Source organism: Pseudarthrobacter sp. B4EP4b (genome assembly GCF_006680095.1).
GTDB lineage: Bacteria > Actinomycetota > Actinomycetes > Actinomycetales > Micrococcaceae > Arthrobacter.
Genome location: NZ_VHIJ01000013.1, coordinates 1 through 41,423, shown reverse-complemented (window position 1 = coordinate 41,423; position 41,423 = coordinate 1). Strand labels below are relative to the sequence as shown.

General features: G+C 65.3%; 40 protein-coding genes and 1 pseudogene. 27 read left to right on the top strand and 14 right to left on the bottom strand.

Annotated features, from left to right (window positions below; all coding sequences use genetic code 11):
• Positions 1 to 259: 259 nt before the first annotated feature.
• The 3 genes from FNL14_RS05365 to FNL14_RS05355 all read left to right on the top strand — a co-directional run bounded on the left by FNL14_RS05365 (position 260) and on the right by FNL14_RS05355 (position 2,546).
• Positions 260 to 1,579 (top strand): dicarboxylate/amino acid:cation symporter, encoded by a 1,320-nt coding sequence (locus FNL14_RS05365; protein WP_255470710.1) that lies wholly within the window; start codon positions 260 to 262, stop codon positions 1,577 to 1,579.
• A gap of 12 nt (positions 1,580 to 1,591) precedes the next feature.
• Positions 1,592 to 1,855, top strand: a complete 264-nt coding sequence (locus FNL14_RS05360) for a winged helix-turn-helix domain-containing protein (protein ID WP_091424108.1) — start codon at positions 1,592 to 1,594, stop codon at positions 1,853 to 1,855.
• Between the two features lie 217 nt (positions 1,856 to 2,072).
• A complete protein-coding gene (locus FNL14_RS05355) occupies positions 2,073 to 2,546 on the top strand; it encodes a sensor histidine kinase (RefSeq protein WP_091424105.1) in 474 nt (157 codons plus the stop codon).
• A 58-nt stretch (positions 2,547 to 2,604) separates the two neighbouring features.
• Here the strand turns inward: FNL14_RS05355 and FNL14_RS05350 are convergent, their stop codons facing one another.
• Entirely contained in the window at positions 2,605 to 3,216 is a 612-nt protein-coding gene (locus FNL14_RS05350; RefSeq protein ID WP_142058262.1) for an NADPH-dependent FMN reductase, read from the bottom strand.
• A 212-nt stretch (positions 3,217 to 3,428) separates the two neighbouring features.
• Between FNL14_RS05350 and FNL14_RS23225 the strand changes: the two genes are divergently transcribed.
• The 3 genes from FNL14_RS23225 to FNL14_RS05340 all read left to right on the top strand — a co-directional run bounded on the left by FNL14_RS23225 (position 3,429) and on the right by FNL14_RS05340 (position 5,455).
• Entirely contained in the window at positions 3,429 to 3,581 is a 153-nt protein-coding gene (locus tag FNL14_RS23225) for a hypothetical protein (RefSeq protein ID WP_170850903.1), read from the top strand.
• 126 nt (positions 3,582 to 3,707) lie between these two features.
• Positions 3,708 to 4,349: an SRPBCC family protein gene (locus FNL14_RS05345; RefSeq protein ID WP_142058271.1), complete on the top strand. Its 642-nt coding sequence runs from the start codon at positions 3,708 to 3,710 to the stop codon at positions 4,347 to 4,349.
• 116 nt (positions 4,350 to 4,465) lie between these two features.
• Complete coding sequence (locus tag FNL14_RS05340) at positions 4,466 to 5,455, top strand: SRPBCC family protein (protein ID WP_142058260.1); 990 nt, start codon at positions 4,466 to 4,468, stop codon at positions 5,453 to 5,455.
• A gap of 134 nt (positions 5,456 to 5,589) precedes the next feature.
• Here FNL14_RS05340 and FNL14_RS05335 read toward each other — a convergent pair whose 3' ends face one another.
• Complete coding sequence (locus FNL14_RS05335; RefSeq protein WP_142058258.1) at positions 5,590 to 7,584, bottom strand: rhamnogalacturonan lyase; 1,995 nt, start codon at positions 7,582 to 7,584, stop codon at positions 5,590 to 5,592.
• 367 nt (positions 7,585 to 7,951) lie between these two features.
• On the opposite strand from FNL14_RS05335, the gene FNL14_RS05330 reads away from it, so the two are divergent.
• A complete protein-coding gene (locus FNL14_RS05330) occupies positions 7,952 to 8,593 on the top strand; it encodes an NADPH-dependent F420 reductase (RefSeq protein ID WP_142058256.1) in 642 nt (213 codons plus the stop codon).
• Between the two features lie 121 nt (positions 8,594 to 8,714).
• Here the strand turns inward: FNL14_RS05330 and FNL14_RS05325 are convergent, their stop codons facing one another.
• Complete coding sequence (locus FNL14_RS05325; protein WP_142058255.1) at positions 8,715 to 9,650, bottom strand: hypothetical protein; 936 nt, start codon at positions 9,648 to 9,650, stop codon at positions 8,715 to 8,717.
• A 199-nt stretch (positions 9,651 to 9,849) separates the two neighbouring features.
• On the opposite strand from FNL14_RS05325, the gene FNL14_RS05320 reads away from it, so the two are divergent.
• Complete coding sequence (locus FNL14_RS05320; protein WP_142058253.1) at positions 9,850 to 10,188, top strand: hypothetical protein; 339 nt, start codon at positions 9,850 to 9,852, stop codon at positions 10,186 to 10,188.
• 39 nt (positions 10,189 to 10,227) lie between these two features.
• On the opposite strand, the gene FNL14_RS05315 is transcribed toward FNL14_RS05320, so the two are convergent.
• Both FNL14_RS05315 and FNL14_RS05310 read right to left on the bottom strand, forming a co-directional pair.
• A complete protein-coding gene (locus FNL14_RS05315; RefSeq protein ID WP_142058251.1) occupies positions 10,228 to 11,157 on the bottom strand; it encodes a threonine/serine dehydratase in 930 nt (309 codons plus the stop codon).
• A 1-nt stretch (position 11,158) separates the two neighbouring features.
• Positions 11,159 to 11,419, bottom strand: a complete 261-nt coding sequence (locus tag FNL14_RS05310; RefSeq protein WP_142058249.1) for a hypothetical protein — start codon at positions 11,417 to 11,419, stop codon at positions 11,159 to 11,161.
• A gap of 235 nt (positions 11,420 to 11,654) precedes the next feature.
• On the opposite strand from FNL14_RS05310, the gene dctA reads away from it, so the two are divergent.
• Positions 11,655 to 13,142, top strand: a complete 1,488-nt coding sequence (dctA, locus tag FNL14_RS05305; RefSeq protein ID WP_091424082.1) for a C4-dicarboxylate transporter DctA — start codon at positions 11,655 to 11,657, stop codon at positions 13,140 to 13,142.
• 70 nt (positions 13,143 to 13,212) lie between these two features.
• On the opposite strand, the gene FNL14_RS05300 is transcribed toward dctA, so the two are convergent.
• Both FNL14_RS05300 and FNL14_RS05295 read right to left on the bottom strand, forming a co-directional pair.
• Complete coding sequence (locus tag FNL14_RS05300; RefSeq protein WP_255470709.1) at positions 13,213 to 14,064, bottom strand: hypothetical protein; 852 nt, start codon at positions 14,062 to 14,064, stop codon at positions 13,213 to 13,215.
• Between the two features lie 116 nt (positions 14,065 to 14,180).
• A complete protein-coding gene (locus FNL14_RS05295) occupies positions 14,181 to 15,038 on the bottom strand; it encodes an IclR family transcriptional regulator (RefSeq protein WP_142058247.1) in 858 nt (285 codons plus the stop codon).
• 145 nt (positions 15,039 to 15,183) lie between these two features.
• Between FNL14_RS05295 and FNL14_RS05290 the strand changes: the two genes are divergently transcribed.
• Positions 15,184 to 16,479 carry an MFS transporter gene (locus FNL14_RS05290; protein WP_142058245.1) on the top strand — a complete coding sequence of 432 codons (1,296 nt, stop codon included), beginning with the start codon at positions 15,184 to 15,186 and terminating at the stop codon, positions 16,477 to 16,479.
• Between the two features lie 86 nt (positions 16,480 to 16,565).
• The gene (locus tag FNL14_RS05285; protein WP_142058243.1) at positions 16,566 to 17,324 is read left to right on the top strand and encodes a GntR family transcriptional regulator; all 759 of its coding nucleotides are present in this window, start codon (positions 16,566 to 16,568) and stop codon (positions 17,322 to 17,324) included.
• Between the two features lie 11 nt (positions 17,325 to 17,335).
• Here the strand turns inward: FNL14_RS05285 and FNL14_RS05280 are convergent, their stop codons facing one another.
• Together FNL14_RS05280 and FNL14_RS05275 are read right to left on the bottom strand one after the other, a co-directional pair.
• Positions 17,336 to 17,794, bottom strand: coding sequence for a glucose PTS transporter subunit IIA (locus FNL14_RS05280; RefSeq protein WP_142058241.1), 459 nt, complete (start codon positions 17,792 to 17,794; stop codon positions 17,336 to 17,338).
• Positions 17,794 to 18,024: a glucose PTS transporter subunit EIIB gene (locus tag FNL14_RS05275; RefSeq protein ID WP_050053469.1), complete on the bottom strand. Its 231-nt coding sequence runs from the start codon at positions 18,022 to 18,024 to the stop codon at positions 17,794 to 17,796. The genes FNL14_RS05280 and FNL14_RS05275 overlap by 1 nt, the downstream gene beginning before the upstream one ends.
• A 231-nt stretch (positions 18,025 to 18,255) precedes the next feature.
• Here FNL14_RS05275 and FNL14_RS05270 point away from each other — a divergent pair, with 231 nt between their 5' ends.
• The 5 genes from FNL14_RS05270 to FNL14_RS23590 all read left to right on the top strand — a co-directional run bounded on the left by FNL14_RS05270 (position 18,256) and on the right by FNL14_RS23590 (position 24,496).
• Positions 18,256 to 19,506: a PTS transporter subunit EIIC gene (locus FNL14_RS05270; protein ID WP_091424071.1), complete on the top strand. Its 1,251-nt coding sequence runs from the start codon at positions 18,256 to 18,258 to the stop codon at positions 19,504 to 19,506.
• Positions 19,507 to 19,555: 49 nt separating this feature from the next.
• Positions 19,556 to 20,335, top strand: a complete 780-nt coding sequence (gene nagB, locus FNL14_RS05265; protein ID WP_142058239.1) for a glucosamine-6-phosphate deaminase — start codon at positions 19,556 to 19,558, stop codon at positions 20,333 to 20,335.
• Between the two features lie 2 nt (positions 20,336 to 20,337).
• A complete protein-coding gene (locus FNL14_RS05260) occupies positions 20,338 to 21,081 on the top strand; it encodes a copper homeostasis protein CutC (protein WP_255470706.1) in 744 nt (247 codons plus the stop codon).
• Positions 21,081 to 22,289, top strand: coding sequence for an N-acetylglucosamine-6-phosphate deacetylase (locus FNL14_RS05255; RefSeq protein ID WP_142058267.1), 1,209 nt, complete (start codon positions 21,081 to 21,083; stop codon positions 22,287 to 22,289). The genes FNL14_RS05260 and FNL14_RS05255 overlap by 1 nt, the downstream gene beginning before the upstream one ends.
• Before the next feature lie 200 nt (positions 22,290 to 22,489).
• Positions 22,490 to 24,496, top strand: coding sequence for a DUF222 domain-containing protein (locus FNL14_RS23590; RefSeq protein ID WP_255470705.1), 2,007 nt, complete (start codon positions 22,490 to 22,492; stop codon positions 24,494 to 24,496).
• Positions 24,497 to 24,564: 68 nt separating this feature from the next.
• On the opposite strand, the gene FNL14_RS05245 is transcribed toward FNL14_RS23590, so the two are convergent.
• The 3 genes from FNL14_RS05245 to FNL14_RS05235 form a co-directional block, all read right to left on the bottom strand.
• Positions 24,565 to 25,467, bottom strand: a complete 903-nt coding sequence (locus FNL14_RS05245) for a Rieske 2Fe-2S domain-containing protein (protein WP_142058235.1) — start codon at positions 25,465 to 25,467, stop codon at positions 24,565 to 24,567.
• 165 nt (positions 25,468 to 25,632) lie between these two features.
• Complete coding sequence (locus FNL14_RS05240; RefSeq protein ID WP_142058233.1) at positions 25,633 to 25,932, bottom strand: putative quinol monooxygenase; 300 nt, start codon at positions 25,930 to 25,932, stop codon at positions 25,633 to 25,635.
• Positions 25,933 to 26,000: 68 nt separating this feature from the next.
• Positions 26,001 to 27,428 (bottom strand): cation:dicarboxylate symporter family transporter, encoded by a 1,428-nt coding sequence (locus tag FNL14_RS05235; protein WP_142058231.1) that lies wholly within the window; start codon positions 27,426 to 27,428, stop codon positions 26,001 to 26,003.
• Between the two features lie 270 nt (positions 27,429 to 27,698).
• Here FNL14_RS05235 and FNL14_RS05230 point away from each other — a divergent pair, with 270 nt between their 5' ends.
• Positions 27,699 to 28,112, top strand: a complete 414-nt coding sequence (locus FNL14_RS05230; RefSeq protein ID WP_091424055.1) for an Hsp20/alpha crystallin family protein — start codon at positions 27,699 to 27,701, stop codon at positions 28,110 to 28,112.
• Positions 28,113 to 28,252: 140 nt separating this feature from the next.
• A complete protein-coding gene (gene glgX / locus FNL14_RS05225) occupies positions 28,253 to 30,454 on the top strand; it encodes a glycogen debranching protein GlgX (protein ID WP_142058229.1) in 2,202 nt (733 codons plus the stop codon).
• A gap of 16 nt (positions 30,455 to 30,470) precedes the next feature.
• On the opposite strand, the gene FNL14_RS05220 is transcribed toward glgX, so the two are convergent.
• Complete coding sequence (locus FNL14_RS05220; protein ID WP_142058227.1) at positions 30,471 to 30,869, bottom strand: cupin domain-containing protein; 399 nt, start codon at positions 30,867 to 30,869, stop codon at positions 30,471 to 30,473.
• A 348-nt stretch (positions 30,870 to 31,217) separates the two neighbouring features.
• Here FNL14_RS05220 and FNL14_RS05215 point away from each other — a divergent pair, with 348 nt between their 5' ends.
• The 7 genes from FNL14_RS05215 to bcp all read left to right on the top strand — a co-directional run bounded on the left by FNL14_RS05215 (position 31,218) and on the right by bcp (position 38,811).
• Positions 31,218 to 32,018: a hydroxypyruvate isomerase family protein gene (locus FNL14_RS05215; protein ID WP_142058225.1), complete on the top strand. Its 801-nt coding sequence runs from the start codon at positions 31,218 to 31,220 to the stop codon at positions 32,016 to 32,018.
• 92 nt (positions 32,019 to 32,110) lie between these two features.
• Positions 32,111 to 32,989, top strand: coding sequence for a 2-hydroxy-3-oxopropionate reductase (locus FNL14_RS05210; protein WP_142058223.1), 879 nt, complete (start codon positions 32,111 to 32,113; stop codon positions 32,987 to 32,989).
• Between the two features lie 195 nt (positions 32,990 to 33,184).
• Entirely contained in the window at positions 33,185 to 34,975 is a 1,791-nt protein-coding gene (gcl, locus tag FNL14_RS05205) for a glyoxylate carboligase (protein WP_142058221.1), read from the top strand.
• A gap of 73 nt (positions 34,976 to 35,048) precedes the next feature.
• A complete protein-coding gene (locus FNL14_RS05200) occupies positions 35,049 to 36,248 on the top strand; it encodes a glycerate kinase (protein ID WP_142058219.1) in 1,200 nt (399 codons plus the stop codon).
• Complete coding sequence (gene allB, locus FNL14_RS05195; protein ID WP_142058217.1) at positions 36,241 to 37,584, top strand: allantoinase AllB; 1,344 nt, start codon at positions 36,241 to 36,243, stop codon at positions 37,582 to 37,584. The genes FNL14_RS05200 and allB overlap by 8 nt, the downstream gene beginning before the upstream one ends.
• A gap of 9 nt (positions 37,585 to 37,593) precedes the next feature.
• Positions 37,594 to 38,250, top strand: a complete 657-nt coding sequence (locus FNL14_RS05190; RefSeq protein ID WP_142058215.1) for a winged helix-turn-helix domain-containing protein — start codon at positions 37,594 to 37,596, stop codon at positions 38,248 to 38,250.
• A gap of 81 nt (positions 38,251 to 38,331) precedes the next feature.
• Positions 38,332 to 38,811, top strand: a complete 480-nt coding sequence (gene bcp / locus FNL14_RS05185; RefSeq protein ID WP_091424015.1) for a thioredoxin-dependent thiol peroxidase — start codon at positions 38,332 to 38,334, stop codon at positions 38,809 to 38,811.
• A gap of 178 nt (positions 38,812 to 38,989) precedes the next feature.
• Here bcp and FNL14_RS05180 read toward each other — a convergent pair whose 3' ends face one another.
• A complete protein-coding gene (locus FNL14_RS05180; protein ID WP_142058213.1) occupies positions 38,990 to 40,477 on the bottom strand; it encodes an MFS transporter in 1,488 nt (495 codons plus the stop codon).
• A gap of 134 nt (positions 40,478 to 40,611) precedes the next feature.
• On the opposite strand from FNL14_RS05180, the gene FNL14_RS05175 reads away from it, so the two are divergent.
• Positions 40,612 to 41,094, top strand: coding sequence for a hypothetical protein (locus FNL14_RS05175; RefSeq protein WP_142058211.1), 483 nt, complete (start codon positions 40,612 to 40,614; stop codon positions 41,092 to 41,094).
• 105 nt (positions 41,095 to 41,199) lie between these two features.
• Positions 41,200 to 41,423 (top strand): annotated as a pseudogene (locus tag FNL14_RS05170) (GNAT family N-acetyltransferase); the annotation flags it as partial.

Genomic DNA, 41,423 nt, shown 5'->3' with positions numbered 1-41,423 from the left:
ACTCCTCACCCACACCCAACTCCAGGAACTCCTCAGCCCCGAACGCCTCGCCAACCTCACCAAATAGCCACCGGCAGTTGAGCCAAACCCAACCCCGGTTTCCACAAGCTCAACCACCAGTCAGCCCAACCTCCCCACCCGATCCCGAACAGGGGCACATTGACGTGCCTGCATTCCGGGCCGGGCAAAAAACGGCACTCGATGACGAGGACCGTTCCGCTACCGGGCCGCCAGCCCGGCCTGAACCAAAGGATTGAGCATGAAGAACAAATCAACCATGTGGATACTGGCAGCGCTCGTGGTCGGAATCGCCAGCGGACTGCTGTTCCACTGGCTGCTTCCGGACGGGCCGCGCGGATCCGTTGTGTCGGTCCTGGACACCGTGACGCACATGTTCCTCAACCTGATCAAGATGATCATTGCGCCGCTGATCTTCGCCACCCTGGTTTCGGGCATCGCAGGAGCCGCGAAATCCGCCGGCGTGGGAAAGCTCTTCGGCCGCTCCATGGTCTGGTTCCTGTCCGCCTCGGTCCTGGTGGGAGCCTTCGGCTTCATCACAGCCCATGTGCTCAACGTTGGACATGGCCTGAACCTGGTACCCGGCGGCGACGCAGGCATGGAAACCAAGCCCCTTGACTACGCGGAATTCGTCACCCACATCATTCCCACTAGCGTTTTCGCTGCCCTGACGGCCAACAACCCCCTCCAGATCCTGGTGTTCGGAGCACTGTTCGGGATTGCCCTGCTGAATTTGCGCAAGCGGGGGCGGTCCTCGATCGCCGACGCGATCGACGAGCTGATGGGCGTGATGCTCAAGGTCACCGGGTACGTCATGAAGGCGGCTCCCGTAGGCGTCTTCGCCGGCATCGCGGCAGCCTTTACCGCACAGGGACTCGATGCCTTTGCCACGTACGCCTCGTTCATCGGTGGGTTCTACCTGTCACTGTCCGCCCTTTGGGTGGTGATGATCGCCGTTGCCGTGGCCTTCCTCGGCAAGTCCGCCTTCCGCCTGGTCCGCCTCGTCCGCGAACCCATGGTGATCGCATTCGCCACCTCGAGCAGCGAAGCCGCCCTGCCCAAGCTCATCGACGGCCTCACCAGGTTCGGGATTGCCAAGCGCACCACGGGCTTTGTCCTGCCCCTCGGCTACTCGTTCAACGTTGACGGTTCCATGATGTACATGACGTTCGCGTCGGTCTTCCTTCTCAACGCCTACGGCATCGACATGGACCTTGGCCAGCAGATCGCGATGACCGCCATGCTCCTGCTCAGCAGCAAAGGAATGGCCGGTGTGCCGCGCGGCTCACTCGTGGTGGTGGCCGCCGTCGTGCCTGCCTTCGGTATCCCCGCAGCCGGCATCGGCGTCCTGCTGGTCATCGACCAGCTCCTGGACATGGGCCGCACCGCCACCAACATCCTGGGCAACGCCATCGCCACCGCCGTCATAGGCCGGAACCATGACCGCGCCCCCTCGGCCACGGACAGCAAGGCCATGGACAGCACGACGGCGGAGCCTCCCGCAGGCATCCATCCCACCGACGTGGCGGTCGGGACGCCAGAGCACGCTTCGGTACGGTGAGGGGAGCGCACAATGAGCACTAACCTCCAGACCCGGGCAAGTGCCCTCCACGCCCCCTACCGCCGCAGCCCTGTCAGGTCGATGATCGTCGATTACCTTGCACGCAACGGCGCCAGCAAGGTGGCGGACATCAGCAGTGGAATCTTTGCCTCGCGGGACGCCGTGAGGTACCACTTGGCTGCCCTGGAACGCGCCTCAATGGTCCGCTCCGATATCTCCCCCGGAACCCGGGAGGGCTGCACGCCCTTCTACGCTTTGGCGCCGGACGCAAGTTAACCTCGATGGCTGCCGGCATGGCCGGCAGCCATCCAGCGTCCCCACAAGGGCTGGTTTTACCGTCCGGTTCCCTCCGAAAGGGCCCTTTCGCACCCGCCGCGCAGAATTGATGCGATCTTGCGGGAAACCTTGCCGACCATTGACGTTGCAGGTCCACTCTGGAGCCATCGAACCAACAGAGGCAACGGACCAACCAGCTTGTGGGGAGCAGGAAGTCATGGGACACAAGGCAGTAATTGATGAAGTCACAGCCGTAGCGGGAGTGCTGACGGACAGTCATCCGCTCGACTTCCACACTTTGGGGCTTGCCGGCTGCATCGACCGGCTTACGGTGCCTCTGCGCCAGCACGGGACCGCGGTCCACTGGGACACCCCCCATTGGGGCATCGAGATTCCCGCGGACTGCGCGTCCCTTCTGTACCAGTCGGCACGCGAGGCTCTCAGCAACGCCTACAAGTACTCAGGAGCATCGCACCTTAATGTCCAGCTCGCCGCGGTGGACCACGGGATCCGCCTGGTGGTGTCCGACGACGGCACGGGCTTTGACAGCAAGCTCGCCACGTGCGGCCGTCACCACGGTTATGGCCTCCGGCTGATGTCCGTGGCCGTCCATGAGGCCGGCGGCACCGTGGACATCTCCTCCGCCCCCGGCCGGGGCACCAGCGTGACGGTCACCCTGCCGCTGGACTGAAGACCCGGATGCCCGCCATCGCTGGGACGGCGGGCATCCGTAAACCTGCGTGGCCCTGCTACCGGGAGAGTTTCGCCTCATCCGGTTCCAGGTCGCCAATGTGGCCGGGTGCGTTCGCGGCCAGGACGCGGGCAACAAACGCGCCGTACTCGTCCATGTAGTGGCGCAGGAACTTGGCGGTCCCTTCGTCCTTGACCTCGCCGCCCTCACCGAACACCTCGGCGTTGTAATGGATGTAGGCCTCCGGGGCGTTGAGCTGCGGCGCATCCAGGAAGCTGAGGACGCTGCGGAACGAGGACTGCATCACCGCGGTCCCGATGCTGCCCACCGAGGCGCCGATGATGCCGGTGGGCTTGCGGGCGAACGAGTTGCTCCCCCACGGCCGGGAGCCCCAGTCGATAGCATTTTTGAGGGCGCCAGGAATGGAACGGTTGTACTCCGGGGACACGAACAGGATTCCGTCAGAGGCTTCAATGGCCTCTTTGAGGGCAAGGCCTTCGGGCGGAAAATCGGCGTCGTAGTCGTAGCTGTACAGGGGTAGGTCCTTGATGGGAATCTCTGTGAACTCCAGGTCCTCGGGAGCCAGTTTGATCAATGCCTGGGAGAGGACCCGGTTGATGGAGCCGGTAGCGAGGCTCCCCACGAAGTATCCGATCTTGAACGGTGCCATGAGTGTTCCTTCCAATGGCCGGTCAGCGCCGGCCGTCCATGTTCTGATTGGAAAAGGTGCCGCCCGCGGCCGGACGGCGCTTGGTGCCACTGCACCCCTAGTCCAGCACAGAAGGCCGCGCCCGGCCAGAGCCGCCGCGGGTCCTTGACAGGCCGCACCGGGGAGCGCTGAATGATCTGTACCGAAAACCCCCGGCGCGGTCAGGAGCAGTCATGAGCGAAAATCCCCTGCAGGATGAGCGGGTCCATACCGAGGCACCTGCCGAGGGGGATCCCGATGCCGATGCCACGGAAATCAGGGTGCACAGCCAGGATCCCGCCGAAGGACCGGACACCCCGGACGCCACTTCCCCCGGCGATCAATAGCCGGCGCCTTCCGGCCAGCCCAGTTGGGGTGGTTTACAGGGTGGTGGGCCGGGTCCGGGCGGAGGAGACTGGAACTGCTGATGACCTCAGTTCTTCATCGGATTCGGTTCAGTCAAAGGAGACATGGTGAGCACGAAAGTGGAGAAACGGATTGTGGTCGATGTACCGGCGGGCACCGCCTACAGCCAGTGGACGCGGTTCGAGGAGTTCCCGCATTTCATGGCGGGCGTGGACAGCGTGACCCGGGTGGGCAATGACCGCCTGAAGTGGGTGGCCCACATCGCCGGGGTACGCCGGGAATGGGACGCCAAAATCCTTGAGCAGATCCCCGCCCGCCGAGTGGCTTGGGCTGCCCTGGAAGGCGTTACCAACTCCGGCGCGGTCGATTTCAAGGATGCCGGCGGCAACAGGACAGAGCTGGCTCTGACCCTTGAATACAAGCCGGCGGGTGTGGTGGAACGGGTGGGCGACCTGCTCCACGTCGTCGGCCGCCAGGCGGAACACGACCTGAAGCAGTTCAAGGAATTTGTCGAGCGCCAGGGCCGCTCCACGGCTGCCCGGATCCCGGCGGATTCTTCAAGCGTGCGGCGCCCGGACTATCGGTTTGAGCACCCCTTCGACCAGACCAACGGCCTGGTCGATCTTGAGGGCGAATCGGGCGGAACGGCCGACGGCGAGAACTACAGTGCCGCCGAACGCCGGCAAAGGGAGGAGCACAGCAGGGGCCTTCCGCCAACTCCCGGCGGCTCCGATGTGATGGGCTTCTGACGTCTGCCTCCCCGAACCGGCTCTGGCAACCTCCGCCCTCAAAAGGTATGTTGGTAAGCATGCTGATGATTTTTTACGGAATCATCAGTTTCCGGTGACACAGCGAAGGAGACGTTATGAGCACGAAGGTGGAAAAACGCATTCTGGTGAACGTACCGGTGAGCACCGCTTACAACCAGTGGACCCAGTTCGAGGAATTCCCGCATTTCATGGGCGGCGTCAAGAGCGTGACGCAGCTCAGTGACGACCGCCTGCAGTGGGTAGCCGAGATCGGCGGCGTCCGCAGGCAATGGGAAGCCAAAATCCTGGAGCAGGTCCCGGACCGCAAAGTGGCATGGGCAGCCACCGAAGGCGCCACTAACGCCGGCTCCGTGGACTTCGAGGACGTCGGCGGCGGCCAGACCTCCATCCAGCTGACGCTCGAATACGAGCCCGAAGGAATCATTGAGAAGGTGGGCGACAAGCTCAACGTAGTGGACCGCCAGGCCGAGGCAGACCTGCAGCGGTTCAAGGAATTCATCGAGGACGAGGGCTATGCCAGCGGCGCGTGGCGCGGCAGTGTCAGCTCCGGAGCGCCCGTCGGCACGCCGGGTGTCGAGGATGCGGCAGGATCGCGCGGCGATTCGGGCAAGGCCGGCGTATCCGGCAAGGTAGCTGCAGGCGTGGGCCTGGCAGCGGCAGCAGGCGCGGCTGCAGCAATGGCCGCCGGCACCAACAAGGGCACTACGGAAGCTGCCGACGAAACGGTAACGCCAGTGACCCCCGGGGAGCCCGTCACCGTCACGCCACTGACCACCGACACCACCGCTACCGATGCCCCAAGCACCGGCACCACGGGAACGGGCGCCCTGGGAACAGACACCCTGGGAACAGGCGCCACAACTACAGGCACAACGTCGGCGGCCGGCTCCACCGGTTCAGTGGCGGACCTGGGTGATGACAGGATCGGCCACGCCTTCGACCAGACCAACGGCCTGGTGGACACCACCGGTGAGTCGGACGAGACGCTTGAGGGTGAGAACCTGAGCGCCGGCGAACGGCGCGAGAGCGAGCGCCGGCCGGACGGCGGCCTGCCGCCCGTAGGCGGCAACCTCGGCCAGCACTGACCGCAACCTGACCGCCTGAAGGACGTCCCGACGTCGGAGGTTCCCCGCCGGCCGGGATGTTCACGGGAACAACAAAGCGCCGCCCGCCCTTCCCCCGGGGCGGGCGGCGCTTTGCCGTTGCTGCCGTGCGGTTGCTACTTGTCCGTGCCGGCGTAGAAGACCGACGGCGCTGCGGGGGTCTGCATGCCCTCGCCGATGAAGAAGCTCGGGTGCGGCGGCTGGTTGTAAGCGACGGCCTCGCGGGCAACGCCCGTCCGGTACATGGGATCGTGCATCAGGGTGCGGAGCCGGACTTCAGTGGGCGAGGTGCTGGTGTAGATCCGCAGCTCCGTGCTGTCCGACGACGGGAACGCCAGTTCCTCTCGCCAGTCACCCAGGAGGTCCGCCTGCAGGGACGGGTTGCCCTTGGTGTGGTTGTTGGTCCGTGCGCCCGTGGCGGTCAGGAGCCTGTCGCTGGTCTCGGTTTCCCAGTTCCACTTCGAAATGGTGGGGACTCCAACACCGGCTGCGGCATCGAAATCATGGTCAACGATTTCGCGGAGCAGGTCACCGTCCCACCAGGCCAGGAAGTTGGCAGCCGGGATCTTCTGCCCGATGAGCTCGCCCTTCGCGGAGCGCAGTTCTCCCACCGGGGAGTTCCAGGCAGCGTCCCCGCCTACAGCCCAGCCTTCAGCGCCGGCATAGCGCGGGTCGATGTCCCCGGCGGCGCCGCGGCCCGTGTCCCGGGTGGCGGGAATGCTCCAGAGGATTTCGCCGGTGGCAGCGTCGCGGAAGGTGGCGCCGCGGTTGCCGCTCTGGCTCATGCTCTCGTGCACCGCGAAGGTTTCCAGGCCAGGGCGGGACGGATCCAGGTCGCTGGTGTGGATGGCGTCGCCGTGGCCGAGCTTGGTGTTGTACAGCGGCTTGCCGTCGTCGTCGATGGCCATGGAGCCGAACACAAACTCGTCCTTGCCGTCCTGGTCCACGTCCGCCACGGAGAGGTTGTGGTTGCCCTGGCCCTTGTACTGGGCGCCGGCGATATCTGAGTCGAACGTCCAGCGCTTCACCAGCTTGCCGTTTACCAGGTCGTAGGTGACCAGGACGGCGCGGGTGTAGTAGCCGCGGCTGAACATCATGGACGGGTGCTCGCCGTCCAGGTAGGCGACGCCTGCCAGGAAGCGGTCCACGCGGTTGCCGTAGCCGTCACCCCAGGCAGAGACGCTGCCGCGTGGCGGATCGTAGGGAACGGTGTCCATGATGGTGCCGGTGGCGCCGTTGAATACGGTGAGGAATTCCGGACCGGACAGGACATAGCCGGCGCTGTTCCGGTAGTCCGCCGCAGCATCGCCGATCACGGTTCCGGCCCCGTCCGTGGTGCCGTCCGCCGTCTTCATGGACACCTCAGCCTTGCCGTCACCGTCGAAGTCGTAGGCAAGGACCTGGGTGTAGTGGGCGCCGGCGCGGATGTTGCGGCCCAGGTCGATGCGCCACAGCCTGGTGCCGTCCATCTTGTAGGCGTCAACGTACACGTTGCCCGTGTAGCCGGACTTCGAGTTGTCCTGGGCGTTAGTGGGGTTCCAAAGCTGGATGATCTCGTAGGTGCCGTCGCCATCAAGGTCAGCGACGCTCGCGTCATTGGCTGTGTAGCTGTAGGCCTGCCCGGCGGGAGTAACGCCGTCGGCCGGCTTGTCCAGCTTGATGGCCAGGTAGTTCTGGGCCAGCGGCGTGAATTCGGCGCTGAGCTTGTCCTGCAAGTTGCCGTTGCCCACGGTTTTGATGACGTACTTCGACGCCGCGGTACCCGCCGGGTCAACGTAGGTGGTGGTGTCCCGGATGGGCTCGTCGGTGAGCTGGACGCCGTCGCGGATCACATGGAAGCCAACGCTGTCCTTGTCCAGGCCCAGCATGCGCCAGCCCAGGGTGACGCCCTGGTCCGTCAGCACGGCGACCGGTGCACGGTCCAGGTTCTCCACCTGGCGCTTGAGCTCTGTACCGGCCTGCCCGGGAGCGGTGCCGGGGTTCGCCTGTGCCAGCGGGACGCCGGTAAAGGCGAGTGCGGCCGCAGTCAGTGATGCCGCGGCTGCAACCGGGACTGCTTTCCAGGCACGGCCGGCCCGGGATGTGCGGGAACATTTCGAGGGAAAAACCAAAAGAACATCTCCTTTGATGCGTCGGCAGCTGAGTCTGCCGCACGACAGTTGTAACGTTTCACTCCTCGTCGCGGACGAACCTTTCTGGGCGGTTCGGGCGTTGGGAAGCAGGAGGGAAAGCGCTTTCTGCCCTTTAGGTTTATCAGCGGGCCGCAAGAGAGGTCAAGGCTTTTCCGTTACTTAATGGGCGAATTTGTGCCTTTCCCTCGTTACGAACAGCCTCTGGATGACGGCGTAAAGGGGAAGCAGGACGGCGGCCTGCCGCCGCGTGCAGAAGGCGGCAGGCCGCCGTCGTACGCTTTTCCGACGCTATTTATTCCGCGAGGTCCGCTGAAATATCTGCGGAGGAGCCGCTGTTGGCGCCGGTATGACAACAATCGGAATCATCGGTGCAGGACATATTGGAAGCGCAGTTGCCCGGAAGGCGGTGGAGCTGGGCTACGACGTAGTCATCAGCAACTCACGCGGGCCCGAGACGCTGGCGGGCCTCGTCGCGGAGCTTGGCCCCAAGGCGCGGGCAGCCACCGCTGCGGAGGCTGCAGCGGCAGGCGATTTCGCCGTGGTCACCGTGCCGCTGAAGAACTACAAGGACGTCCCGGTGGAGCCCCTGGCGGGCAAGATCGTGATCGACACCAACAACTACTACTGGGAGCGGGACGGCCGCATCCCGGAACTGGACAACGGGGAAGCCACCACCTCGGGGCTGCTCCAGGAGCACCTGCCGGAATCCAAGGTGGCCAAGGGCTTCAACCACATCATGGCGTCCCAGATCACCACGGATGGAACCCCGACCGGCACGGAGAACCGGCGGGCCCTGGCAACGGCCAGCGACTACCCGGAAGCCGCCGAACTGGTGTCAAGCCTGTACGACGAGTTCGGTTTCGACAGCGTGAACATCGGGCTCCTGGAGGACAGCTGGCGCGTGGAGCGGGACCGGCCCGCCTACGTGGTGCGGCAGAATGCCCAGGAGCTGAAGGACAACCTGGCCAAGGCCACGCGGACCATCTAGCTGCGGACCTTTCCCCCGCCCGGACCGTTTCCTCGCTCACAGGTCCGGACATAAAACTGGCTGGCAGCAGGCGTTGTGAACCCGCGTTTGGGAACGCCTGCTGCCAGCCGGTTGGGTTAACCTAGTCCCACGCCGGGACCAGGACCACGTCATATTCGGTTGCCTGCTGTCCGAATTTCGCGTTGACGGCTGCGAGGGTGTCCCCAAACTTGGCCACCGTTGTGGGGATGTCGAAGTGCTTGCTCTTGATCACGTCTTCAACCTTGAAGGACTCCAGGTCCCGGGAAAGCTCGAGGCGGCTGATCTGATTGGCCATGTTCTGGACCGCCCACAGGGTGTGGCCCTTAACCAGGATGCCGTCGATGAACTCCAGGTCCGGTCCGTCGATCTTGTGGCTCTTTCCCGTCTCGGGATCCACAGTGTAAAGCGCCTGCTGCGCAGTGTGCGCGACTATGAGCGTATCCCCGTCCTCGGCGCTGGCGATGCCGTTGAATCCGAATTCGCCTTCCTTCAGGGGTTTGGCTGCTCTGCCGCTCACCTTCAGGGTCTTCACGTCGTCGGAGTCTCCCAGCTCGCCGCAGTCGCCCACAGGAACGAAATAGAGTTCCGGTGAAGCAGAGTTGGTGAACCAGGCGCCGTCTTCTGTAAGGGTGACGTCGTTGATGAAGCCGGAGCCTAGATCGTATTGCTTTACGGTCTTGCGGGTTTCGGTGTTGTAGACATACGCCTTGCCGGTGGCGCCGCCGGCCACAAAGAGCAGGTCGTTGCTGACATCCGCTTTCATCCCGACGGCCATCCGACCGTCCGGCACGTTAATGAAACGCTTGGCCTTGCTGTCATGGATGTCGCCGCGGTAGATATCGCCAGTGTTCAGGTCCCCGGCATAGAAAGTAGTCCCCTCCCCGGCCGCGATACCCTCGGCGGAGGTGGCGCCGTCGAGCACTATGACGTCGTCGCTGCTGGATGCGGAGGCCGCTGCCGGCAGGGCAAAGGGTAAGAACAGTGCCAGAAGGGCGGTGAATCCCACGGCTGTACGGCGTTGTACTGTTCGGCGCATGATGCTTCCTCGATGTGGATTAATGCGCGGGGCCAATCAGCGGCAGCTCCGCACGATGGTGCTGCCAGTTTAAGCACCGGCGTGAAGCCCCGCCAGAAGCTGGTGCCCCCTTCATAAGGAAGGGGGCAAGGCACCCGGACCGGCATTCACCTCCGGGTTCTGCTTACAATCGAAACCTCAATCAACTACTGAGGGACCCATGAAGAAACTCGCCACAGCCTTGATCGCCGCCGGACTCGTTTTCTCCGCCACGGCCTGCACCGCCTCGAACCAGCTCACCACCGCGCAAACGTGCGAGCGGATCCAGAGCGTAGTGTCCAACCCGGCCAACAACGCCGGCAAAACGGGCATGAACCGCCTGGCCAACCAGATCCGTCCTATCCACGAGGTTGCCTCCGACGATCTCAAGCCCGCACTCGAGTCCATCCTTGCGTACACGGACGAGCAGGCCAAGGAAACCCCGGACGAAGCCAGGATTGCGGAGCTGCAGGCCGGCTACGAGGAAGCCGGCAGCACCTACCAGAAGTTCTGCAGCTAGCCTTTTCTGCTTTGCCTTTTGCTGAACGGACCCGGCCGCCTAGAGGGTGGCCGGGTCTGTGTTTGCACCGCACAGAATGACTGCCACCCGCTCCCCCGGTACCGGCACGTAGGCGCCTGAGGTCAGGGCCGCGTAGGCCGCGGCGGCGCCGTGTTCCACCACCAGCCGGTAGTCGTTCCACAGCAGCGAGCGTGCGGTGACGATCTCGTCATCGGACACCAGGACGCTTTCGACGCCGGTGCGGACCGCGACGGAGAAGCCGATGTCGCCGATGCGGCGGGCTCCCAGCGAATCTGCGGCGACGCCCGACACTGCGACGTCAACGGGTTCCTTCGCGGCCAGGGCCGCCTGGAGGGTCGGCGCATTCCGGGGCTCCACACCCACTACCCGGGCATGGCCTTCCACGGCAGCCGCGACTCCCGCCATCAGTCCGCCTCCGCCCACTGCCACCAGCACGGTGTCCACCCCGGCGATCTGCTCCAGCAGTTCCGCCCCCACCGTCCCGGCGCCGGCGGCGATCTCGGGCTGGTCATAGGCGTGGCAGTACACAGCTCCGGTGCGCCGGGCATGTTCCACGGCGGCTTGGTATGCTTCGGCATATTCGGCGCCACCCTGGATCACGGTGGCGCCGATCGCCTCGAGTTTGCGAACCTTCACGGCCGGGGCAGCGGCCGGAACGAATACCGTGGCCGGCACTCCCAGCTGCACGGCCGCATAGGCATTGGCCAGCCCGGCATTGCCGCCGGAGGCAACCACCACACCAATGGCCGGATCCAGCTCGCCGCGCTCCTTGCTGGCCAGGATGCGGTTCAGCGCGCCGCGGGCTTTGAAGGTGCCGGTGTGCTGCATGAATTCACACTTGAACCAGACCTCCCCGAACGCCTCCGTATCCGCCTGCAGCACGGGCGTTAATCGGGTGAGGCCGGCTGTCCGGCGGGCCGCGTCCTCAACATCTGCTCGCGTGATCACGTCAGAGTTCGTCGTCCCAGGTTCCCGGCTCTTCCAGGGCTTCCTCGGGTTTGTGCCCTGCCGGCGGCTCGCCGCTTCCGGTGTACGACGCCGGCACCGTTCCGGCCGCGTGGGCCTGTTGCTCCTCGCGGATGTTCCCGGCGCCGGGAAGCTCCGGATGCATGCCGCTCTGGGGCGCCTTCGCCGCCTGCTTGGCTTCTTCGGGGTCGCCCGGGCCGCGAAGATCGGCGGTGTTTTGGGGCTCCTCATTGGACGTGGTCATGGGTCCTGCCTTTCACCTGGATGACGCTTTTAACTTGGCCCGGACACCTGCCCGGGATGGACTCCAGCCTACGGTGCCGCCAGTCACAATCGGATTTTTAGCCACAATCCGCCAGGACGCGGGTTTCGCATTATGGAATTACAATTCCCCCTTGCGGAAATGGTGTGACCGGGGTTACGTTTAGCCCAAGGCCCGGATCAGCGGGCGCAACCCCTATTTGGATAGGTAAAGGTCAATGAAGATCCCCAACCCTGAGGCGCTGAAGGCGAGTTCGGTGCCCGCGAAGAGGAAGCCGCTGTACAAGTCGCTCTTCTTCCAGATTCTGATCGCCGTCGTGGCAGGTGTCCTTATAGGGCATTTCTGGCCGGACCTCGGATCACAATTGAGGCCGCTCGGAGATGGCTTCATCAAACTGATCAAGATGATCATCGCGCCGCTGATCTTCCTGGTGATCGTCACCGGAATTTCAGCCGTGGGCGACGTCAAGGCGGTTGGAAGGGTAGGGGTCAAAGCCCTTCTCTATTTCACGGCAGCCACCCTGTTCGCCCTGGTCTTCGGCCTGATAGTGGCCAACATCGTCCAGCCCGGCGCCGGGCTCAACATCGATCCCGCCACACTGTCCCAGGCGGACCTGGATGCCAAGACCGGATCTGCCGCCCCCAAGGACGCCGCGTCCTTCATCCTGGACGTCATTCCGGCCAGCGTGATCGGAGCCTTCGCCAGCAACAGCCTGCTGCAGGTCCTCTTCTTCTCGGTGTTCTTCGGCGCAGCGATCGTGGTCATTGGACGGGAACGGTGCATGCCCGTGATCAGCCTGATGGAGACCGTCCTGGAACTGATCTTCAAGATCATGTCCTGGATCATGAAAGTGGCTCCCATCGGAGCCTTCGGAGCCATGGCCTTCATCATCGGACAGTACGGCCTGGACACGCTCAGCACTTACGCCCTGCTCATCACCGCCTGCTACGCCGCGGCGATCGTGTTCATCGGCCTGCTGTTCGTGGTGGCCTGGGTTACCGCCCGCGTCCCGCTCTGGCAGTTCCTCAAGTACACACGGGAAGAATTCCTGCTGGCCCTGGGCACCGCCTCCACTGAAGCTGTGATGCCGCGCATCATGACCAAGCTGACCAACGCCGGCTGCTCCCGCGCCACCACCGGCCTGGTGGTCCCCACCGGTTACTCCTTCAACCTGGACGGCGCAGCAATCTACCTGTCCATCTCGCTGCTGTTCCTCGCCCAGGCCTTCGGGCACAACCTGGACCTTGGCCAGCAGCTTGCAGCGCTCGGCGTGCTGCTACTGACCTCCAAGGGCATGGCCGGCGTCCCGGGGTCATCCTTCCTGGCACTCTCGGCCACCGCCGCAGCCCTGGGCATCTTCCCGGTAGCCGGCGTCGCACTCCTCCTCGGAGCCGACCGGCTCATGGATTCCATGCGCGTGGTAGTGAACCTGCTGGGCAACTGCGTGGCCACGTTCGTGGTCTCCAAATGGGAGGGCCAGTTCGACCGGAGCGTTATGTTGCGCGCCTTCAAGGGCGAGATCACCAACCACGATTCCGCCATCATGTTGGGCAAGGAGGAGGTCTTTGAGGGCCAGGAACTCCAGCGGCTCAGCGAGGGGCAGGACCCGTCACCGAAGTTCCGCGGCGGGCCGCACCCCGAGGACATCCCCCAGTTCCAGATGAGCAAGGCTGAGCGGGCCAAGGCCGGCATCCCCGCCGAATAGCCACTGCAAAACAGAAAGGCGGGCAGGACCACCAGGTCCTGCCCGCCCTCTGTCGTTTGAAAGTCCTGCCCTACGGTGTCGGGGACGCCGTAGACGTGCTGCTGTCCTCAGTCTCGGTTGCCGTTGACGTCGCCGTTGGCGTCGGCGAGGCTGACCGGCCCGACGAGGATGGACTCGTGGAGCCGGAGGTGGGGCTGGAAGTTCCGCTGCCGCCGTCTGCCTTCTCCAGCACGTCATTGATCAGGCCCTCGAGCTCCTTCTGGTCCGGATCCCCGAGGTTGGCGCCGCTCTTGGTAGCCACCACCAGGAGTTTGCCTTCGGCTGCGGACACCTGCATCAGCTTCTGCTGGTTCTCTCCGCTGCGGGCACTGAGGGTGGCGAAGGTCTTTTCGGCATCCGTGTCCGCCTGGAGTTCTTCGCTGGTGACCTCATACTTCTGGCCCAGCGCCGATACCGAGAACTTCGCGCATTGGTCCATCTTGCCGCTGATCTTGTTGAGGACCTCGACGGCGTCCGGCCCCTCGCTGCCCGACTGGGCAGACAGGGTGCGCGGCTGGTCGCCCTCGGAAAGCGCAACGGCCACGTCCCCGTTTTCCACCTTGTCCAGGAGGCCGGCGGTGGCGATGTCCTTGCAGTCCGAGGGGTCAACGGTTGCCGTGCTCAGGAGCAGGTTGGCGATATTGCCGCCCTGGTCCACCTGCTCCTTGGAGTACAGCTTCAGCTCGTTGCCGTCCTCATCCTTCATGCCTGAGATCAGGTCCCGCAGCTCATCCTCGGTATAGGCCTTGGCTTCAGCCGTCGGGCTGGCAGAAGCGCTGGTGGTCTGGGCCGAAGGGCTTGCCGCGCCCCCGCCGCCGCCTGTGCAGCCCGCAAGGGCAATCATTGCCGCCGCCATCACTCCAAGTGCCGGAACTTTTCGCATCTGGTTCAACCCCTTAGAAAATAGAAAGCATGCTTAGCGTTTCTAGCCTAAGGGTATTGCCGATCCAGGGGAAATAACTAAGCCTGGCTTTTTATTTTTGCCCGCAGAGGGCGGCGTCAAGCCGGCTTGGCTCCGGGTTCCCGGGCGGGATGCCGCCACGCCCCGCTCACGGTCGCCTGATGGCCGAGGCTGCGGGAGATGGCGCGGGCTGCGGCCCGCACCAGGGGAACCAGCTCAAGGGCGGGCGCCGCCGTATCCGGAACAACGATGGACAGGGCGGCCAGCACCGCGCCGTCGGCAGCGTAAATCGGTGCGGCAACCGAAACGGTTCGGGAGGGGTGCGTCCGGCGGACCACCGCGGCGCCGGACTGCTTGACCCCGGCAAGCACCGCGCGAAGGTCACCTGCTGGCGGCTCCCCTGGCCCCGCCTCCGGCCCGGCAGTCTGCGCCAGCAGCTCCTCCAGCACGTCCGGAGCCGAGTAGGCCAGCAGGACCTGCCCGACGGCGGTGGTCCGCAAGGGCATCCGGCCTCCCACCCGGTAGGCCACTTCGGTGGCATTCCGGGACGAGAGCCGGTCAATGAGGACCGCGTCGCTGCCGTCACGGACGGAGAGCAGCACATGGTGGCGCGTCACCTCATACAGGTCTTCAAGGTAGGGAAGCGCAATCTGCCGGACGCCGTGGCCCCGCGGCGAAAGCGAGGCTATTTCCCACAAGCGCACCCCCACCACATAGCGGCCGTCCTCCAGCCGTTCCAAGGCGCCCCATTCGGTCAGGTGCCGTACCAGCCGGAGCGCGGTGGCCGGGGCAAGGCTTGCGGATCTGGCCAGCTCGGACAGGCTCAGTGCCCGGCGTCGTTCGGTGAACTGCTCCAGCAGGCTGAGCGCCCGCACCAGCACCGGCTGGCCGGGGCCTTCCCGGAGCCCCCTTGCCCCGCCTGCTCCCGCCACTTTTCCTCCAGACTTTGGTGTCATTCAAGCGTGAGCTGTGTGGCCCGCGCCACAAAGTGCATTTTCACTCAGTGAAAAGTACAGTCACCCGAGTGGGACCGGGGGCCAAGCTGATGGACGTCCCGCCGGCGGGTTTACCTGCCGCCCCTTGACCCGATTGGAATCAACGATGAACTCCAATGCCCCTCGAAAATCCCTTGCCGGAATTTTTGTGGTGTGCTGGCTTGGCCTGCTCGCCGACGGTTATGACCTTTATGTCTACGGCGCCACCCTGCCCGGCCTGATCGGCCAGCCGCCCTTCAACGTCACGCCTGCGGGAGCGGGCGCCGTGGGTTCCCTGGCGCTGGTAGGAATGCTGCTCGGCTCACTGATTGTGGGCACGTTGACTGACCGGCTGGGCCGCCGCCGGATCTTTGTCAGCGCCCTGGCCTTGTTTTCACTGGCCATGCTGGCCTGCTCGGTGGCACCGACGTGGGAATTGTTTGCGGTGTTCCGCTTCATCGCCTGCTTCGGCGTGGGAGGCCTGCTTCCGACGGCGGTGGCCCTCACCAACGAGTTCGCGCCGCCGGGGAGGAAGTCGCTGGTCCTGGGGGCAGTCCTGACCGGACCTGCCACGGGGACGGTGGTTGCTTCGTTGACTTCGCTGGCCCTGTTGGAATCGAGCGGGTTCCGCCCGGTTTACGCTGTTGGAGCCGGCGGCCTTTTGCTGGTACCGTTCGCCTGGTTCCTGATGCCGGAGTCGCCGTCGTTCCTGCGGACCCAGCTCCGCAATGCCGAAGCGGACCGCGTTGAAGCCGCCTACGGACTACCGAAGACAACAGAAGTCCCCGCCTCCGCCGTCCGCGTATCGCCCACCCGCGCCCTGTTCGCCAACGGCACCGGCCGCACCACCATACTGCTGTGGGCCATCACGGTGCTGAGCCTGCTGACCATCTTCGGCGTCAGCACCTGGCTGCCGCAGATCATGCGGACGGCCGGGTTCGGGGTCGGCTCATCCGTTTCATTCCTGCTCGCCTACTCGCTGGGCGCCGTGGTGGGCACGGTCCTAGCGTCGGTGGCCAGCCAGAAATTCGGGCCCCGGCCCCTGGTGATTGTTGGCTTCATCAGCGCCGCGGCCGCCCTGCTGCTGATGTCCGCCAATCCGCCGGCCGCACTGATGACGGTACTCGCCGCCGTCGCCGGCTTCGGTGGCCTGGGGACGCAGAACATGATCAACGACTACATCGCGCAGTTCTACCCCGCGGCCACCCGCGCCACCGGCCTCGGCTGGGCACTGGCAGTGGGACGCATCGGAGCGATTGCCGGCCCCACGTACGGCGCCATGCTCGTCAGCTTCGGCGGCGGAGTCCCGGTGGCTGCCATGGCATTTGCTGCACCGGCCCTGGCGGGAGCCGCACTGATGCTTGCCCTGCGCAGCCGGTCAGCCAAGCGATCCGTACCCCAGGAAGCGGAGCTAGTGGCCTGACCACCCCTCTACCCGAAGGTCCCCGTGTGGAATAATCCGAAGGAGTGGTCCTTACCGGACCGCTCCACGGATCGAAGGGGCCTTTCGTGCCAGCCACAGCACCAGCAAGGAGCAGCGCTCCAACGGCGAGCGCGCCCATCAACAACACGCAGGTCCCCAAGCATGAGCAGCTGCGCCTGATCATCCTCAAGCTGGCCAAGGAGGAACTGGAACCTGGCGCCCGGCTCCCCAGCGAGCGAACCCTCATGGACTCCTACGGCGTCAGCCGCATCACGGTGCGTGCCGCGATCGGCCGCCTGGTCAACGAGGGGCACCTGGTCCGGGTTCCGGCCAAGGGCACATTCGTGGCGGATTCCCCTGTCCAGTCCACCCTGCACCTGGCCTCCTTCACGCAAGAGATGGAGTCCATGGGCCACGTTCCCAGCACGGTGGTGCTGGTGGCGGAGGCCGCCGCGGCCCCTGATGATACGGCCGAGGCACTGAGCCTTGCCCCGGGCTCGGAGGCTATCCACCTCAAGCGCCTCCGGCTGGCGGACGGCCGCCCGGTCAGCGTGGACGACGCCTGGTACAACCCGGAGCACGCACCCGGGCTGCTGGATATCGACCTGACCGGATCCGTCTACAAGGCCCTGGCGGCGCAGTTCGGGCACCAGATCGACAGGGCGCGGCAGAGCGTCAAGTCCGAGGGCGCCCCGGCAGACGTCGGGGCGCTCCTCGGGACTGGAACGGGAGCACCGGTCCTGGCGTTTGACCGCGTTTCCTATTCAGGCCACCTGGCCATTGAACATTCACGTTCCTGGTACCGCTCCGACCGCTACTCCCTGAACATGGAAGTCCGGCTCTAACGGTCCGCTCGCTAATCCAGCGAGAACAGCTCCTCGCCGGCTGCCACAGTGCCGGCGGCAACCAAGGTTGCCGTGTCCGGCTTGGTATCGAGGACGACGACGGGACTCACCATCGAGTAGCCGGCCGCGAGCGCGGCGGCGGGATCCACGCGCATGACGGGTGCGCCGGCGTCGACAGTGTCGCCTTGGGCAATCAGCAGCTTGAAGCCTTCACCCTTGAGCTTGACGGTGTCGATCCCAACGTGGGTGAGGACGCCGCGCCCTAAGGACTCCACCACAACAAAGGCGTGTGGCAGGAGCTTGATGACCTTCCCGGCAACGGGGGACACGACGTCGAACATCTCTCCTGCCGGCGGCTCGACGGCGGCGCCGGAGCCCACCATCTGGCCCGCGAACACAGGATCCGGGACCTCGGCGAGGGGAACCACGTTACCGGCGAGGGGCGCGAGGACCACGAGCGACTGCGCCACTAGAGCAGGTCCTCGATGTCTTCGGCGAGGGTGTCGGCCTCGGGGCCGACGATGACCTGGACGGCCGTGCCGGAGGCCAGCACGCCGTGGGCTCCGGCGGCTTTCAGGGAGGCCTCATTCACGAGGGAACCATCCTTAACCTCGGTGCGAAGGCGGGTAATGCACGCTTCGATCTCCACGATGTTGCCGGCTCCGCCCAGCCCTTCGATGATCTTTTCTGCTTTGGACATGGCTGCCCTTTCTGACGGTGCCCGCACGGAGCACTGCTTCCTCACCGGGGCCGGCGGCCCAAGTGCGACCTATTATGGCTTCCACTGCCGGCCGTTTGAAGGGCCGGACAGGATTTCCCATTGCCTTGACAGGCGCTCGTGGGATGGATCACACTGAACTGGTCATAACCAGACAGTACCGGCTGGAACCCCTCCTTTACAAGCCCCACCCGAACCCGCAGAGGTGCAACCATGTCAACATCCGAGACCGCCGCCTTGGCTCCCGAGAAGAAGCCAAACAAGGCGTTTGCCACCCTGCAGCGTCTGGGCCGCACCCTGATGCTGCCCATCGCTGTTCTCCCCGCCGCAGGCATCCTCCTGCGCATCGGCCAGGCCGACCTGCTCGGCGCCATTCCCGGCTTTGAAGGCGGCGCCGCCGTCATCTCCGCCGCCGGCAGCGCCGTCTTCACCTGGCTGCCGCTGATCTTTGCCGTGGGCATTGCCATTGGCTGGGCCAAGAAGGCCGATGGTTCCACTGCTTTGGCCGCCGTAGTGGGCTACATGGTGATCGATGGCGTCTTCAAGGCCATGTCCCCGCTGGTCCTGGCCGGACAGGTTGACCCGGCCGGCAAGCCCGCCATGATCAACTACGGCGTCCTCGCCGGCATTGTGGTGGGCCTGCTCTCCGCATCGCTGTGGCAGCGGTTCTACCGCACCAAACTGCCCGACTTCCTTGGATTCTTCAGCGGACGCCGCCTGGTGCCGATCCTGACCTCCGTCTCCAGCCTGGTGGCCGGCGTCGTCCTTGCCCTCGCCTACCCGCTTTTCAACGCAGGCCTTTCCGCAGTGGGCCAGGCCGTGGCCAGCAACGCGGTTGTAGGCGGCGGCATCTACGGCTTCGCCAACCGCATGCTGATTCCCGCCGGGCTGCACCACATCCTGAACTCCGGCGTCTGGTTCCTCATCGGCGACTACACGGACGCGTCGGGCCACCTGGTCCGCGGTGACCTCAACCGCTTCTTCGCCGGCGACCCCAGCGCGGGCATTTTTATGACCGGCTTCTTCCCCATCATGATGTTCGGCCTGCCGGCAGCAGCACTTGCCATCTGGCGCCACGCCAAGCCCTCGCAGAAGAAGATCGTGGGCGGCATCATGCTTTCCACCGCACTGACCGCATTCTTCACCGGCATCACCGAACCGCTCGAGTACGCCTTTATGTTCGTAGCCTTCCCGCTCTACATCGTCCACGCCGTGCTGACCGGAACCTCCATGGCCCTGGTGAACGCGCTGGGTATCCATCACGGGTTCACGTTCTCTGCAGGCCTGATCGACTTTGTCCTCAACTTCGGCAAATCGCAGAACGGCTGGCTGCTGATCCCCATCGGCTTGGGCTACGCGGCGATCTACTACTTCCTCTTCTCCTTCGTGATCAAGCGCTGGAACCTGCGCACCCCCGGCCGCGAGGATGACGAGGTCACCGTGGAGACCGAAGCCGCGAAGTAAGAACCGATCATCACTGCCCTTTAGCGACCCGAAACCGAAAGCACCCCTTATGGAAATCGTCATTCTCCCCGCCCCTGCAGACGTGGCCCGCACGGCCGCGGACGCCATCGAGCAGCAGGTCCGCAGCGGCCCGTCGGTACTTGGCCTGGCCACCGGTTCAACTCCCCTGGGCACCTATCAGGAACTGATCAGGCGGCATCGGAATGGCGGTTTGAGCTTCGCCGGAGCGGAAGCCTTCCTCCTCGATGAGTACGTGGGCCTGCCCAGCACGCATCCGCAGTCCTACCACTCCGTAATCCGTGAAGAGTTCGTGGACAGCGTGGACTTCGCCGCGGGGGCAGTGCACGGGCTGGACGGCGTGGCGGAGGACCTCGAAGCTGAGGTTGCCCGGTACGAGGCCGCCATTGCGGCTGCGGGCGGGGTAGACATCCAGATCCTGGGAATCGGGACCGACGGCCACGTGGGCTTCAACGAGCCGATGTCCTCGCTGGCTTCCAGGACCAGGATCAAGACCCTGACCCAGCAGACCCGGCGGGACAACGCCCGCTTCTTTGCAGATCCTGCGGATGTTCCTGACCATGTGCTGACCCAGGGCCTGGGCACCATTCGCGAGGCGCGGCACCTCCTGCTGCTGGCCATGGGCGAGGCCAAGGCGGAGGCCATCGCGGCGGCGGTTGAGGGTCCTGTTGCCGCCATCTGCCCCGCCTCGGCGCTGCAGCTGCATCCGCACGTCACGGTCCTGGTGGATGAGGCTGCGGCGTCAAAGCTGGCGCACCGCGAGTACTACCAGGACACGTTTGGGCGGAAGCCTGCATGGCAGGGGCTGTGAACGTGTCGACGCTAACAGGGGCACCCCAGCTTGAACTGGCCGTGGAGGATGCCGAGGGGGTCCGCCTCGCGGCCTCGATAGGGGCAGCCAGGGTGGAGCTCTGCGCGGCCCTTGCCGAGACAGACGGCATCACGCCGAGCATCGGCACCATAGAGCGGGCGTGCCGGGTTGGACTGCCTGTCCATGTCCTGGTCCGCCCGCGCCCCGGCAACTTCACCTATACGGATGAGGAGCTTGAGGTGCTGGAGCGCGACGTCGAGGCGGCATTGGACGCCGGCGCCGCGGGCGTCGTCGTCGGAGTCCTGGCGGCCGACGGCGGCCCGGACGTTCCGGCGCTTCGGCACCTTTCTGAGGTGGCCCGCCGTCGTCATCCTGCCGCGGAGGTAACCTTCCACCGGGCGTTTGACGCCGCCCTCGCCGAGGGCATGGATCCTGCTGAGGCATTGGCCAGGCTGGAACGAGCCGGCGTTAATCGCGTGCTGACCAGCGGTGGAAGCCCCGACTGCACCGCCGGGCTGCCCATGCTGGAGCGGTTGGTGGAGCTGGGACGGAACCATGCGCCGTCGGTACAGATCATGGCCGGTGGCGGAGTGCGGCTGGAACTGATGCCCCAACTGGTGCACAGCGGCATCCATGCAGTCCACACGTCGGCACGGGGCCTGGATCCTGCCACGGGAACTCGGGCGCGCGGGGCGGACCCCTTGCTCGCTGCCGGCATGGCGGCGGCTCTGCGGAAGGCAGCATGATGGGCAAGGAATTGATACTCCGGGGCCGCATCGTGGCCACGAGCATGGACATCGACGACGGTCTGGTCGCCGTGGCGGAAGGCCTGATTACCTATGCCGGACCGGCGTCGGAATTTCCTGGCGATCCAGGTGCTGCCGCAGTTCCGGGCAGGGTTTTGTTGCCGGGTTTGGTGGACCTCCACTGCCACGGCGCCCACGGCTCGGACTTCGCGGAGGGCTCGGAGGAGGGCGCTAGGGCTGCCGCCACATACCTGCACAGCCGCGGCACCACCACGCTGCTGGCCAGCCTGGTGACCGGAGCGCCGGCAGACCTGGTCCGGAATTTGAAGGTGCTGCGGTCACTGGCTGAGGAGGGCCTGATTGCCGGATCGCACCTGGAGGGCCCCTTCCTCTCCGGTGACCAGTGCGGTGCACACGACCCCGCCTTGTTATTGGAACCGGACCTCGATCTTGCAGGCGAACTCCTCGAAGCGGCAGGACCCACTTTGGCTTCCCTGACCCTCGCCGGCGAACTGCCAGGAGCATCCGGACTGGCGGATCTGCTCACCGCGCGGGGTGTCATCCCTTCCTTGGGGCACACCGCAGCGGATCATGCCGGCGCTGCTTCCTTCTTGGAGCGTGCGGCCGCGGGGTTAGCATCAGATCCTTCGGTTGGCGGACTCGGTTCCGGCCGACGGCGCCCGACTGTCACGCACCTCTTTAATGCCATGCCCAGCATGCACCATCGGGCCCCGGGACCCGTTTCGGCCTGCCTGAGCGCAGCGCGCGCCGGGAAGGCGGTGGTGGAACTGATCGCCGACGGCGTCCACCTCGCCCCGGAGACGGTCAAGACAGTGTTCGAGCTGGTGGGCGCGGAGAACATTGCCCTGGTCACGGATTCCATGGCTGCGACGGGACTGGCCGATGGCCAGTACAGGCTCGGCACGCTTGCCGTGACTGTTGAAGGGGGTGTGGCCCGCATGGACAGCACGGGCGCGATCGCCGGAGGAACGGCAACGCTGCTGGACGTTGTCCGGTCCGCGGTGGCCGCCGGAGTTTCGCTGCAGGATGCCGTAAGGTCGGCCGCCTCGGTCCCTGCAGGGGTTTTGGGACTGTCTGGGCAGGTGGGCGACCTGCGCGCGGGAATGCCGGCCGACGTCCTGGTTGTTGATGCTGAACTGAATCTCGCGGGTGTGCTGCGCCGAGGCGAGTGGGTGAATCCGCTTTAACGTCCGGCCTGCCTGTATCCGCTGAAAATGTCATTGGCTCCATAGATGCTGTTCGTATGGGAATCGGCGGGGGCATGGCAGGCGAGGCGGCAACTGCGGCTGCGCTGTCTCCTGGAGCTCCGGCTGATCCTGTCCGGCCGCCTGCCGCACCCGGACCCAAACCCGCCAGAATTGTCCGTGCCTCGATGGATCGTGTTGGTATGGGAAACGGCGCGGGCACGGCGGCAGCGATGGAGGGCATTCACGCCTCCGCCGCTCGGCTTGATGCCCTGTTCCTCGAAGATCAGCGGCTGGAAGCCGATGCCGGCGGCGGTGCCGGGGCCGCTACCAGTGGCGGAGCTGGTGTGGATGTGCTGCAGCGCCGGTATGAGATCCGGCTCGAGCGGATGGCGGTGACGAAGCAGCTGGAAGCCCAGATCGCCGGCGTGAAGGCCCGGGATGCCGCCGAAGCGATTGAGATTCAGCATGCGATGACGCCGCCGGAAGCGCCCGTGCACGAGCGGACCTACGCGGAGATGTCCGCGGTCGAGGAAATCGCCGGGGTCCTGACCATCAGCTCCCCCGCTGCCGGGGCGCTCATCACCCAATCCCGCCAACTCGCCTCCCTGCCGCCGGCCATGGACGCCCTCTCCACTGGGGCCATCTCCTGGACGCACGCCAAAATCATCGCCGACGAAACCGACAGCCTCGACCCCACCGGCGCCGCCGCCCTCGTCGAGCATGTCCTGAACCCTCGCCCGGCCCGGGGAGCCGCCGCCGGCGAACTCGTCCCGTCACGCTTCCGGACCAGGGTCCGGAACTGGTGCGAACGCCACCACCCCGAATCCCTGGAGAAGCGCCACGCCAAGTCCGCCGCGGACCGGAGGATGGAATACACCCCGGACCGCGACGGCATGGCCCGCGTTTCCCTCTACGTCCCCGCGGACCAGGCCTCAGCCATCTGGAACCGCACCACCGCCCTCGCCCGCGGACTCCAAGGCCCCAACGAACCCCGCACCATCACCCAACTCCGCCCCGACATCGCCGCCAACCTCCTCCTCCGCGCCGGACCCGCCCTCACCCACACCAACACACCCAACACCAACGGAACCAGCACAGGTCAAGGCAACCCGCGTCAAGGCAACACAGGCGAAGGAAACTTGAGGGAACGCCAGCCCGGTCAAGGCATCACGGGTCAGGGCACCACAGGCGAAGGAAACGAAGGACAAGGCAACCCGGGTGAGGGCAACCCGGTAACCATCGAAGCCGGCGACCAGGACACGATCGGGCTGGCCTCGCTCACGCCCGCCGACATCAACGACACCGGCACCGGTACCAGCACCACAGGTACCACCACCGGCACCACCGAGTACGAGAGCACCGCCGACCATGAGGCCCCCGGCGCCCCAGAGCAGGAGTCCAACGGCGGCAACGGGTACGCGGAACTCGGCAACGTCCCGGTCCCCAAGGCGGACGTCCTGGTCACCGTCCCGGTACTCGCCCTCTTCAACATCACAGACGAACCGGCAAACCTGGACGGCTACGGTCCCATCCCCGCATCGCTGGCCAGAAAACTCCTCGCCAACGGTGCCACCTCCTTCTACCGGGTCCTCGTCGACCCACGGGACGGCGCACCACTTGAAATCGGCCGCACCAGCTACCGGCTCACCAAAGCCATGAAAAAAGCACTGCAAATCCGGGACGGCAAATGCACCTTCCCCGGCTGCAACAACCCATCCCTCGACAACGACACCGACCACCTCCAAGCCTGGCAACACGGCGGACATACCGGGATCAGCAACCTGGCCCAACTCTGCCCCAAACACCACCGCCTCAAACACAACAGTGGCTGGGAACCCACCCCAGCCACTGGAACCGAACCACCCGGCTGGACCTCACCCACCGGCCGCCACTACAAAGCCGAACAACCCGACCACGAACCACCCCAATGGCCACCCGGACTCCTAACCCGCGCAACCGACACAGCCCGGCAGCTGCCGGGTGCAACGGAAATACCCGGTGCAGCGGAACCGCAGGGATTCTCGGACTTCCTGGAGATCCCGGATGCCGGACCGCCGCGTGAAGAGCCAGTCGATGACAATCTTGAGGATCCCCATGACTTCTCGCCGGACGATCCCATCTGGGACGACTTCTACGCCCACCCCCCGAAACTGCCCCAAGACCCACTCAAAGCGCAGGAGCGGGAGTGGGACGTGGTGAAGTCCTGAAACCGTCGGCAATCAAAAGTCGCTCGAAGTCCGGAGCCGATTCTGAAATCGCCAGCCCGCAGAAACGCTCAGTCGGCGCCGGGAAGGTTCACTTCCACTAGCCCACCCGTGACGCGGGTTTCGAACCGCGGCTGCCTGGACGTGGCCGGACCGGCCTGCACCTCACCGGACCGGAGCGAGAAGGTGCTGCCGTGCCATGGGCATACGACGCAGGGTTCGCCGCCACCACGTGCTGATCCACCTGTCACGCTGCCGCCCTTAAGCTTGCCCTCGTGCAGCGGTCCCGAGAGATGGCTGCAGACGTCGGACAACACGTTGACTGTTTCTCCCTCCCGGAACACCAGCAGCGGAAGCCCGGCCACTACGCGCTGGTGGAGCTTGCCGTCCGGCAGGTCCTCCAGGGGTGCCAGTGGCTGCCATCCGCTGGGGAAACGGTGCGGTACGTCCTCGGTGTGGTTCACGCCGGCGGCCTGCCGATAGCTGAGGTGGCCACCCAGGAAGCCGCCGAAGCTGACCGCCCCCAGGCCTAGATAGGCAAGCACTTTGCCCGCGCCGTTCCGCCCCTGCGTCCGCGCCACCAGTGAGGCGGTGTACAGGCTGACGGCTGTGATGTTGGCTGTTGCGTGGACCAGCCCCACCCGCTGCTGCTGGCTGTGCAGCTGGGACCAATCCATGAAACCCGCCACCGCGGAGGGCACAGCCGAGGCGCTGCCCACACCGATCAGTACAGTTGCCGCCTTGTCGTTCCCCGGGAGCGCATCAAGCACTGCAGCGGAAATCCACGCCCCCAGCGGAACCTGGACTGCCAGCGGGTGAACCGGATGCCCGATCGGCACCCCGTGCAGGATGTCGCGGGCCCATTGCGGCCGGATAGTTCGTTTGACGAACTTCCGGACCTTCTTGGCCAGGGGATCCAGCCAGTCGGCATCTTCCAGCCGGGCAACAAGCTCAAGTGCAGGCAGCGGTTTCATGTGTCTCCCTTACCCCGTTGATCGGTCTGCAATCGGCGCATGCAGTCGATGGTGTGCAGTCGATATCGTCTAGACGATAAGCCCAGCCGATGCCGGTCAGCCTAGCCGTTGGAAGGCAGCAGGCACAGGGGTAGGCCCAGCCGATCGTGGTGGCAGAAGCCCAGGTCAGCGGAGCGGGGATCCCACCACAGTGAACCGGCTGCCACCCATGTCGCCGGAGAGCAGTGGCATCGCCTCGGCAATGGCTGCCCGGACACTGTCCAGCTGCAATGAATTACGGTGCGCCTCCGGCGATTCCCACAGCTCGCACACAAACACCGTGTCCGGCACTTCGTCATTCACGCCTACTTCGTACAGCAGGCATCCCGCCTCCTCCAGCCCCGGCATGGGCCGGAGGAGGATGGACACCACGGCGTCGCGCTGGCCGGGCTTGGTTCCGAGGGTTCCCACATTCGCAAAGGTCATGGGGACAGTGTCCAGCACGGGTAGGACAAAAGGAGGAATCTACCGCGCCACTCCCGTGGGCGCTGCACTCATTGTGCAGTGGCCGCAGTTGAAGGTTCGACGACGGGCCCCGAGGCCATGCCGGATGGCACCTGGGTGCCAGTCGCCTGGCCGGCCGCGACCGCCGTCGTGCTGTCATCCTCAGGCGACCCCTCACCGGCAAAGGCACGGAGCATGGCGGCACGGTCGAACTGGCCCTCCCACTTGGCCACCACAAACGTGGCCACGCAGTTGCCCAGCAGGTTCACCACCACACGCATGGAGTCCATCAGCCGGTCCGCACCGAGGAGGAGGGCGACGCCGGCCACCGGGAAGATCCCCAGTGCACCCGCTGTGGCGGAGAGCGCCAGGAACGCGGAACCCGGCACGCCGGCCATGCCCTTCGACGTCAGCATCAGGACACCCAGGGCGGCGAGCTGCTGGCCAAGATCGAGGTTGTAGCCAAAAGCCTGTGCCAGAAAGAGCAGCGAAATCGACAGGTACAGGGCGGCGCCGTCCAGATTGAAGGAGTATCCCGTGGGGACCACCAGGCCAGTGGTGGCGCGGGAACAGCCCGCATTAGTCAGCTTGGTCATAATGCGCGGGAGGACGGACTCCGTCGAGGCGGTGCCCAGTGCCAGGAGGAATTCCTCGCGAGTGTACTTTATGAACTGCCAGAGCGGCACTCGGGGATACACCCACGCCACCACGAACAGCAGCGCTATGAACACCAGGGCGGCACCGTAGCAGGCAGCGATCAACAGGGCATAAGTGCCCAGTGATTCCAGTCCGTACTGGCCGATGATGAAGGCCATGGCCCCGAAAGCACCCACCGGTGCCACCCGCATCACCCAGGACATGATCTTGAAGAACAGCTCCAGCACCGTTTCCATCAGTGTGATCACCGGCAGGCAGCGGTCGCGCCCCACCACCACGATCGCCGCGCCGAAGAACACCGCAAAGCACAGCACCTGAAGGAGGCTGTTGCTGGCAAAGGCGCCCACCACGCTGGTGGGAATGATCCCCAGGAGGAAAGCGCCGGCATCCTTGGGCGGCGCGGTGGCCGTTTTGGCGTTGAGCGCGTCCTGGGAGAGGGACGCCGGATCGATGTCCAGCCCCGCACCCGGTTGGACCAGGTTCCCCACCACCAGCCCGAACACCAGGGCGAAGAGCGTGGCGGCGGTGAAATATGCGAGCGCTTTGACCCCCACCCTGCCCACGGCCTTGACGTCACTGACCGCCGCGATACCGGTGACGATCACCAGGAAGATCAGGGGCGCGATGATCATCTTGATGAGCTGGATGAACCCGTCCCCGAGCGGCCGGAGCGCAGCGCCCATGTTGGGCCAAAAGTGGCCGATCAGGATGCCTGCCAGTACGGCCACCAGGATCTGGAAAAAGAGGGATTTGTAGAGCGGTTTCCTGCTTGGCCCGTTGTCCGGCTGCGGGGAAGATGCTGCGGTGGCGGTGAGGTTCATGCTAGTGCCTGTTCGTTGAGGGACAGACGGCAAGGTGATGCCGCAGGGTCATGGGCAACGCTAGGAAGTAGATGTTTCCGGAAAGATAAATCCGTAATGCGGAAGTATTAAGTCCGGGGACGGGGGCTTAAGGGCGTAGCAAGGACACCGGTTCCGGCAGAAAATGGTCCTATAGCAAGTCATCAAATTCCGCCGCTAATAAGCGAAACGCAGCGCATGCAAGACCACCCAAACCCAAGCGCAATCAATTCATCGAAAGGAGTACTTGGGATGAACAACAACATTCTCCGGCGGACCGGCTCAGACATCACCGAACCCCTACGGCGCTTCTTCGAAGGTGACCTGGACACCTGGCTGCGGACCGAGGAGTACCGGGAAGAGGGAACGCTGGTGGTCAAGGCCGAAGTCCCCGGCATCGATCCCGAGAAGGACGTTGACATCACGCTGACCGGCGACCAGCTGCGGATCACGGTCCGGCACGAAGAGAAGTCGGAGCACAAGGGCAAGGACGGGTACCGTTCGGAATTCCGCTACGGCACCTTCTCCCGCTCCATCACCCTCCCCGGGCCCACTGACCAAAACGACGTGAAGGCCACCTACCGGGACGGCGTCCTCGAGGTCCGCGTACCGCTGCCGGACCAGGATGCCTCAGAACGCCGCAGGATCCCCATCATCAGGGGCTGAAAAGGCACCCATAAAGGTGACGTACGACGGCGGCCTTGCGCCGCCGTCGTGCTTCTGCCCTCCCCTCGTGTTATACCCTCCGGCCTGAATGGGCACCACTGTGGTTCGATGGTGTTTTCTTCTTGGGGATGGAGGCGGACATGGAAGTCTGGGCGGGGAGCCCGTATCCGCTGGGTGCCACGTACGACGGCAGCGGCACGAATTTTGCCGTGTTCAGCGAAGCGGCCAGCGCGGTGTACCTGTGCTTGTTCGATGAGGACGGCTGCGAGCAGCGGATCCGCCTCGAAGCCGTGGACGCCTTCGTCTGGCACTGCTACCTGCCCCACGTTTTGCCCGGCCAACTGTACGGATACAGGATGGAGGGCCCCTACGAACCCGCCCGCGGCCTCCGCTTCAATTCAAACAAGCTGCTGTTGGATCCCTATGCAAAGGCAACCAGCGGGGACATCACTTGGGGCCAGCCGATGTTCTCCTACAGCTTCGGCGATCCGGCATCCTTCAACGGCGAGGACTCCGCTCCGGACACCATGCGGTCCGTGGTGATCAGCCCGTTCTTTGACTGGCAGCACGACCGGCCGCCGCGGATCCCCTACAGTGACAGCCTGATTTATGAGGCGCACGTGAAGGGCCTAACCATGACCCACCCGGAGGTGCCTGCGCAGGAACGGGGAACGTACGCGGGCATCGCCCACCCCGCCGTCATCGAACACCTGCAGAAGCTTGGCGTGACGGCGATTGAGCTGATGCCGGTGCACCAGTTTGTCCAGGACAGCACTTTGAAGGACAAGGGGCTGAGCAACTACTGGGGTTACAACACCATCGGCTTTTTCGCCCCGCACGAGGCCTACAGTTCCAGCACCAAACCGGGGCAGCAGGTGCAGGAATTCAAGGCGATGGTCCGCTCGCTGCATGCGGCGGGCATCGAGGTGATTCTCGACGTCGTCTATAACCACACGGCCGAGGGGAATCATCTGGGCCCCACGTTGTCCTTCAAGGGCATCGACAACCAGGCGTACTACCGGCTGGTGGACCAGGACAGGCAGCACTACCTGGACTACACGGGCACCGGCAACACCATCAACGTCCGCCACCCGCATGCCCTGCAGCTGATGATGGACTCGCTCCGGTACTGGGTGCTGGAGATGCACGTGGACGGGTTCCGGTTCGACCTCGCCTCCGCCCTGGCCCGGGAGTTCTACGAGGTGGACCGGCTGTCCAGCTTCTTCGACCTCGTCCAGCAGGATCCTGTGGTGTCACAGGTGAAGCTCATTGCTGAACCCTGGGATGTGGGCCCGGGCGGCTACCAGGTGGGGAACTTCCCGCCGCTGTGGACGGAGTGGAACGGGAAATACCGCGACGCCGTCCGCGACTTCTGGCGTGGCGCGCCGGCAACGCTGGGCGAGTTCGCGTCGCGACTGGCTGGCTCGGCGGACCTTTACGAAAGTTCCGGGCGCCGGCCTGTGGCATCCATCAATTTCGTCACCGCCCACGACGGCTTCACCCTGCGCGACCTGGTTTCCTACAACGCCAAGCACAACGAGGCGAACGGCGAAAACAACAACGACGGCGAATCCCACAACCGCTCCTGGAACTGCGGTGTGGAGGGTCCCACCACCGACCGCGGCGTCCTTGCGCTGCGGGCGCGCCAGCAACGCAACCTGCTCGCCACACTCCTTCTCTCGCAGGGCGTCCCCATGGTCCTGCACGGCGACGAAATGGGGCGCACCCAGCAGGGAAACAACAACGCCTACTGCCAGGACTCCCCGCTCTCATGGATCAATTGGGAGGCAGCCGACCAGCCCCTCACCGAGTTCCTCGCAGCCGTCAGCGAGCTGCGCCGCGAGCACCCCACCTTCCGCCGCAACAGGTTTTTCGAAGGCAGGCCTGTCCGGCGCGGCATCGGCCAGCCATTGCCGGACATCGTGTGGCTGGACAAGGACGCCTCGGCCATGGTCCCGGAGGACTGGGACAATCCCCTGGCCCGGGCGCTAGGTGTTTTCTACAACGGGGCGGCCATTGGGAAGGACCACCGGGGCAGGGTCATCAATGACCACAACTTCCTGCTGTACTGCAATTCCGGGGACGAACCGGCGGTGTTTACCCTGCCCAGCGCGGAGTACTCCCCCAGCTGGGAACAGCTCATTGACACTGCCGGCGAGCACACGGACTGCGGCCTCCTGCATGCCGGCGGAACCGTGGAACTGGCAGCGAAATCCCTCCTGGTGCTTCGGGCCTACACCCGGCCGCCGGAGAAACCGGACCACTCAGTATCGGCGTCGCTGGCGCTGGCCACGACGGATGCACCTCAGTTGCCGGGCGCCCGCTCCTCGGCCCAAGACTAACCGCTGCCCGCCTGATTCAGATCAGCGCGTGCATACCAAAACTGCGCGGCCTGCCGAGGGACGCGGCGCCGAGGAACTCGACGGCGACGAACGGCTCTTCCCCCACTACCCACTCGTCATGGCCGGGGGGAAGCGCATAGGTGTCGTTGGCGTGGATGGTTGACCTCCCGCCGTCGGGCGTTTCAACCTCAAGCTGCCCGGAGAGGCAGTAGCCCAGGTGGTGGTGCTCGCAGAAGTCGGTCAGCTCAGCAGGCTTGGCGGACACGGACCACCGCCAGCCGGGCGCGAGGATCAGCCGCGCCATTGAGTAGTCATCAACAGTGACAAGGTCGAATTCCGCCTTGTCCGGGCAACGCTTCCGGTCTGGATCATTGAATGACTTGACGGCCAGTGCTCGGATGAAATTTGCGGTCATGTGGACACACCTGTTGATCGTGGTGAGGATGCCTGGCAGCGAACCAGGCGGCGGGTTCGGATACCGACGAGCGGTGAAGTGTAAGCGAGACCTGTTGCAGTGCACGCCTTGTCCCCCGGCGCACACGCGTTTGCCGAACGTGCAGCGTATTTCTAACCGTAGCCCTACCGCCCCTGAAGTCAATGGAAAAAACCAGCCCAGGCCCACGGGCATGGGTCCCCTTGACTACCCCACCCCTCCTTCCCTACACTTTTCATAAAGCAGAATCTAAATTCCACAAAGCGGAAACGGTAGAAAGCCGGGGACGCAGGGGAAGATAGATCAAAGCCCTCCTTGGAAGGACCTACGATGACGTACACAGTGAACTGCTCCATCCTCCTCACGGAGCTGCCCCTGCTCGAGCGCCCCGCCGCAGCCAAGGCAGCCGGCTTTGACGCTGTCGAATTCTGGTGGCCCTTCGAAAGCTCCGTTCCTACCGATGCGCAGGTGACCGAATTTGAGAACGCCATCAAGGACGCCGGCGTTCAGCTCACGGGCCTGAACTTCAACGCCGGCAACATGCCGGGCGGCGACCGCGGCCTGGTGTCCTGGAAGGGGCGCGAGTCCGAATTCAAGGACAACATCGATGTTGTGGCCGGCATCGGCGAGCGCCTCGGCTGCAAGGCTTTCAACGCCCTTTACGGCAACCGGCAGGACGACGCTACTCCCGAAGAGCAGGACGAACTAGCTGCCAGGAACCTGGCAGCAGCGGCCGAAGGTGTTGCCCGCATCGGCGGCACAGTCCTCCTCGAACCTGTCAGCGGCGCACCCAAATACCCGCTCCTTACCGCTGAAGACGCACTCAAGGTCATCGCCCGCGTGAAGGCGGAGGCCGGCGTCGGCAACATCAAGCTCCTCGCCGACTTCTACCACCTGTCCGTCAACGGCGACGACGTCGAAGCCGTCATCGAAAACCACGCCAAGGACTTCGGCCACATCCAGATTGCCGACAACCCCGGCCGCGGAGCACCCGGAACCGGCACCCTCCCGCTCGGTGAATGGATCGCCCGCAGCCGCGAACTCGGCTACGAGGGCTACATCGGACTCGAATACAAGGAACCGCAGGAAACGGCCTTCAGCTGGGCCATCCGCCAGCGCATCTCCCAGTAACCGGCTTTCGGCAAGTTCAACCACCGGTGATTGAGCCTGTCGAAATCCGGTTTCGCTCCCCACTTCACAGACTTCACGAAAAGAGAACCATCATGAGCAACGTTGCAGTTATCGGACTCGGAATCATGGGCCTGCCCATGGCCATCAACCTGGTCAAGGCCGGCCACGCCGTCACCGGCTTCAACCGGAGCCAGGACAAGATCGACAAGCTCGTCTCCGAAGGCGGCAAGGGCGCCAGCAGCATCGCCGACGCCGTCAAGGATGCCGACGTCGTCATCACCATGGTGCCAGACTCCCCCGATGTCGAGGGCGTAGTCAGCGGCAAGGACGGCGTCTTCGCCAACGCCAAGCAGGGCACGTTGTGGATCGACGCTTCCAGCATCCGCCCCGATGTCGCCAAGCGCCTCTCGGACGAAGCCCGCGAAGCCGGCATCCGCCCGCTCGACGCCCCGGTCTCCGGCGGCGAACAGGGCGCCATCGACGCAGTCCTGTCCATCATGGTGGGCGGCGACAAGGCAGACTTCGAGGCAGCCTCGGACGTCCTGAACGCCGTCGGCAAAACCATCGTCCATGTTGGCCCCTCCGGCTCCGGCCAGACCGTCAAGGCAGCCAACCAGCTGATCGTCGCCGTCAACATCGAGGTCCTCGGCGAGGCCATCGCCTTCCTGGAGGCCTACGGCGTGGACACCGACGCCGCCCTCAAGGTCCTCGGCGGCGGCCTGGCCGGCTCCAAGGTCCTGGACCAAAAGGGCCAGAAGATGCTGGACCGCAACTTCGACCCCGGCTTCCGCCTCGCCCTGCACCACAAGGACCTGGGCATCGTCACCTCCGCCGCCCGCGAAGCCAACGTCGCCGTCCCCCTCGGCGCCGTCGTCGCACAGCTCGTCGCCGCCACCGTCAACCAGGGCGACGGCGGCCTGGACCACTCCGGACTCTTCAAGCAGGTCCTGAAGCTCAGCGGCCGCGAGTAACCCTCACGCAGCAAAGCCGGCCGCCCCGAAACGGGGCACTTCGACACGGACGCGCCGGCCGCCGTCGTGGATTACGACGCCGACTCTCCCAAAGTGCCCCGCGACGGTTCGCCGGGCCTTCCTTCAGCACACCCAAAAACAGGTTTCGACGGGCTCAACCACCGGGCCCAACCCCAAGCTTTCAAGGAGCACACCATGAGCAAGATGCGTACCGTTGATGCAGCGGTGGCCATCCTGGAAAAGGAAGGCGCCATCGAGGCGTTCGGCCTGCCAGGCGCCGCGATCAACCCCTTCTATTCCGCAATGCGCGCCCACGGCGGCATCCGCCACACCCTGGCCCGCCACGTTGAAGGCGCCAGCCACATGGCGGACGGCTTCAGCCGCGCCAAGGACGGCAATATCGGCATCTGCATCGGCACCTCCGGCCCCGCCGGCACCGACATGATCACCGGACTGTACGCCGCCTGGGCCGATTCCATCCCCATGCTCTGCATCACCGGCCAGGCCCCGGTGGCCAAGCTGCACAAGGAAGACTTCCAGGCCGTGGACATCGAGTCCATCGCCAAGCCCGTCACCAAGATGGCCATGACCATCCTGGAGCCGGGCCAGGTTCCCGGCGCCTTCCAGAAGGCCTTCCAGCTGATGCGCTCCGGCCGCCCCGGCCCGGTGCTCCTGGACCTGCCCATCGACGTGCAGCTGGCCGAAATCGAATTCGACATCGACACCTACGAGCCCCTGCCCATCGAGAAGCCCAAGGCCTCCCGCAAGCAGCTGGAAAAGGCCCTTGACATGCTGACCGCGGCCCAGCACCCGCTGATCGTGGCCGGCGGCGGCATCATCAACGCCGGTGCCTCCGCGCAGCTGGTTGAACTGGCCGAAACCCTGAACATCCCGGTCATCCCCACCCTGATGGGCTGGGGCACCATCCCGGACGACCACCAGCTCATGGCCGGCATGGTGGGCCTGCAGACCTCGCACCGCTACGGCAACGAGAACTACCTGCAGAGCGACTTCGTGATCGGCATCGGCAACCGCTGGGCCAACCGCCACACCGGCGGACTGGAGACCTACACGGCAGGCCGGAAGTTCGTGCACATCGACATCGAGCCCACGCAGATCGGCCGCGTGTTCTCGCCGGACCTGGGCATCGCGTCCGACGCCGGTGCGGCGCTGGCCGGGCTGGTTGAGCTCGCCAAAGAGCGCAAGGCGGCAGGGTCCCTGCCGGACTACAGCGCCTGGGTTGCCGAGTGCCAGGAGCGCAAGGCCTCCCTGCACCGCAAGACGCACTTCGAGAACATCCCCATCAAGCCGCAGCGCGTGTACGAGGAGATGAACAAGTCCTTCGGCCGCGACACCACCTACGTGTCCACCATCGGCCTGTCCCAGATCGCCGGCGCCCAGATGCTGCACGTGTTCGGCCCGCGCAAGTGGATCAACGCCGGCCAGGCGGGCCCCCTGGGCTGGACCGCCCCGGCAGCCCTCGGCGTCGTTCGCGCAAACCCGGAGCAGACCGTGGTGGCCCTCTCCGGTGACTACGACTTCCAGTTCATGATCGAGGAACTGGCCGTGGGCGCGCAGTTCAACCTCCCGTACATCCACGTGGTGGTAAACAACTCCTACCTGGGCCTGATCCGCCAGTCCCAGCGCGGCTTCAGCATGGAGCAGAACGTGTCCCTGGCGTTCGAAAACGTCAACAGCGCGGACTTGTCCGAAAACGCACGCGGCTACGGCGTGGACCACCTGAAGGTGGCTGAGGGCCTGGGCTGCAAGGCCGTGCGCGTGGAGGATCCCAACGACCTCGCCGCAGCCTTCGACAAGGCCAAGGCACTCATGGGCGAGTTCCAGGTTCCCGTGGTGGTGGAAGTGATCCTGGAAAAGATCACCAACATCTCCATGGGTGTTGAAATCAACGCCGTGAACGAGTTCGAGGAGCTCGCTGAGTCCGCCGCCGACGCCCCCACCGCCATCCTGGCGCTGCAGGCTTAACCTGCACGAATAGAACCTGCCCGGCGAGAACCTCAACGCGCAGAACCTGCACACCGAAACAAGAGAGACAGCCATGCGGATCGTCATTGCCCCGGACAAATTCAAGGGATCCCTGTCCGCCCCGGACGTGTGCAGCCACCTGGAAAAGGGGCTGCAGCGCGGCGCGGGCGGGAACCTTGAAGTCCTCCGGATCCCCGTGGCCGACGGCGGAGAGGGCACCCTCGACGCCGCCGTCGGCTCCGGTTTCACCCGCCGCAGCGCGGTGGTGGCCGGACCAACAGGCGAACCGGTCACGGCCGACTTCGCCGTCCGGGGCAATGAGGCAGTCATCGAAATGGCGGCTGCCTCGGGCCTGGCCCTGCTCCCCGCCGGAGCACTAGTTGGCGGACGGCCGGGCCCGACGGCGGCACGCACCGCCACCAGCCTGGGCACCGGCCAGCTCATCAGCGCCGCCCTGGACGCCGGCTGCAACCGCATCATCCTGGGTGTGGGCGGCAGCGCCAACACCGACGGCGGCGCCGGACTCCTGCAAGGCCTCGGCGCCCGGTTCCTCGACAACGAGGGCAACGAACTTCCGCCCGGTGGTGCTGCTTTGGCCCACCTGGACCGGATCGACTTCAGCGGGTTTGAACCCCGACTGAAGGACACACGCTTTGTGCTGGCGTCCGACGTCGACAATCCCCTGCTGGGCGCCCAGGGCGCCGCGGCGATTTTCGGCCCGCAAAAGGGCGCCACACAACAGGACGTCGGCCTGCTCGACGCCGCCCTGGCCAGGTTTGTCGAAGTCCTGGCCAGGGAAATCGGATTCCGCGCTGTCAAGGCTGCCGAGGCTCCCGGCGCCGGGGCAGCCGGCGGTGTTGGCTATGCCGCCATCGCCATCCTGGCCGCCACCCGGCGCCCGGGCATCGACGTCGTCCTCGAATTCACGGACCTGGATCAGAGACTGGCCGGCGCAGACCTGGTGATCACCGGCGAAGGAAGCCTGGACGACCAGAGCCTCCTGGGCAAGACGCCCATGGGCGTGGCCCGGGCAGCCGCCGCCCAAGGTATTCGGGTGATCGCGGTGTGCGGCCGGACCACACTTGGGGCCGGCCAGGCCACTGCCGCCGGGTTCGAGGATATTTACGCTTTGACCGAGCTGGAAAGCAATGTAGACAGGTGCATAGCAGAGGCAGCGCAGCTTCTGGAACAGCTGGGTACGCAGATCAGCGGACGGTTGGCAGCCAATGAACTGCCCCGTGCCGCGAACTCCAAGGAGGACCTCCATGTCTGAAGAACGATTTGACCTGGTCATCCGGGGCCAGCGCATCCTCACCACTGCCGGCCTGGCACCCCGCGAGGTGGGTGTCCGCAACGGCAAGATCGTGGCCCTCGAGCCGCTCGGCAACGGCCTGGCCGGCGCCGAAGTCATTGAACTTGCGGACGATGAAACCCTGATCCCCGGCCTGGTGGACACCCACGTCCATGTCAACGAGCCCGGCCGCACCGAGTGGGAGGGCTTCGCCTCGGCCACGCGGGCAGCAGCCGCGGGCGGTGTCACCACCATCATCGACATGCCGCTGAACTCCGTCCCGCCCACCACCACCGTGGAAAACCTGAAGCTCAAGCGCGAGGTGGCCGAGGACCAGGCGTTCATCGACGTCGGATTCTGGGGCGGCGCAATCCCCGGCAACAAGGCCGACCTGCGCGCCTTGCATGACGAAGGTGTGTTCGGCTTCAAGTGCTTCCTCCTGCACTCCGGCGTGGACGAATTCCCGCACCTGGATGCGGACGAGATGGAGGAGGACATGGCCGAGCTGAAGTCCTTCGATTCGCTCATGATCGTCCATGCCGAGGACTCGCACGCCATCGACAGGGCTCCCCACCCCGGCGGCGACCACTACTCCACCTTCCTCGCCTCCCGCCCCCGCGGTGCCGAGAACAAGGCCATCGCCGAGGTCATCGAACGGGCCCGCTGGACCGGTGCCCGTGCGCACATCCTGCACCTGTCGTCGTCGGACGCGCTGCCCATGATCGCCTCCGCAAAGCGCGACGGCGTGAAGCTCACCGTGGAAACGTGCCCGCACTACCTCACGCTGATGGCGGAGGAAATCCCGGACGGCGCCACCGCTTACAAGTGCTGCCCTCCCATTCGCGAGGCCTCCAACCGGGAGCTGCTGTGGCAGGGCCTGCTGGACGGCACCATCGACTGCATCGTCTCGGACCACTCCCCCTCCACGCTGGACCTGAAGGACCTAGAGAACGGCGACTTCGCAGTGGCCTGGGGCGGAGTCTCCTCGCTGCAGCTGGGCCTGTCCCTGATCTGGACCGAGGCCCGGCACCGCGGGATCCCGCTGGAGCAGGTGGTGTCCTGGATGGCGGAGAAGCCGGCTAACCTGGCGCGCCTCACCACCAAGGGGCAGCTGGCGCTGGGCTACGACGCGGACTTCGCCGTGTTCGCGCCCGATGAGGCTTTCGTGGTGGACGTGTCCAAGCTCAAGCACAAGAACCCCATCACCCCCTACGACGGCAAGGCCCTCTCCGGGGTGGTCCGCAAGACCTTCCTGCGCGGCGCTGTGGTGGACGGCCAGACTCCCACGGGCAAGCTGATCCGCCGCGGCGGGCTCTAGGGACGAGCCATGGCAGTGGAAGCCCACTATCCCCGGGGGATGTCCCGGCACGCGGTTCCGGCCAAGCGCGCTGCTGCCCGCGGCCTCGCCGTGTGGGTGGTTCCCGCGGAAGGCACAAGCCCCGAACTGCTGGCCCGCGCCGCCGAACTGGTCCTGGCCCGGGCCCTTCAAACTGCTCCGGAGGCGGAAGTCCATTGGCCTGCCGCCGGAGCCCCCATGTCCGGGGCCTCCGCCGCGGCGGAAGGAGCCGCAGACCACTCCTCTCGCACTCCTGCCGCGGCGGAGAACCCCGGCGATACAGGGGCCGACGGCGGCACCCACCTGCCGCCGTCGGCCGGCCCTGTCAGCCGGGTCGCCGTAGACCTTGCCGCCGACCAGGTCCTGCTGGACGGCACACCCGTGGCGCTGACCGGCGTCGAGTTCAAGGTGCTCCGGTACCTGGTGACGCACCTGTCCCGAACAGTGGGCAGGGAGGAACTGCAGGAGTTCCTCGACTCGTTCGAGACCCCCGGCGCCTCGGCCCGGTCCATCGATGTTTACGTGGGCCGGATCCGCCGGAAACTCGGCAATGCGCGGCACGCTGTGGCCACCGTCCGGGGCGGCGGCTACCGGTTTATGCCGGGCGCTTGCGCAACTGTGCGGGGTCCGGCGGAATACTGCATATGACGCCGGAGTTGTATGACTAGGCGGGAACCCGCTTCACTTGATGTTTTGCCATTACCTGACAAAGACTTCCAAAGGAATGCCATGAGCCAGACCCTGACCACCAAGCTTCAGCCCGGAACCCAGGCCCCTGATTTCACCCTTCAGGATGCCCAGGGCCGCGAGACTGCCTTGGCCGACTACCGTGGCAAGAACGTCATCGTGTACTTCTACCCCAAGGCCGCCACCCCCGGCTGCACCACCGAGGCCTGCGATTTCCGCGACAGCCTGGCCTCCCTGCAGGGCAAGGGCTACGAGGTCATCGGCATCTCCCCCGACGCCCCGGAGGCCCTTGCCGGCTTCACCGGCGACTTCTCCCTCACCTTCCCGCTGCTCTCCGACGAGGACCACGCAGTTGCCCTGGCCTACGGCGCCTGGGGCGAGAAGCTGGTCAACGGCGAGATCGTTGAAGGCATCGTCCGCTCCACCGTGGTGGTGGACCCCGAAGGCAAGGTCAAGCTCGCCCAGTACCAGGTGCAGGCCCAGGGCCACGTGGCAGCGCTGAAGGAAGCCCTGGGAATCTAGCCCACCCGGGACGCTCTCTCACTTAACGCGCTGTTTAACAGGACGCTCGCTCACTTAACGCGCGCTTTCCCCGGACGCTCGCTCACTTAACGCGCGCTTTCCCCGGACGCTCTCGCACTTATGGACCAATCCATAGGGTGGGAGCGTCCGGCGTTTAACGGCACCGTAGCGTGGCAGGTCATCCTGCCGCTGGGGTGTCCACCTTCGCCTCTGCAGCCGCCTGCGCATATTCGGCCGACACCCGGCGGTACACCGGGGTCAGGAAAGCCAGCAGCGCGGCGGCCACCAGGATGAGCCCGGCGATCAGGAACACCAGGGCAATGCCGCGGGAGGTGCCCTCGCCCAGCAGCGGGGCCAGCCGGGCCGCGCCGTCGGCCGACCGTGCGTAGGGAATGATCCAGAACTGGGCGATCGGCGCAATCAGGAAGGACGTGACGGGCGCCGCCGCAGACTCGAACGCCATGGCGAAGCCGAACACCCGGCCCTGCCGTGGCAGCGGAACCACCTGCTGGATGACCGTCTGCTCGGCGGCCTCCACAACGGGCACCAGCGTCAGGTACAGCCAGATCCCGACGACGTACAGCCACGCCCATTCGCGCAGGGTGAACACCGCGCCGAGGACCCCCATGGCCACCACCGCAATGAGCAGGGTGCGCAGCGGGTTGGCCCCGAGTCCGAACTTGCTGATCAGGGCCCCGCCGATCAGGAACCCGCTGGAGCCTACCGCCAGGAAAATGCCCCACAGTTCCACGGGGAACATCTCCAGGCCGTAGGGGTCCATCAGCGCCATGTAGACGCCGCCAATGAAGTTGTTGAATGTGGAGAACAGGATCAGGGCGAACAGCCCGGAAATGGCGAGCACAGCGGCATAGGAGCCGCGAAGGTCGAACCCGCCGTGCGCATCGTTGGCCGCCACGCTCGTTTCCTCAGGCATGCGAAGGGTGAGCAGGTGCGCGAACGCGAGCGCCGTGAGCACGATTGCGACCACAATGGTCCAGCCCATGCCCAGCAGCCCCACCGACAGCCCGGAGAGCACGGAAGTGATGAGGAACATCAGCCCCTGCACCATCCCCACCAGGCCGTTGGCGTTAGCCCGCAGCTCCGGCTCAATGAGGATGGTGACCGTAGTGGACAGGGCGATATTGCGCAGGTTCTCCACCACCGCGCCGATCAGGATGACTACGGTGAAAACCCAGAACCAGGGCTGCTTCAGGTCCAGCAGCGAGCCTTCAGGTGTCAGGAGGAACATCACCCCGGAGAGCACAAACATCACCAGGGTGAAGCCTGCGGCGAAGCGCATCACGGCCAGTTTGCGGTAGCGGTCCACGAAGGTGCCGAAGCTGATGCTGGACAGGGCGATCAGCAGCATGTACGCACCACCGACTACACCGGTGGCGATCACGTTGCGGGTCTCCAGGTACACCCAGAACGTCAGGGCAAACCACAGATAGCTGGTGGTGATGTTGGCCAGGGCGGTGTTCACCAGGATCCCGGAGAAGGTCCGGGACCGTTCCGCCGGGGTGCGCCGGGAGGTGTCGACGTCGTCTGGATCAGCCAGGCGCGCGGGTTCACCGCCCGTTGTCGAAGTGACGGCGTCCTCGCGAAGATTTTCCCCGCCGTCGGGAACGGCAGCGGCCCTTCCCTGGGCCGGCTCCTGCTCGGTCATGCGTCCCAGTGTAGGGACGGCCGGCAGAAGCCGACAGGGTGGAACAAATACGCATTCCAGCCCCGCTCCCCAGTTCCGGAACTAAGCTCGTAAGGGAGGGCAGTCAGCCGGATGGAACCGCGAAAGGACAAGCCGTGGCGCATGACTCCGCAGAGGAAGCAATGTCCCGGATGGGCGCCGAGCAGGACGCGAAGTACAGCGCGAACCGGCAGCACTTCGAAGCCCAATCCTGGTACGAGATCGACCAGCGCCTGACACTGCTGTTGACCCCACTTTTCAGGATGGGTGACGACGCAACCATAGAGCTCACGGTGGTGGTGGACGGCACCGTCATCTCCGGCTCCGTAGTCTCGGAGCACGCCTGGACGCAGCGGCAGAACGACCAGATCCGCGTCGGCAGCCCGGCAGTGGCGGACGCCCTCGCCTCCGTGGAATCGAAGCGTGAGGAAGAAGCCCTGGAAGAAACCGGGGCAGGCCGCCTCCACCGTCAGGACCGGTACATCCATTTCCTTGCCCCGGTGCTGCTGTCCGGCGGGGTCCATGTGCGCATGCCGGCTACCAGGGTTGACCTCCGCAAAGTGGCGGCCTGGAGCATCGGGCGTATCAGCCTCGACTGACGTAACAGGGGTCAGGGAGAACAGGGCTTGGGGGAACAGGGTTTCGGGAGAACAGAGCCGGAAGGGACACTGTCCCGGCTCTAACGCACATGGCAGGATGGCGGCATGGCGATCGAGGTCCGTCCGGCAACCGAATTTGAGGACGTCCGGGCGTTGGTGGGGCCGAAACGGCCGGATGCCAACGTGTGCTGGTGCCTGAGCTACCGCATCCCCTCCAAGCAGAACCAGACTCTGCACGGCACGGAGCGCGGGGACCTGGTGCAGCAGCTGCTGAAGCAGGACCCGCCGCCAGGGATTTTGGCGTACGACGGCGGGGAGCCGGTGGGGTG

Coding starts and splice junctions, on each gene's coding strand:
- FNL14_RS05360 (WP_091424108.1), top strand. CDS start 1,592: ATGAGCACTAACCTCCAGACCCGGGCAAGTGCCCTCCACGCCCCCTAC.
- FNL14_RS05290 (WP_142058245.1), top strand. CDS start 15,184: ATGAACTCCAATGCCCCTCGAAAATCCCTTGCCGGAATTTTTGTGGTG.
- FNL14_RS05295 (WP_142058247.1), bottom strand. CDS start 15,038: ATGACACCAAAGTCTGGAGGAAAAGTGGCGGGAGCAGGCGGGGCAAGG.
- FNL14_RS05220 (WP_142058227.1), bottom strand. CDS start 30,869: ATGACCGCAAATTTCATCCGAGCACTGGCCGTCAAGTCATTCAATGAT.
- bcp (WP_091424015.1), top strand. CDS start 38,332: ATGAGCCAGACCCTGACCACCAAGCTTCAGCCCGGAACCCAGGCCCCT.
- allB (WP_142058217.1), top strand. CDS start 36,241: ATGTCTGAAGAACGATTTGACCTGGTCATCCGGGGCCAGCGCATCCTC.
- FNL14_RS05350 (WP_142058262.1), bottom strand. CDS start 3,216: ATGGCACCGTTCAAGATCGGATACTTCGTGGGGAGCCTCGCTACCGGC.
- glgX (WP_142058229.1), top strand. CDS start 28,253: ATGGAAGTCTGGGCGGGGAGCCCGTATCCGCTGGGTGCCACGTACGAC.
- FNL14_RS05320 (WP_142058253.1), top strand. CDS start 9,850: ATGAAGAAACTCGCCACAGCCTTGATCGCCGCCGGACTCGTTTTCTCC.
- FNL14_RS05240 (WP_142058233.1), bottom strand. CDS start 25,932: ATGACCTTTGCGAATGTGGGAACCCTCGGAACCAAGCCCGGCCAGCGC.
- FNL14_RS05330 (WP_142058256.1), top strand. CDS start 7,952: ATGACAACAATCGGAATCATCGGTGCAGGACATATTGGAAGCGCAGTT.
- FNL14_RS05190 (WP_142058215.1), top strand. CDS start 37,594: ATGGCAGTGGAAGCCCACTATCCCCGGGGGATGTCCCGGCACGCGGTT.
- FNL14_RS23590 (WP_255470705.1), top strand. CDS start 22,490: ATGGGAAACGGCGCGGGCACGGCGGCAGCGATGGAGGGCATTCACGCC.
- FNL14_RS05255 (WP_142058267.1), top strand. CDS start 21,081: ATGGGCAAGGAATTGATACTCCGGGGCCGCATCGTGGCCACGAGCATG.
- FNL14_RS05365 (WP_255470710.1), top strand. CDS start 260: ATGAAGAACAAATCAACCATGTGGATACTGGCAGCGCTCGTGGTCGGA.
- FNL14_RS05215 (WP_142058225.1), top strand. CDS start 31,218: ATGACGTACACAGTGAACTGCTCCATCCTCCTCACGGAGCTGCCCCTG.
- FNL14_RS05310 (WP_142058249.1), bottom strand. CDS start 11,419: ATGACCACGTCCAATGAGGAGCCCCAAAACACCGCCGATCTTCGCGGC.
- dctA (WP_091424082.1), top strand. CDS start 11,655: ATGAAGATCCCCAACCCTGAGGCGCTGAAGGCGAGTTCGGTGCCCGCG.
- FNL14_RS05235 (WP_142058231.1), bottom strand. CDS start 27,428: ATGAACCTCACCGCCACCGCAGCATCTTCCCCGCAGCCGGACAACGGG.
- FNL14_RS05210 (WP_142058223.1), top strand. CDS start 32,111: ATGAGCAACGTTGCAGTTATCGGACTCGGAATCATGGGCCTGCCCATG.
- FNL14_RS05180 (WP_142058213.1), bottom strand. CDS start 40,477: ATGACCGAGCAGGAGCCGGCCCAGGGAAGGGCCGCTGCCGTTCCCGAC.
- FNL14_RS05325 (WP_142058255.1), bottom strand. CDS start 9,650: ATGCGCCGAACAGTACAACGCCGTACAGCCGTGGGATTCACCGCCCTT.
- gcl (WP_142058221.1), top strand. CDS start 33,185: ATGAGCAAGATGCGTACCGTTGATGCAGCGGTGGCCATCCTGGAAAAG.
- FNL14_RS05270 (WP_091424071.1), top strand. CDS start 18,256: ATGTCAACATCCGAGACCGCCGCCTTGGCTCCCGAGAAGAAGCCAAAC.
- FNL14_RS05200 (WP_142058219.1), top strand. CDS start 35,049: ATGCGGATCGTCATTGCCCCGGACAAATTCAAGGGATCCCTGTCCGCC.
- FNL14_RS05300 (WP_255470709.1), bottom strand. CDS start 14,064: ATGCGAAAAGTTCCGGCACTTGGAGTGATGGCGGCGGCAATGATTGCC.
- FNL14_RS05245 (WP_142058235.1), bottom strand. CDS start 25,467: ATGAAACCGCTGCCTGCACTTGAGCTTGTTGCCCGGCTGGAAGATGCC.
- FNL14_RS23225 (WP_170850903.1), top strand. CDS start 3,429: ATGAGCGAAAATCCCCTGCAGGATGAGCGGGTCCATACCGAGGCACCT.
- FNL14_RS05340 (WP_142058260.1), top strand. CDS start 4,466: ATGAGCACGAAGGTGGAAAAACGCATTCTGGTGAACGTACCGGTGAGC.
- FNL14_RS05275 (WP_050053469.1), bottom strand. CDS start 18,024: ATGTCCAAAGCAGAAAAGATCATCGAAGGGCTGGGCGGAGCCGGCAAC.
- nagB (WP_142058239.1), top strand. CDS start 19,556: ATGGAAATCGTCATTCTCCCCGCCCCTGCAGACGTGGCCCGCACGGCC.
- FNL14_RS05355 (WP_091424105.1), top strand. CDS start 2,073: ATGGGACACAAGGCAGTAATTGATGAAGTCACAGCCGTAGCGGGAGTG.
- FNL14_RS05230 (WP_091424055.1), top strand. CDS start 27,699: ATGAACAACAACATTCTCCGGCGGACCGGCTCAGACATCACCGAACCC.